The following is a 57,671-nucleotide window of genomic DNA, read 5'->3' on the forward strand; positions in this document are numbered from 1 at the left end:
CTATGTGAAAGTAGGACATTACCAGGCTTCAAATTGTAGAAAGCCCGAATCTAACGATTCGGGCTTTTTTACGTCTGAAGAAAAGTGAAATGTGCGCAATTAATACACACTCACATCAACACCTAGCACGTAGGTCGGGCGTAGCGACTCTCGACGTTAAAATCACAACAAAACCCCTCAATAACTCAGTCGGCCAATACAGTAGCATTTGCTACGTGACTCTCCACCGCTGTGGGCACCACGACATTTCCAAGCTTCAAATTCTAGAAAGCCCGAATCTAACGATTCGGGCTTTTTTACGTCTGCAGAAAAGTGAAATGCGCACAATTAACACACTTTCACATCAACACCTATCACGTAGGTCGGGCGAGCATAGCGACTCCCGCCGTTAAAATCACAACAAAACCCCTCAATATCTCAGTCGGCCAATACAGTAGCATTTGCTACGTGACTCTGCACCGCTGTAGGTATCGTGACATTACGGAGGCTTCACATTGTAGAAAGCCGGGATTTAACGATTCGGGCTTTTTTACGTCTGCAAAAAAGTAAAGTTTGGGTGGGTTTTTCATATATCGGATTATAATTAAATCAATTACGCTTTATCAAACACCCACATTAAACACTCAATCCTAGTGAACGACATGAATTAAGAATCTGTTTTATCCCCTACTTAGTTGATAAGTATCTATATAAGTATAATTAAGCTCTATCTCAGTAATATTCAAGAGGGGTGAGGTGCTTTTCCATGTAAATAGTATTACCTAGATGCTTAATGTTTTTATAGAACACATATATTGTTCCAACATGTAATTCATTGACTATAATGATTAATCCTAGTTATGACTTTGCTAGCTAAGCTTAGATAGCGGTAAAATGCGCTACTTAAAATAATTAAATAATTGATTATCCGAACAGGTGAGTTATTTCATCGTTAGCATAATTAATCTTCACTGTATTTTGCATAATTCAACAAAGGATTTAATTTTCTCTGATGCGATATAAAATATCTTGGTGCTTACTTTTTACCACTATGCTTATTCATTTTTCTGCTTTTTCTAATGAGTTTGAATTTTCTGGTTATGCTCGAGTTATTGGTGGCTACTTAGACGAAAAAAATGTCGAATATAAGGGATATGAAGACAGTATTAAATTTTCTCCATCTAGTTTAATTGGATTCCAAGGCGAGTATCAATTTGATGATAAGTGGTCTGCAACAGCCCAAGTTTTGCTAAGAAGCAATAATACAACAGCTTCTGATAACTCAGGGTTAGAGTGGTTATATTTAACATATAGGCCAACTGATAATATTCAGATAAAACTCGGAAAATTACGCACACCTTTTTTTACTATGAGTGACTTTTCGGATGTTGGTTTTGCGTACCCATGGATCAATCCACCTCAACAAGTCTACGATACTTATTTATTTAAAACATTTAATGGCATAGATGCTGTTTATAAATTTGGTGCAGAAAACTTTGATTTGAGCTTTGAAGGTTACTATGGTGAAGAGTCGGGTGATATAGGGATTGGCGCCTTAAGAACGGGCTTTGAAGTTGATAACCTTTTAGGGTTCATTGGTAAGATTAATATTGAAAACTTAGAATTTAGAGTTTCCCGTTATAATGGGAATATCAAGCTTGATATTGATGAGATAAGACAGCTAGAAAATGTGCTTAATAGCCTTAATTTTACAAAAAGCGCCAGCTCGGTAAAAACAAAAGGTAGAGCACATGCAAATCAATTTGGCGTAATTTACGACAATTTAGATTATTTTTTTAGAGGTGAATGGGTCCGCATTAAAACTGATTTAGGGATAGTGCCTATAATTCAAAGCTATTATTTAACTGCCGGTGTTAATCATGCTCCTTTTACTTACCACTTAACATTTGCAGATAGCGACGTAGAAACTCGTTCTGCTGAAAATGAAATTCCGTTAGGTATTAATAGCGACTTAGATCAACTTGCATATGGGTACAATCGTATTTTTGATGAATCTACGCCTGACTCAATTAAGAGTTGGACGGTTGGTGTACGCTGGGATGTGTTGCCAAACCTTGCCTTAAAAGCTGAGTTTTCAACCCTAGAAGGCGACGATGTAAAAGACTCGTTTTTTGTTACTCCTGATGACTCTGATTTTGATAAAAAAACTAATCTTTATCTTATTGGTTTGGATTGGGTGTTTTAATGATATTTTTTAAACCTATTAATAACATTAAAAAAATAATGATGCTCTTTGTAGTCGCTAGTAGCCTATTTGGTTTTAGCATTTCAGTTTATGCAGAAAATACAAACCCCTCGAACGTCATTATTGTAGTAAATACCACAGATAAAAACTTATCTTTTAGTAAGCAACAAATTCGCCATATTTATATGGGCGGAGCTATGAGCAGACAATTTAAAGCAGTTAACCTATTTGTCGGCAATCCGCTTAGAATAAATTTTAACACTAGGATGGTAGGTCTTACTGAGTCTAGAATACAAGCTTATTGGGCCCAAATGCGATTCACGGGGCGCAGCAAGCCCCCTGTTGAATTTGAGTCTACAGAAGAGGTTATAGAGTACTTACTAACCGTTGAAGACTCAGTAGCTTACCTTCCAGCAGGAATTACTATACCTAAAGAGCTCACCATAATTGCACTAAATTAAAAGTAAGCCGTTTGCTTAGTAAAAAATCAATTGCACTGAGTTATTTTGAAGTTATTGTTAGTTCTTTAAATAATATTTTCGCTCGTTCAATTGCGTGTGGTAGTTGTGCAATGCACACTGGTTTTGCAAAGTAATAGCCCTGCATTTCATCACTACCATTTGATACTAGGTAGTTAGCTTGGTCGGTTGTTTCAATTCCTTCGCTACATATTTTTAAACCAAGGCGTTGGCCTAAATCGAGTATTGCTTGTAATACTGCAGTGTCTTTTGCTGAGCTTGCATATTGATTTACAAACATTCGATCTATTTTTAATGTATCAATTTCAATTTTAGTAAGGTAACTCAATGAAGAGTAACCTGTGCCAAAGTCATCTAATGCAATTGAGCCTCCCATAACTTTAACTTGATTAAAAAATTGATTCGCGTTTTCAAAATTTTCTAAATAGCTTGATTCTGTTATTTCAAACTGAATATTTGAAATATCGACGCTATGTTCAAGTAGTTTACTTTTTACAGTATGAATGAAGTTATGATCTTTTAAGTCATGGCTTGAAAGATTCATGGAGACGAGCACATTATTCCCCATAAGTTGTTTTAGCATTTGCATATCTTTAAATACTTGTGTGATCACCCATTGAGTAATCGCTTTTATTTTACCTGCTTGTTCCGCTATAGGTATAAACTCACTAGGAGAAACAAAGCCTAGCTCTTTGCTTTGCCATCTTATTAAGGCTTCTAAGCCTTGAGCTTCGCCTGTATTCGACATTTTAAGCTGATAAAATAACTCAAATTCATTTTGCGCTATTGCGTGAGATATTAAGTTAGCGACTTGCGCTTTTCGTTTGTTATCTTCAAGCATTTTATGGTGGAATATTGTATATGCGCCTTTGCCTTTTTCTTTTGATGTGTACATTGCAATATCGGCATTACTGATAAATGTATTTATATCAAATTCAGCTTCTTTGGCACTTGCAATACCAATACTAATACCCGCTGGTACGTCCCACTCATTTATAGTGAATGGCTCTTTCATACCCTCAATGATACTTTCGGCAATATCTATAACAATAGATTGCTCAGTGATATTAGGTAGCATAATTAAAAACTCATCACCGCCTAAGCGTGCAATTATGTCGTTACTACGCAGATAACTTTTCACTTTTTTAGCCACAGCTTGTAAAAGCATATCTCCGGTTTCATGGCCTAGGGTGTCGTTAACGCCCTTAAAGCTATCTACATCAAAGAACATAATCGCAACGTCTTGATCGTTACTTTTACTACTAGCCAGCTCGAGTTTGAGTAGGTCCATAAAAAACATGCGATTAGGTAAACCTGTTAATATATCGTAGTTGGCGAGGCGCTCCATTGAATGCGTTTGTACTAAAAGTTGTGCGGTGTGTTTATGATTGGTTTGAACTTGGGAGTCAATTGTTTGTAGTAATGCATTAATGTCGTTACCAAGTTGAGATACTTCATCATGGCCAGTGACTTGGTATTGAAGCTTATAATTTGTTGATTTTTCAACTTTCTGTGTGAACTTCGAGAGCGCTAAAAGTGGGCTTAATAAACGCTGATATATCCAAAATGAAATAATAATGGTGAGTGCAATAATTAAAACAACAAATGGAGCTGCACTATAAAAAAGGCTAATTTTACTTTCATTCAGTGGCTTTTTAAAGTCTTGCACAATGAGCAAATATCCAATAGGAAACTGCTCCTCCCCAATTGCCTTTAAGGCCACTAGTCCTTCATTGGTTATTGTAACCGCATAAGGTAAATTTTTTGGTTGAATACTTATAAGTTCAGGCTTAAAGCTCTCAAGCTCTAAGTAGTTAGGGTGGACATACGATTGGATTAATTGCCAGTCAGCGTCAAATACATTAACAAACTTAATGTGTTCATATCGATCAAAACCGAGCAATTCGGTGGTTATAGAGAACAAATCAACTTGCTCAGACATAACACGTAATAAGCTATCGGAAATATTTGAAGACATTGCATCTAAGTTTTGTTTAACAGATTGGCGATATAAATCTTCGTGTTCATTAATTGCGAGGAAAAAAACTAAATTTGCGCTAAATATAATTAAAACCGTTGTTATTATAATAAATTTATATCGAATACTATGAAGCATCAAATCTAACCCTTAACCATCATTTAATTATGTTTTAGTTATTATTGTGTAATCAGGCAATCCATAATTACAAAAAAGTTACTTACTACGCCCTTTGTAGCACTAAAAGCTTAACATTGAGAATGCTTTTAAATTCATATACTAAATATAGCTGTTTATTTAATTTTGTACTGACTTACTTTGTTGCAATTTCATTCTTGGTTTAATAAGTGACCTGTGTAAAACTACCTAAGTTAATTTAGTAAATCAGGTGACATGAATGTCGAATATTAAAGCTTGGAAACTTATAAGCCTGTTTTGTTTGTTCGCAGTGCTTATGGGTTGTCAATCTAAAGAAGAGCAGCTGCAACAAACAATTCAAGAGTCTATTAAAAAAGCAGATACAGAGCTGTCACAGCTTGGTACTGCGCTTGATAATGGGAGTGTGCGCAATGCTGTATTACTTAAAGAATATGGCGAGCTCCTTAAAAAACAACAACCAGAGCTTACAAAAGTTGTTGATGTAATTACCCTTGATGCAACGCGCCAAGGTGCACTTTATAGTGGTTTAACACAGCGACTTAAAGATATTAAAGGAACTTACTTAATTCCTCCTTACGAAGATACGTTGCATAGCATTGATTTGTTGCGTGATGCGTCTAAACCTACGCTATTTTCTGATGCGTTAACCGATCCTATTAATATGCTAGCTGATATGTCCAAAGGCACTTTAGCGCGTGTAGGCGCAATTAGTAAGCAAGCTGAAGGTGAGGGTGTTGGTAACCAAATGGTAGGTAACCCTAACTATGGTAACTGGCAAACAAATAGTAATGGTATTAGCTTTTGGCAATGGTACGGCATGTACCGTATTTTAGGCGATGTATTTGACCGTGTTGAATATGGAAGTTGGAGCAAACGCCGAAAGTATAGTTATTACAATGACTATGGCCGTTCGCGTTATTCAAGCCCTAAACAAATTAAAACCCAAAGCGCGCTAGAAACACGCACGCGCCAAACATACCAACGCCAAGGTAAGCAGTTTACAAGCCCTTATGCGAGTAAAAAAACAGGTGCATCCGGTTTAAGCCGTAGTAGTTATACGCCACCAAAAAGCCGCAGTAGTTATTCTCGTTCGAGCAGTTATAGCAATAGCTCAGGATCGGTGCGTGATAGCGGTAGCAGAACCTCTCGTGGCGTGAGCCGTGGTAAGTAAAAGAATAAAGTTGGAGTTAGAATAATATGTATGAATTTAATGGAATAACTATGTGGTCGCTACAAGCATTGGCGATTGATTTTGCAATTATTGTTTTATTATTTGTAAGCCTTAAATATATAAAAGGTTGGGTTTCAAACTTACACGCAAATGATGAAATAACAGAGCGTGATAACTTTGCTTTTGGTATTAGCTTTGCCGCTGGTTTAGTGGCACTGGCGATTGTATTAACAGGTGTAAGTAGTGGTGCTTTTGCTGCAACATTGCAACAAGAAGCACTGCAAATGTTAGCTTACGGCGCATTAGCAATTGTACTTATTAAGTTGGGTCACTTTTTTCAAGATAAAGTAGCGCTTCGTAAAGTAAGCCTGCACGACGAAATAGTTAAAGGTAACGTTACAGCTTCAATAATTGATTTTGGTCATGTTGTTAGCGTTGCAATAGTTATTCGCTCAGCACTTTTATGGGTGGCTACTGATGGCTGGCATGGTCTTCCAATTGTAATTGCTGCCTTTATTATAGGTAGTATTGTATTACTACTTGTTAGCCAGTACCGAGTGCAGTTATTTAAGCGTACAAACAAAAGTGGCGACTGCCTACAACAAGCAATTGTTGATGGTAACTTAGCTGTGGGTATTCGTTACGCTGGATTTTTAATAGGTAGTGCATTAGCTATTACAGCTGCAACGGGAGTTGCGCCATACGCTGCTGATAACATTAATGCGAGTTTACTATACTGGGCTATTAGCGCTGTTGTGAGCCTTGTCGCATTTATTATTTTGCACTTAGTGACAATTAAAATAATTTTATCTGGTTGCGATATTTCCGATGAAGTTAATCGTCAAAAAAATGTAGGTGTAGCAGCTATTTCTGCAGCAGTATCATTTGCTGTAGGTATCACTATGGCAACCTTACTAGGCGCATAATCAGTGTCATCAACCAACACTCCCCCAAGTAAGTCTCGCTTACTTGGGCACGATATATTACTAATTACTGTTATGGCCGTGCTTGCTGGGTGCGGCCTTATTTATGAATACTTACTGTCTCATTATGCGGGCCGTGTACTTGGCTCAGTAGAAAGCGCTATTTACGCCATGATCGGTACTATGATTGTAGCAATGGGCTTAGGCGCTTTTTTAGCGCGTTGGTTTAAAGATGCATTTACCGCTTTTGCTTGGCTAGAAAGCATTATTGCTTTGGTTGGCATGGGCTGCATTTTAGCTATAGCGGGTGTAATAGCTGTAAGTTATTCTCTTCCTCATTTATTTTCGAGCATTTTTAATTTACCCCCAGATGTTGTACTTAATGGTTACGTATTTCAAAAGCTACAAGAGTGGTCACGTTTTCTACCTTATGTTTTTGGTTTAATACTGGGCTTATTTATTGGTATGGAAATACCGCTTATAGCGCGCATTCGTCAGCACGTTTATGGTCGTTTTTTAGAAAACAACGCAGGGACTATTTATGGTGCCGATTATATTGGTGCTGGTATTGGTGCCGCCATTTGGGTAAGTATCATGCTCTCAATGCCTATAATGCAAGCTGCGGCGTGGACGGCGTTATTTAATATCATCGCAGGACTCGCTTTTTTATGGCGTTACCATGCCCATGTACGCTTTGCTAAGGCACTTTTAGTTTGCCATATAGTACTGCTGGCATTGTTTGGCTTTATTTTAGTATTTGGCAGTAGCTGGATGAACAATCTAAGTAATGTTTTATACAAAGATAAAGTAATTTATTCGCAAGCAACCAAATACCAGCACGTAGTTTTAACCGAAAGGTTAAGCAAAAACCAACCTCAGCCAATCACCGATTTATATTTAAATGGGCGTTTGCAGTTCTCAAGTATTGATGAACAAATATATCATTCAATGCTGGTTTACCCTGCAATGCTTGCCTCTAACAGACACGACCGTGTATTAATAATTGGTGGTGGTGACGGGCTTGCACTTAGAGATGTTTTAAAATGGCCTGTGAGTGAAGTAACGCTAATAGATTTAGACGCGCAGCTTCTCAATTTATTTGGTCATAAAGACGGTGACTTTACGCCCCCAGAGCACATCAATAAGCGATTACTACAGCTAAACAATAAATCGATGCAAGACTCGCGAGCCAACATAATTGTGGGTGATGCATTTTTAGAAGTTGAAAAGCTGCTTGATCAATCTAAGCAGTTCGACACTATCTTAATTGATTTACCGGACCCAAATCACCCTGATCTAAATAAAATGTACAGTGACTACTTTTATAATCATGTACGTCAGTTATTAGCACCCGATGGCGCAATGGCGGTTCAATCAACTTCACCTTACCACGCTAAAAAAGCGTTTTTAAGCATTGCTAAAACAGTTAAAGCCGCAGGGTTTGGCTATGTTGAGCAGTATCAGCAAAACATACCTTCGTTTGGGCAGTGGGGCTGGACTATAGCCACTAAAATGGGTCAGTCGGCCAGTGGCCGTATTAATGATGCGACGGCTATGCCTGTGCCATCAAGATGGATTAGTAAAGAATATTTATTGGCAAGTTTTGTATTTCCTAACCACTACTTTGAACAAGTTAAAAGTATTGAGGTCAATAGGTTAGGATCTGGTCAGCTTTATGATTACTACCGAACTGCATGGCAAATAGAAAGCGAATTGTATAAAAACTAACAAAACATGGTTGACATAATATGTCGACCATGAGAATCTTAACTCAGACATAATATGTCAAACGACAAAGGGCAGAGACATGGAATTAAATGAACTTTCAATAAAATTAGCTTCTTTTGAAACTGAAGGCGCTAACTTTGAGTCTTTCTTGATTGCCAACCCAGGCGAGCAAGATGTTTTACAAGTCATTGTTGATGGAAATGATGAACTTCCAATTTTTGTTACACAAACGCAAGAGCAGTTGTTATGTATTAGCTACTTGTTTGACGAAGATGAAGTTAAGAGTGAATTACGCAACGAGTTAAACGAAACATTACTACGTTTAAACGTGCCAATTCCACTGAGTGCATTTGCTAAAATCGATAACAAATACGCGATTTTTGGTGCACTGTCGGTAAATTCATCATTAGATGACGTTACCCACGAACTAGTGACATTAGCCGATAACGCTATCGATGCACTAGAAGCCGTGACCTTGTATTTAAACGATTAATAGCCAGTTAGTGGAGTTAAGATTATGAGTATTTTAAAAAAATTATTTACAGCAGTACGTGGCGGCGCTCGTGAAGCAGGCGAAGCAATTGTAGACAAAAATGGCATCCGTATTTTTGAGCAAGAAATTGCAGACGCGCAAAATGCACTTCACCGCGCTAAAAAAAGCCTTACAGAAGTAATGGCTAAAGAAATGCAAACTAAGCGTAAAATTAGCGCTGTAGATGCATCAATCGCGGAACACGAAGCGTATGCAGGCCAAGCTCTTGAAAAGGGCAACGAAGCGTTAGCATTAGAAATTGCAGAAAAAATTGGTGACTTTGAAGCTGAAAAAGCCGAAAACGAGCAAGTATTATCTGGCTTTAGTAACCATATTGTTGCGCTTAAGCAGCAAGTTAAAGATGCTGAAAAATCGATTAAAGAGAATCAACGCCAGCTTACAATGGTTAAAACCACTGAAAGCGTACAGCAAGCAACAATGGCTGTTAACAGCACGCTTAATACAAACAGCTCGTCTATGACATCGGCTCGTCAATCGCTTGAACGTATTAAACAGCGTCAACAAGATCGTAGCGACCAGCTAGGTGCTGCAAAGCAACTTGAGTCAGACGTAAATGGCGATGACTTAAAAGCAAAAATGGCTGAAGCAGGCATTGGCGACACAAGTCCAAAAAGTGCTGATATTTTAGCTCGCATCAAAGCGAAGCAAAATAGCTAACCATTACGTTTATACTTTAAAAAGGTAACCGAGTTTTGCTCAGTTACCTTTTTTGCTTAGAAGGCAGCCTTCCTATGTTTAATTTTTTCAAATCTAAAAAAGAGCCAGAGCGTCAGCTTAATCATCCGAGCGAGCTTAAAAAAGGCGACATGTTTAGCGTTATCGACTCATTTGCTTATCCGGCATGGTTAAAAGGTGAAACGCTACGTGTTACTGATATTCAGACTTACCAATATCAGCACAGCAGCGATACTGAATTTGTACTTGAGACAAATAGCGGCCAAGTTGTATTTTTACAAATTGAGCAAGATGACGGCGAAGAGTGGGCTAACTTTTCTATTAAAATTCAGCGAAACGAAGTTGAAGAGATATTTGGCCTTGATGAGTTTGCGCGTATTTTTGATGAAGAGTCGTTAACCCACATTACAGTGCAAAATACACCAGAGCGCTTTATGCAGTTTTTAGCTAAAAGCTATCAACAAAGCGAGTCGCCTTATGTGTGTTATTTCCATAATAAAGATTACCGCAACCAAACTTTGCCTCGTTATGAGCAAGAAGGTGGTGAGCCATGTGAAATGATTTGTTTAGCATCAGATAATGAAGGCTTTGGTTTAAATATCGAAATTTGGGATGGCGGCGAAACCGAAGTATCGCTAACGCTCATGCGTCCAATGTCTGATATTGTAGACTTGTTTCCCGGAGATGCTAAGTGAGTGATGCTAAAGACAAGTGGTTACGTCAGGAACAAGCTGTACGTGCCACACAAATGGCATTTGATCTAAGCAGTGAAGTTCAAAAGCTGATAAAAAAGCAAGCTATTGACCAAGAGTTAACGCCGTCAGATATGATCCGTAAAATACTTGGCTTAGATGTAAAGTCTAAAAAAACGCGTCAACGTTTATCGTTTAATTTAAATGATGATGAGATTGCGCAACTAGCCAGTCGCTTTGATGTCCCAAGTGATGATAAGCGAGCCGTAAAACAACAAGTAGCTGACTTACTAATTGCTCACACTAAAAAAACTAAGTAGTTGCACTAGATTATTATGAATATTACTCTAATTGCTTATCTACTTATTTTTGCGTTGTTTGGTACTGCGGCGAGTTATTTTGTACGCTTTATTTATGCATATTGGGTGCTTAAAACAATGCCCATGAAGTACATTATAAAAGCGGGTATTTGCGTAGTACTGGTTGTTGTAATTTCAGCGTTAATTCCGTATTTAGGTTAACGCTGAAATTAGCTTATACGCGACCGTTTTTATTTTATATCAAACGACTGGCATTGGTGATTAATACACAGCGATTGCACTTCAAGTACTGGTGAACAATCGGTTAAGCCTTGTGCTTTATTTTGTATTTTTTCTTGTTTTGTTATTTGTTGAGCAAGCTGTTCTGCTTCTTCTTGAGATGTGTTCAGCGTTGAATAAACAGCATACTTACTCGGTCCGCCGCATGCGCGGGCGCCCACTTCAAGTACTTTGCACTGAAAGCTTGCAGTGCAGCTGTTATTACTCACCATGTTATTCAGATCATAGTTTAAGTCAGATAAGTTTTTACTTTGCTCATTTGACGTCACAGTACTAGCACAACCACTTAGTAGTAAAATGCTGCTAGCAATGCTTAAAATTGATAGTTTAATTGCCGATGGTAAACAACTCATAACGTTATCCTTAAAATGCACTTACCGCTGAACCTTCAAGTTTAACACATTTATTTTCAACACACTGCGTGCTTGGCGTTGTTAAATGCTGACAAATGCTCATCATCCCTTTTTGTGAATTATAACTACTTTCAAGCTTAGTAATTTTGTCGCTAAGGGCTGCTACTTGTTTTTCAGACGCTGATTTTGTTGAATACACAACAAAGCTACTTGGCCCGCCACACGCGCGACTGCCTACTGCACTTATTCTGCATTGAGTGCTGGTATCACATTGCTTATCTGTAATTAGCGTATTTAATTCGGCTTTAGCTGTTTTTATATCGTCTATTGAAACGTTTTTTAAATCAGCTTTTGGTATTTTTTCAGCAACTACGTTCTTTTTAGTATTTTCTTGTAATTGAGTGTTTTCTTTTAGCTTTTGTAGCTCTTGCTTTGGTGCTTCAGCTTCTGAGGTTATTGTTACTTGCTGCGTTTCAGTTGGCGTTTTATCTAAGCATGCAGTTAAACAAAGTGGTAAAAGTATGGCTAACAATGGGGTACGCATAACAAACCTTGATAGTGATGAAATATTCATCACTATCATACACGGTGCATTTTTTACGGCAATAAAAACTATATTATCAAGTAATTAAAGCCGTGAAAAATATCGTTTATTAAAGTCCCCCCTGCGTTAGTTTGGTGGGATTAAGTAGCTTTTCGAGTTCACTGCGTGGTAAATCGGTTTCTTGTTCGGCTACATCAATAATAGGGCGGGCTTCCTTATAAGCCTGCTTTGCTATTTTTGCTGCTTTTTCATAACCGATCACCGGATTGAGCGCAGTCACTAAAATTGGATTTTTAGCGAGTGCTTTATCTATATTAGGCTTATTTACTTTAAAGCTGGCAATGGCTTTATCGCCCAATGCTTGTGCGCTATTGGCAAGTAATTCTATGCTTTGCAAAATATTATACGCAATGACTGGCAGCATAACGTTTAGCTCAAAATTACCCGCTTGGCCTGCTACTGTAATGGTCGCGTCGTTACCGATTACTTGTGCGCTTACCATGGCTGCGGCTTCTGGTATTACCGGATTTACCTTGCCAGGCATAATAGACGAGCCCGGTTGAAGTGCTTCTAGCTCTATTTCGCCTAAGCCCGCAAGTGGTCCTGAGTTCATCCAGCGTAGGTCGTTCGCTATTTTCATTTGTGCTACAGCGAGTACTTTTAATTGCCCCGAAAGCGCTACTATGGCGTCTTGTGAGCCGATGTTATAAAAAAAGTTACTACTAGGCGTAAATCTAATGCCTACATTGGCACTCAGGTTTTCTGCAAATTTGGCTGCAAACTTAGGGTCTGCATTTATTCCTGTTCCAACAGCTGTACCGCCTTGTGCCAGTTCGCATACACGCTCTAAGCTATGTCTAATTCCTGCTGCGGCATGGTTAACTTGTGACTGCCATGCACTTAGTGTTTGATCAAATGTAACAGGCATTGCATCCATTAAATGCGTACGGCCCGTTTTAACTATATGGCCTACTTCAGCTTTTTTCTTTTCTAGGCTTTGCGATAAGTTTTCAAGCGAAGGAAGTAATTCATACACTACATTTATTGCGCTACTGAGTGCGATAGCAGTAGGGACTACATCGTTAGAACTTTGCCCCATGTTTACATCATCATTAGGGTGAATGCTTTCACTGCCTAATCGGCTAGCAAGCGTTGCAATAACTTCGTTGGCATTCATATTTGAGCTTGTGCCCGAACCGGTTTGAAAAATATCAACGGGGAAATGCTCAACATGCTCGCCATCAATAATACTTTGACAAGCTTGCTCAATAGCACTTGCTTTGTCTTTACTTAAATGGCCAAGCTCGCAGTTACTTTGCGCAGCAGCTTGTTTTATATAAGCCAGTGCAGTGATAAATTGCTTTGGCATAGATAAGCCACTAATGGCAAAGTTATTAACTGCTCGTTGTGTTTGCGCCTGATAGAGCGCATCAGTAGGTACTTGTAGCTCGCCCATGCTGTCTGATTCTGTTCTAAAGTTGCTCATAAGTGTGCTCCTTAAAAAGGGTTGAATTCGTGACTAAGAATACGAGCTTCACGCTCAAGTATTAAAAATTGTGCAGTATTGTTATGCACCTTATAAAACCGTTTTAATGCTAATAATGGTTTGTATAGCTGCTCTAAACATTGTTTACGAATAGCATTATGTATAAGAGGGTCGCACATTTTGTTCATAATTTCATGGTGTGTGCGCCTAAGATAAAACTCTTGAAGCAAGGGATTATGTTGTTGCTCAAATTTTTTGGCGACGTTAAGGGCGGTTTCTATGTAATCGGCAACGAGCATGGGTGCATGCAGGCCAGGTCTTAAGCAATGACAAGAGAGTTCTTGATGGTAACGATGCTGGGCATAATTTGAAGACATAAAAAAACCGATTCAAGTTAACGATAATAGTTATCATTACATTTAATCGGTTTCAGTGTAAACAGTTATTATAAAAATTATTTGCGATACTAATTTGAGTATTAATTGTAGCCAAGAATAAATATCTGATCTGTTTCATGTTTGGTCATCGCCTGTTGATTATGTTTAGGGTGCGAAAGTAAATCGATTACTGTAGCTCTCATATCAACGGCGTAACTATGATCGTCGGTGGTTTTTTCGGTTATAGCAATGGCCGCGTCTACAGCGGTATAAGGGGGTATATGCATAATTTTATCCTTTGAAATTTAATATAAGTTAAACCCTTTAGTGGGTTAACAATATAAAAGCATATTACGTACCAACCATAATGAACCAGCTCAACCATATGATAGTTATAGTATTTAAAAATTAGCTTTTTTTCATCACGACAAAATAAGCTAAATTTGCTTTACTGTTGTGCATTAATCTACAATTTTGGTGCACAGTAATGACAAAGCCATTTTCACAAGCCTGTGAAAACAATAAAACCTCTATTTTAGAGCAATTAAAGGACGTATTAAAAAATACTAAAACAGTACTCGAAGTCGGATCAGGAACAGGCCAACATAGTGTGTTTTTTGCAGAGCAATTACCACATTTACAATGGCATACAAGTGATCGCGCTATAAACCACGAAGGGATTAATTTATGGCACCGCGAAGCTAATTTAACTAATTTACATGCACCACTTGAGCTTGATTTAAATAATGAATGGCCTGTAGATAAGGTTGACGCTATTTATACTGCAAACACATTTCATATTGTAAATTGGCAATTAGTTGAACGTTTTTTTGATGGTGTTAAACGTCACTTAAATAGCGACGGTATGTTGTGTATTTACGGACCATTTAAGTACCAAGGTGAATTTACCAGCCCAAGTAATGATGACTTTAGTGCCTTTTTAACAGAGCGCGATCCGTTAAGTGGAATAAGAGATTTTGAAGCAGTTGAACAACTAGCTAAGCAAGCAGGGCTTACGCTTATTAGCGATACTGCCATGCCTGCAAATAATCAGTTACTCGTTTTTAAACGGCAGTAATGAGCTACATTGCTCTTTATATATATCAATATGGCCGCGTTCACGCTTTAAGTAGTCGCTTATTGCATTACTGAAATCGCTATCAACAATATGGTGAGCAGAGTAGGTAAGTACGGGTTCAAATCCGCGTGCTATTTTGTGCTCACCTTGTGCTCCCGAATGAAAGCAGCTGAGTTTATGCTTTATTGCAAACTCAATACCTTGGTAATAGCACAGCTCAAAGTGAAGCGAATCTACTTCCTCACTTGCTCCCCAGTAGCGCCCATAAAGTGTATTCTCACCTACTAAACTAAGTGTTGCAGCAATCACGTTGTCGTCTTTTTTGGCCAGCATAATAACGAGGTTATTAGCCATTAATGCATGTAAAAGCGTAAAAAACTCCATATTTAAATAGCCCAAATGACCAGATCGCTTTAAGTAGGTACGCTGATAAAACTCACAAAACAATTGCATTATCTCGGGCGTAATTTGCGTTCCTTGCAGCCATTCAATATCAATATTTTGTTGCGCTATTTTAGCTCGCTCTTTTTTAAGTGACTTACGTTTTCGTGAGTTAAGTATTTGCAAAAAATCGTCAAAGGTTTCAAAACCTTTATTAAACCACTGAAATTGCACACCCACTCTTAGCATGGCATGTTGCTCAGTTAATGATGTTGCTTGGGCTTGGTCGCAAAAATTAACATGCCACCCCGACCACCTTTGCTCAGCACTGTGTATATTAAGTTGCTCTGTAATGTACTGATACACCGCATTTGGATTCGCGTGCTCGATAGCAATACGCTTGCCTTCAATAGGGCTAAAGGGAATGCCAGATAGCCATTTGGGATAATATTCTAAACCGTGTTTTTCGTATGCCTCAGCCCATGCCCAGTCAAATACGTACTCGCCGTATGAATGACTTTTTAAATACCCAGGTGCAAGCGCAATGAGCGTATCATCTTCAAAAATAGCGAGGTGATGGGGCTGCCAACCGCTTTTTTGTGTTACGCATTGGCTTTGTTCAAGGGCATATAAAAAAGCATGTTGAGTAAATGGTTCATCACCAAATAAACGTTGCCACTGCGCCTGAACAATCTCATTAATACTGCTAAACCATTGGTGCGAAAACGTTCCCATGACTACTTACCTTGTAGTTGTTCTAAGCTGTTCTACGTTTTTAATAAACGTACTAATTTGCTTTTTAAGCTCGGTAAAATGAGGATTATAAGTTAAGCGTTGTAAAGCCGGATAGTGTTTTAAGTTGGCGCTTGTGCGCTCTCCTAGTTGTGGATTTTTTGTTGTTTTACATGTTTTGTACAGGGACTCGTCGTTAATAAAGCTGCCACAATTACGATAGGTTGCGTTAATCCCATAATGTGGATTTTGCGGTGAGTTAACAATAGCAATATGCGATATACCATGAACTTTTTTACACTGAGGCGATGTGCATTGCGGGTTATTTACTGTGTAGTCACTAGCAAAGTCTGGCGGTAAAATATCAGTGCTTCCATAAAGTACTAAAGTATCGAGCGGCTTATATTTTACTGAATTATCTTTGTGTAACGCACTTAATAATTTTAGCGTGGCACGCGTATCTATCGTGGTATCAATATCGCTAAGTACACTAAAAATAGGTAATTTAAGTGCAGAGCGTTTGTTTAAGCTACTTACGCTTGCAAGTGACATAGCATAGTACGACGCGGCAGCTGCATTTAAAGGAAATGATTCATACTTAGCAAAGTCTACATCGGCGTCTTTATCTATCCAATTAACAAAGGGTATGTCATCAATCCACTTTGCTATCCAGCCGTACTTATTATGTGGCTCGGAGCCTGGCGAATAAAGCATAAGCGCTTTAATTTTGGGTGAAACAGTGTGCTTGGTTGCGTAATAAATAAGTAACGCTGCACCGGTAGAGTAACCTGCGAGTATCACCTCATCAAAGTCTTGCACCGAGCGTTTAATACCGTATTTTATTGCCTGTTGCCATTGGCTAACCTCTACACTGAGTAATGCACTTGCGGCGCTTCCATGTCCTGGTAATAAAATAGTACGCACAGTATAGCCTTGTTGATAATACACTTGTGCTAAATCGTGATACGTAAAGGGTGAGTCAGTTAGCCCGTGAATTAGTAGTGCAACTTTATTGCTGTTTGGATGCGTAAGCTCAAAAGGGGCAATAATATCTGCAATAGTAGGGTCAGGTTTTCGCGTACCTTGTGTTACTAATTGCTGGTACGTTTGTGTAATAACAGGGCATGGCATATCTGCACGTGGATTGGTTTTATTTATATGTTTATATGCAAAATCTAAGTAATCGTTAAATGGTAAAAGTGCGTGGTAATTAAAGCGCTGGTGGTTGTGCTCTTTTTCAAAGCGTAATAAGCCTTGTTGCTTACTTTTTGTTATAAATTTAAAGTCGCTCGCCTGCGAGATACAGTTTTGAGCGACAGCAATATGCGAAAAAACACTTAAAACAAAACCAAAAGCGACTCTTAAAACTATTCTTAAAATTAAACCACTATTGTTCATTAACTTCTGCATATTGGACAAGACACTCGGTTAGCTTAATGAGTTCAAGCGGTTTTGCAAGGTGCTGGTTAAATCCAACGGCTTGTGCATGTGCTTTATCCTCTGGCATAACGTCGGCAGTTAAAGCAATAATCGGGAGCTCTTGTTCAGTTTTAAACTGGCGGATCAGTGCCGTTGCTCTATAGCCATCCATTACAGGCATTTGGCAATCCATAAGCACTAAGTCAAAATGCTGCTTTTTAACTATATCAACGGCCAGTTCGCCATTTTCTACTATATACGGCACAATTCCTAATGAGCCAAGCATCGCTTTAATAACCATTTGATTTACTGGGTTATCCTCTGCGACCAAAATATCTAGCGAAGTAATATTAGTATTATCAAATGTAATAACATGTTCTTTTTTAGGTTCTGTTGTTTCTAATCGCATTGAAAATGTAAAAGTAGAGCCTTTATTTATTTCACTTTTAAGTGTTATATCAGCCCCCATTAATTGGCTTAACTCTTTCGCTATGGTTAAGCCAAGGCCTGTACCACCAAACTGCCTTGAGGTAGAACTATCCGCTTGGGTAAATGCGTTAAATAATTTTTTATGTTGGCTTGGTTTTATACCTATGCCGGTATCACTAACGGTTATAACTAGCTGTACTTTATTGGCGGCGGTAAACTCTGTTTCTATGTTTAAAGTAACGCTGCCTTGGCTTGTAAATTTAATCGCGTTGCTACATAAATTAAGTAATATTTGCTCAATTCGCATAGGATCACCAATAAACCAGGTATCAACAGGTAGCTTTGAATTAACTTGCCATTTAATACCTTTGTTAACTGCGCTTTGCTCAAACATGTTGTTTATACGTGTTATTAAAGCACCTAAGTCGAATGCAATAGATTCAATAACTAACTTTTGGGATTCTATTTTTGATATATCAAGAATGTCATTAATTAAGTTTAATAAGCTTTTAGATGCTGAGTTTATTTTATCTAAATAGCCAATGAGTGTATTTGCATTGTCTTTTTCTCTAGCAAGTGAAGAAAAACCAATAACGGCGTTTAATGGTGTTCGTATTTCGTGGCTCATATTCGCTAAAAATTGGCTTTTAGCCTGATTAGCTAAATCGGACTGCTTCTTTGCTTGTGCGAGTGAGTGAGTACGCTCTGCAACTTGACGTGTAAGTGCGATTTGTTGCTGATTAAACAGCAGTAAAACCATTAAAATTAAAGAACATACGGCAACTTGAAGTATGAGTAATAATAAAGTTAGTTGACTATTATGTTGTGTTAAAAAGCTTTCTTTAAGGGCTAGTTTTACAATCCATTTTTGCCCTGCAAAGTCCACATCAAACGACATTAAGCGGCTGCCTTTAGCTTGCTGAACATTTTGAGAGTAATTACTATAAAACGGCGGAGTGTTTGTATCTTCGTATATACCAATCGAAAACATATCAGACTGTTCTTTAGAAATTGCCTGCTCAATAATACTACGCACTAAAAATACACCAGTGGCATAGCCTTTAATTGTTTTTTCATCACTATGCTGGGAGTACACAGGGGCAAATAATAAATAGGCTGGTTTAGGTTGTTTGGTTTGCACTAACTGAATTATTTTAGTTCCTACTGGCATGTACTTTATAGCGGGGTTAAGCAGAGAGCTTTTTCGATCAGGGTTTGAAAATACATTAAAGCCAATAGCTTTTTGATTACCATTAAAAGGAGCTATGTATTTTACTATCACAAGGGGATCGCTACTTTCAAGAGGTTCGCCAACTACATCAATATCTAAATGATAAATGTTTGATATTTCTTGGGCAAAGACGTCGCGTTGATCTTGAGGTATTTTTGCGTTCCACGATAAGGCGTTAATAAATGCGTGCTGAGTTAGTAACTGGCTAGCATAAGAATAAAAATCTTGCTGGCTTAGCATGGGAGATGACTGTACCTGACTTGCTAGGCTCTGCACTGCAATAATACTACGATTTGTATATCTATAAAGGCTGTTTTCTATAACATGGACTTCACGTTCAGCAATTTTAATAGTGTTTATACGATTTTCTTGATCGTATAACTGCGTTGTTACCGCGACTGATAAAAATAAAATAGAGCATACTGCAATTGTCGGAAACGCCGATATATTATGTTGATTAGACTTTTGTGGTAATAAAGAAAGTAAAAGCGGAGTCGCAATTAATACTCCTAATGTATCACCAAGCCACCAGTAAGTAACATTCTTCCAATGATTATCAACACTGTAAACCGAGTTGAATTGGCTTAAGGCAAATACGCCAAAGTTAGCCGAAATTAAGCTGACCAATATTGCTATGACAAGGATAAAGTAAATTATATTTTTGCGCTTTTTAAAGCGCAGCGGGTGCCCAAGCCAATACTTTAAAAGAGCTGCGCCGACCATTGCCTGTATAACAACACCAAAGGCGATATACATAGCCTCGTTAAATGAGTTACCGACCAGGACTAGCTCATGAGCTGAACTATCAAAAATATTTAAATTAAATGCAATTGCAGCTACAAATAAAGGCGGGATAAAGCGCCACCACCAAATATAACAACCGACCAAAGCTATACCAGCAGGTAACCAAATTGGAATTATTTGCGAATTAAAAGCAAGTTTAGTGAGTGCTATACCTACTAAAAAATATGCTAAAGCAAACATGATGTAAAAAATAATAGAATGATTTTTAGAGTTAAAATTTTTCACATAAGGTCCAAGCAATTATTATTATCGTTTTGAAATATCAGTATAGCTAACAGTAAGTTATTTGGGTTATTTTTATAATGGTAACTGTTTTTTGCTAAATGATTGTTTAAGCACAACTGTTGATTCTATATTTGCGATACAACTTAAGCCACCTAGTTGATGTTTTACAAATGTTTCGTAGCTCTCAAGATCATGTGCAATTATTTTTAATAAATAATCATAGCTCCCTGATATTACACAACACTCTAATACATGTGGTAATTTTTCTACATGTTGCTCAAATTGCTCTGCAGCACTTACCGAGTTTTGGCTTAATCGCACAAACGCATATACCAACACATTAAGGTTAAGTGCTTTAGGGTTTATGGCGGCGTGGTAGCCGGTAATAATGTTTTCTTGCTCTAACTTTTTTATACGTCTTAGGCAAGGTGTATCCGATAGGTTAATACTACTGGCCAAGTCTGAAACCGACATACGAGCTTGGCTTTGCAGTGCAACGAGTAATTGCTGATCTTTTTTATCTAACATAGTTGTCGGCTTTTATTAATTATTTTTATATTTGTAGTGATTATTGCTAAGTATTGCAGTTTTTACTAATTTTTTTGGCGTTTTACCCTCATTGAACTCTGTTAGCATTTAACTATAAAAATAATAGAGCACAACAATGAACACACATACCGCTATTTTCGATCACTGGATACGAACAGAGTTTGTCACTTTAAATAGTGAATTAGAGCAGCTTTATTGGCAGCAAACCGATAAAGCAAATGTAGAAGGGGTAGGCGAGGCCTTAAAGCAACAGTTAGAAAAAGAAGGCAACGTATTAATTAGCAATTTATTAGCCGAGGGAAACACAGATCAAGGCTTTGATAGCGCTTTTGACTTACTCGGTAACGTAGGATTATTTATGGCAGCGTGTAGGCGCCATGAAATTACTGAGCCAAGCAGAGAAACCACTTCACCGCTAATAGAAGCCTCAGCGCTTGCTATGCATATAGGCGCATCTATTGGCGTAACCCCTCGTTTTGCTACCGCCCACTTAACTACTCATAACAAAGCACTTAACGGTATTTATAAACGATTTACCAATTTACCTGATGAAAAGCTGTTTCTTGATTATAACACTCAAGGCATTTTGGCCTACAAACGGGCAAGTGATGCATTATTAAAAATATTGCCGTTAGGTATTTCACATCCCTTGTGTGGTGAGTTATTAAAAGTAGCTAAACAAGCGCTTATAGATGTAATTGAGTCAAACAATGCACTTTATTCTGAGCTCGATACAGATCGCTTTTTTAACTGCGTTCGCCCTTATTATAAACCGTACCGTGTAGGTAAAGAGGTTTACAGAGGGGCAAATGCTGGTGACTTTGCAGGTATTAACGTGATTGATATGCTGTTAGGGCTGTGTAGTGCAAACGAGCCTAGTTACTCGCAAATGCTGGTGGATAAGTTTTTATATATGATGCCAGAGGATCAACAAATCCTGCGAGAAGCCATGCGTATGCAAAGCTTTATGGATGACTTTTTACAAGCAGAGCAATATAAAAATACAGATTGGTTTAAAAGCCACGCAACGTTATTTATCCAAGTGTGTAAATTACATGGCGACACCGCAGTCGGTCATCATAATCAACTGGTTGAAAAGTTTATTGCTCAGCCTTCAAAAAATATGCAACAGCAGCATATGAGCAAGGTAACAGCAAGTGGTCCGCCGCTTAATGTGTTACTTGATTCGCTCGAAAAATTAAGAGATAGGCGAGCCAGTGCCAAACGCGACGATATAAAAACACGTTTTGACGATCTAAATACACTTAAAGAATGGGTTAAATAGCATGCTTAAAAATGATTTTTGTATGGCTGATGGCTGTTATTTACTAAACCACTCGGTAGGGCGTCCTCTTAAAAATACGCAGCAATATTTATCACAGCACTACTTTTTACCGTGGGAGAGCTCAAATAAAGAACCTTGGCAACAATGGCTGCCCGCAGTTGAGCAATTTACTACCGCGCTTGGTAAGTTATTTAATGCGCCTAGTTCGCAGTTTTGTCCTCAGGTTAATTTATCAAGTGGCTTAACAAAATTGCTTATGTCGCATCCACGGCTACAGCAAAAAAATTGTAAAGTGCTTATGGCGCAAAGTGATTTTCCGAGTATGGGTTTTGCAATGCAAAAAGCGTTGCCAAAGTGCGCGCAAATCATATTTATACCTGAGCACGAAAACCTAACTGATATTAGTGTTTGGCAGCGTTATATAACCGCCGACATCGATTTAGTTTTTATAAGTCATGTATATTCAAATACAGGTGTACAGGCGCCTGTGTACGATATTGTAGCTATAAGTAAATTTACCAATAGTTTATCAATAGTTGATGTTGCTCAGTCAGCGGGTGTTATACCGCTTGATTTAAGCGTGCTCGATGCGGACTTTATGATTGGCTCGAGCGTTAAATGGTTATGTGGTGGCCCAGGTGCAGCTTATTTATGGGTTAACAAAAATCAAATAGAGTATTGTGAGCCTAAAGATGTGGGTTGGTTTTCGCATCAAAATCCATTTGAGTTCGATATTAACCACTTTGAATATAACGCCAGTGCGCTCAAGTTTTGGGGTGGCACCCCTTCTGTAGCGCCTTATATTATTGCCGCAAATAGTATTACCTACTTTGCAGAGCTAACAGCTCACAAGGTAAGGGTGCATAACTTAGCGATGCTTACGCTTATTCATGAGCAACTAAGCGAATATGTTGTATCACCTATGAGTGGTGATAAATGCAGCGGGACTGTTATTTTGTTTTTTAACAAGCAGCAAGACCATGTACTTACAGAGCTTAATAAAGCGAAAGTCAGTGTAGATGCTCGCAAATTTGGAATACGAGTATCGCCACATATTTATAATACTCAAGAAGACGTTGCGCAATTTATTTCTATAGTAAAACGAGCGCTTAAGGGTTTTGGCTAAGCTGCTGCTTTCTTTGCTTTAATGACTCTATTTTTTGCTGCGTTTGACTAATTGATGCGTCGTAGGCTTGTTTTAATGAATTTGTTTTAGTTGCGATAGCATCAGCAATAGACGAAGCGCCTAAACGATTGGCCTTATCTTGGGTCATATAATCTATTTGTTGTTTTTTAGCTGCGTATTCTTTTTGGCTTTGTTCAATAGATAGCTCAAGGCGCTTTATTTCACGCTCTATTTGCTGAACCTCTAAGTAGTCATCAACAGAGGTATCGGTAATACCTTTACCGGGCGTAGAGCTTTTATATGCTTCAATTACATTTATATCTTTTAGAGTAATAACTTGTGCATCTTTAGCGCAAGGCGTTTGGCTAAAAGTAGGAACGCCCTTAATTACACACTTATACACTGTTGTACTTTGTGCCAAGGTAAAAAATGGTGCTGCCGCGCAAAATGATAGCAATATGAACCGGATCATAGCTAAACCTAAAAGTGGCTAAAGTTGTGTTAATAATGCCCTAAGTTATTACTAGGCACAATTTGTTTAGTTTTTATAAATTTTAGGCACAAAAAACCACAATCAAGTGGTTTAAATTACGTATGGTCCAGAGGGAGGGATAGACTTGCTTACATCCATGTAATCAATCGCTACGCGACGCTTGCAGCGGCCTAAAATATTCCAGACATTTTGTCGAACCATGTCGAGGGTTCTCACCCTCCCAATTTAGTATCGGTGTTAAATTTTAGGCACAAAAAAACCACAATTAAGTGGTTTAAATTAAGTATGGTGGAGAGGGAGGGATTCGAACCCTCGATAGAGCTACAAACTCTATACTCCCTTAGCAGGGGAGCTCCTTCGGCCACTCGGACACCTCTCCAACGCATAACCGGTTGTATTGATGGAATAAAAAAAGCCACCAATTAAAATATGGTGGAGAGATAGGGATTTGAACCCTAGATGGGCTATAAACCCATGCCGGTTTTCAAGACCGGTGCATTCGACCACTCTGCCATCTCTCCGTGACGCAGAATAATACTTAGGTGATACCGCTGTGTAAATAGCAAAATGACTGTTTGCCTAAAAAATATACGTAAATGAGGTTTTTTTTGTAAATAAGGGGAAATTAAGGCAATTTTTAATAAAATAAATAGGTTGCAGCAAACAATGGGAGCTAAATAAGTGACTTCATTTAGTGGTTGAGTGTTCGCTGCACCGAAAAATAATCATGGTTGGGTGATTATTTATATTGAGCTGCACCGCTAAGTGCTAGTCTTTTACCAATCGTGTTAAGTTTAGCTAACATTCTTGCTTTACGGTTAGTTGGTTTAACGGCTACTTGCGCTACTGCTGTTTGATTTAATGTATTAATTGGTTTCATTATTTTGCTCCGGTCGTATCTGTTGAAATCGCGTGCATTTTGCACGTTGTTTGATTAAAAATACAACGATAAAAATTGAGCCTGAGGGATTAGTTAAACTAATCTGAATTGATTTTATTAATATGCGATTCAGTAAGTTGCATTACTGTTTTTGCATAGCTATTTATATGACGGTTGGTTTTAACCCCTTTGATGTTGGGGTTTTTGGTTTTTTAATTTATTTTTATGCATTTTATACAATGTTTTTTGATTATTTATTCAGATTAAAAAAATTTAATTAAACGTTTGTTATCTCACTCTAAAATACATTGCTGGAAACAAAAGCTTGTCACTACTTATAATTATTAAACCAAGTATCAAAAAACAGAGCCAAAAATCATTGGCATGGCTTAAAAATATCTGTAAAAAACGCAGCTTTTCTTATTGTATATTTACTACAACGGGAAGCTTTGACGATGACTGCGCTCAAATAAGGTTGTTACTGAGTAAATTTCCCAAAGTAGTTGCACTAGGTGGCGATGGTACATTGAACTTGGCGGTTAATGCACTAATAGGGAGCAGCTGTTCGTTAGCATTATTACCTTGCGGTACAGGTAACGATTTCTCCAGAGGGTTTAATTGCAAAGAAGATGATTGGCGAAAGGCATTATTTAATACACCGACAGCAATTGATATAGGAAAAATTAATAGCCGCTATTTTATTAATATTGCAGGGGTAGGATTTGATGCTCATGTGATTAAAACTATTAACGATAAAGCTAATTTTTCATCTTTTGATTACAGTTGGACGAGCATTAAAGAGCTATTTTATTATCAAGCTCAGCAGTTACAAGGTACGTTTAATAACGATGCTCGGCAGTATCAAAATTTAATTACTGTATTTGCTAATCATAAGTACTTTGGTGGCGGGCTAAAAATAGCGCCAAAAGCAGATTTAACTGATGGCCAGCTTGAGTGTTATCAAATGCGATCGGGTGGGCTTTTTTATAATGTAATAAGCTTTATTAAGTTATTTTTTAAGCGTCATGAGTATATAAAAAACCTTACCTATAGTCGCTTAAATACAGCTTCCATAAAAACTGAAGGGTTATTGATTGAAGCAGATGGTGAGCTGATAGGTAAAACTCCTGCAGTTGTTAGTGTGTATGGACAGGTCTTACTTTTTCATATGCCAATAAAAAAGCGCCTTCAGTAAAGTAGGCGCTTTTGCGTTAGTTGCGTTAATAACGCGTCTAACTGGGGACGGAGCCACTTTTAGCTATTGCTCTATTAGCTAAAAAGGCGTTAATTCGTTTTGTTGGGGTAAGCACAATGGCGTTACCTAATAGCACTAAGCTAAACCCTGCAAAGGTATTTGCGTGCCATTCAAAGCCTTCAAAAAAGCTACTCAGTGTTACTGCCACTAATGGGAATAAAACAATAACGTAGCTGGCTTTTTCAGGGCCTATATTTTTTAGTAGTGCAAAGTAACAACCAAAAGCGATTACTGTGCCAAATATTGATAAATAAAGTAATGATAACCAGTAGCTAGTTGGGGCGTTTAAACTAAATTGCACATCGTTCATTAATACATATAAAGCTAAGCCTATAGCACTATATAACATGCCCCATGCATTGCCCTGCAATACGCCAATTTGCTTACGAGAATTACGAACGCTTATCATGTTGCCCAATGAAGCCACAAAGGTGCCACCAAGGGCAAGTAGTAACCCGACCAATGCACCGTTACTTAAGTCGAACTGCTGTAACTGTGGCCAAAACAGACACGTAATACCTAATACAGCGAGTGCGGCACCGGTATAAATTCGTTTTGAGATAGGTTTACCAAAAAATAGTCGAGTGTTAACTATGTTCATAACCAGCAATAGTGAAAAGGCGATAGAGGTCATAGCGGAGGTTAAGTAATTTTGTGCCCAGTAAAGCATTAAGTAATTTAAGGCAAAATTACAAATAGCCAACAAAGCAAAAAAGCCATGATCGATTAATGAAAAGCGCATATCCGGTTTTTTGTACGCTACATATAACCACATTAAAAGTGCTGCAATAGCAAAGCGATAAAATAACGATAGCTCTACCGCAATATCACCTAGCTGAAATTCGATGGCTAACCAAGTAGAACCCCAAATTAAAACGGTTGTAATGTATAGCGCTGCACTTTTCATGGTTACTCTCCAAAGCCCGATTGAATGGCTATTTTAAGACCTGTCTGTATACTTACCATATACAGAAAAGTAAAAATGTAACCTATACAGATTTGGATGCGTGATGATAAGACAAAAAAATAGCCAGGGGCATGAGTTTCTATATCAGCAAGTTATTCAGTTGATCAGAGATATGAGCGCCCAGCAGGTTTTACTTCCTGGCGAAAAACTTCCATCACTGCGTAAAATGGCAGATAACTTAAACATTAGTATTCCGACAGTGAAGCAAGCTTATCAAACACTTGAAGATCAGGGGTTAGTAGAGGCACGTGAAAAATCAGGGTATTTTTTAAAAGTCGTTAGCATGGCGCATAATTTACCTAAGCGAGTTAAATTAAGTCGCGAACCTGTTGTGGTAAATAAACAAGCCTTAATAGAGCAGGTATACAGTGCGATTCATCAAGCTAATGTAGTTCCTTTTGGTATCGCTAATCCAATTGCTGCTGCACCCACCGATAAAGCACTCGCCAGAAACATGCGCCGTGTAATGACAATTGCGGGCAGTAAAGCTATTAACTATGGACCAACAGATGGGTTTGTACCGCTGAAAAAGCAATTGGTGCATCGCTATTTAGATTTTGGTATTGGCATAAATATGGACGAGCTTGTGATCACCAATGGTGCGCAAGAAGCCATGGCTATTGCACTTAAGTGTGTGACAAAGCCAGGCGATGTAGTTGCCATTGAGACGCCTTGTTATCACGGGATTATAGAGCTAATAGAGAGCTTAGGCCTCAAAGCGCTCGAAATACCATTGTGCCCAGATAATGGCATTTGGTTGAGCGATTTAGAACGTGCTTTAAACGAGCATGATATAAAAGCGTGTTTATTCTCGACTGCAATTAGTAACCCTGTGGGCAGCTTTATGCCTGATACGAACAGACAGCAGCTGGTGGAGCTACTTGAAAGTCATGACGTAGTGCTTATTGAAGATGACGTATATGGCGATTTATATTTTACGGCAAAACGAGGCACACCTGCTTTAGCGTACTCTAAAAAAGGATTAGTGATTAGTTGCTCATCTTTTTCTAAAACGGCAGCGCCGAGCTATCGTGTAGGTTGGTTAGTTGCGGGTAAATTTGCAACGCAAGCAAGGCGATATAAAAGAGCACTAAGTTGCTCTGCTTCGTTAATAAACCAATGGACGTTATCTGAGTTTATTGCCAGTGGTGAGTACGACCGAAATTTAAAAGTACTTAGGCAACGCCTGCGCGATAACAAAGAGCGTATGCGATGGTGCTTACAACAAGCTATGCCAAAAAACACACGTATAAGCGATCCAAAAGGAGGCTGCGTTATGTGGCTAGATTTAGGAGGCGAGTACGATAGCCAAACATTGTTTTTACTTGCGCTTGAGGTTGGTATTAGTATTACCCCTGGGCTTGTTTTTTCGGCCTCTAATAAATATAAAAGCTGCGTAAGATTAAGTTATGGTGTGCAATGGAACGCGCAAATTGAGCAAGCAATAGTTACATTGGGTAAGCTTACTTTATTAGCTAAAAAGTAATACCAATCTGCTTATATATGGGGTCTATTTAACGTTAAGAAAATTACGCTAGAACTAGGCAAAAGTTTTTGTATCTAGTTGTTCTAAATAAAAAAATTTTAACGACGTTATAGTGCAATTTAATTCGTTAAATTGCTCAAAGATTTATGCAGGTTGGTATAAGTTTGCGAAACACAAAAAAGCAGCATTTAAGTAAACTTAAGTGCTGCCAAAGGGATGTTAAATAACGTTTACTGTACTAATTTTGTTTAAAGCTAAATAACTGGTAACCTTCAAGCTCAGGCACTTGCATTACTAATTGCTCTTCTTGTTTTGCAATATCAGCAAAGTTTCCACATAAAGAGTTGGCACGTTCTTCAAGTGCGCTTGCATGTAGCTCTACTTTTTCTTCTATTTGTGCACCCATATTTTCCATACGTTGTTCAAAGGCATCCATATCACCGCCTGAACCAAGTAACTCAGAACCTAAAGCTACTAAAATACTGCCCATTGATTGCATTACTGCTGATTCAACCGCTGTTTCTATCTGCTGCTCAAATTGTTGTTCAAAGTTTTCGCCAAATTGATTAAAACTTTGTTGGCCCATCACAAATGTACCTTGCTGGTAAAATGTGTTTTCTACTTCGATTTTAATGTCATCCATAAGCTCAGACATATTATCAAGACCGTCAATATTAAATGCATTGCCTACTTCTTCTAATGCTACTCCGGCAATTTTAACACCCTCAAGCGCTATATTAGCTACTTCAGGTAATTGAGTGCGTAAGCTATCAGAGTACTTGGTTAGCGCGTCGCGCTGCGAACTATTCAGCGCTACAAGTTCGCCATTTACGGTTAAGTCACCATGGGTATTAAACTGCATGGTTTTATTGTTGGCGGTAAAAATTTCCAATTCGTTTGGCTTAATGCGCACATCATTTTTAAATTCGACGTTACATTCATCATTACTAAATGAAATTGCAGAATCGTTATCGTTATGAGCCATAGCGGCTGGTGAACAAATTAATGCGCTAACTAATAGTAATTTTTTCATGTTTGTTCTCTACTTTTTGTTGATGACGATTAATTAATAACAAGTTTGATGCCAGTTTTATTTTTTAATATAAAACATATGCTTAACTGTTTTTGTTTGTTTTTTAGTAAATGAAATTAATTAATAAATAACTATTTTTTAGTCAAATTGGCTAACTAATAAAAATTAATAAATTTTATTTATCGATACGATAAAAAACTCTCACTTTCCTCAATTCAAATTTAGCGCTATTTATTCACATTACTGACATGAAGACTATTTACAGTAGTCACGTGGCTTTATTTTGATGTTAATTTGCACAGCATTTTGACGTTAAACATTTTAATTTTACCGACTATTGCGATAATAAAATCCTTGGTTGGTCTCAAACACTTTATGGAGTGGGTTGTGGGTAAGACATTTAGTTACGATGCGCTAGATGACGATTTTGTTGAAGACGAGTACGAAATGCTCGGCCGTAATCAACACGATAAGAACAAGCAAAAGGTTAAAAAGAAGTTGGAAGACTACCTTGAGCAAAAACGCTTGCGTAAAAATCTAGGCGAAGATGATTTAAGCGATTACACCGATTAAATTTCACTAGTATAAATAAAATACCAATTAATATTGAGAGTTTAAATGTGCAGTTATGCGTATGTTTAAGTTTCAGTAGTATTGGCAATAAAGAGGCCTTGCGCCTCTTTATTACTTTTTAAAGCGCATTTTTAGTTTGTGCCAAAGCTTTTTGAATTGTAAGTTCTAGCTTTTCTGGTTTAGTAAAAGGTGCATAACGTTTAATTGGCGTGCCATCTGCAGCAATTAAAAATTTAGTAAAATTCCACTTTATTTTACGTGTTAAAAAACCAGGTAAAGCCGATTTTAAAAAACGAAAGACTGGGTGAGCATGCTTACCGTTTACATCTACTTTGGCCGCCATTAAAAAACTCACACCAAAATTAATTAAACACCCTTGCTCTATTTGTGTAGCGTCGCCGGGTTCTTGCTGACCAAATTGATTACACGGAAACCCTAAAATAACTAAACCTTGGCTAGCATATTTATTATGCAAAGCTTGAAGCGACTCGTATTGGTAGGTAAATCCACATTTACTTGCGGTATTAACAATAAGCACAACCCTACCTTCAAAATTACTAAAGTTAATAGGTTGACCCTGCAAGCTTGTTGCGCTTAATTGATGGAATTTGTGCATATTGGCGTCTTTTTTATTATTGTTATTGGTATTTTAACCTGAGTACAGTATTTCATAAAGTACAAAGAGTGCTCTAATTTAATATTAAAAATAGCCCCATACCGGCAAGTGTTGTGTAATAAATATTATGTGTTTTATAGGCAACAATGATGGCGACTAGTGCTGCGCTTAAATAAGGGTTTTGCCAGTTTAAGTTAATGCCATCTTCATTCAAAAACACGATAGGCACCCAAATTGCTGTAAGCACCGCAGGTGCGCTAAAGCTTAAAAATTGCTGCATTTTAGGGCCTACTTTAAACGGTAAAGCGCGGTGTAAAAATAAATAACGCGTAAAAAATGTAATGCACGCCATGAGTAAAATAGTTGTCATCATGGCGTTGCTTCCTTTTTAGCGGTTAGCCTTGCTGTGCTGTAACCTGCGGCCATTGCCAGCAGCGCTGAGCAAACAAGCCACAACTCAAATCCTGTACTTTTTAAAAGCGTTGCGCTAACACCAGCTACAATTACCGTAACGAGTGAGGCCAAATTTTTGATTCCCGGAATAACCAACGCGATAAACGTCGCGGCAATTGCAAAGTCGAGCCCTAAATTAGTTAGGTCGGGCAGCATTGTGCCCGCTACAATGCCAATTAACGTCCAAATATTCCATGCAATATAAAAGCTAAAACCAGCGCTTAATGCGTATATTAAGCGTGTTTTTGTTCTATATGCTCTTCGATGATGAGAAAACGCAAACAGCTCGTCGGTTAAAACAAAACTTACTGGTAAGCGCCAACGCATAGGTTGATCAATCACCTTATGACGCACGGCTAACCCGTATAAAAAATGCCGAGAGCTAATAATAAATGTTGTGAATAAAATTGTGAGCAATGGTGTGTTGCCCGCCATAAGTTCAATCGCAACAAGCTGTGCAGAGCCTGCAAATACTAATAACGACATTGCTTGGGTTTCAAAGGCGCTAAAACCATTTTGAATCGCTAAAGAGCCGCATAAAATACCCCAAGGAACAACGGCTAAACACAGTGGTAGCATATCTAAAAAGCCTTTTAAAATAGCTTTTTTAACTGGTTGCATGATATTTACTCTCACGGCTTGTAGAATGGCTCATAAGGATACCTTAATATTATGATGTTAAAGTAGTTAACAAATTAAATAATACTGTTTTTTTAAGGATAGGCACAATGACGACGTTAAAAGTGTGGGATGGGTTTATTAGATGCTTTCATTGGTTTTTGGTTGTAAGTATTGCAGTGCTTTATTTTAGTATTGAAGAGGGCATGATTGAGCTTCACTTTGTCGCTGGTTTTTTTACTTTAGCACTTATAGTAACACGTTTAATATGGGGTGTTATTGGTAGTAAAACCGCGAGATTAAGTGGGTTACTGCACTCTCCTCGTGCTATTTTAAAGGCGCTAAAAACACCAAGCGAATCGTTAGGCCATTCAGCACCCGGCAGCTGTATGGTGATAGTTTTTTTTATATTGATCATAACGCAACTTGTAAGTGGCTTAATGAGCAGTGATGGTATTTTAACTGACGGGCCGCTTGCTCAATATGTGTCTAGCGATACGATTGATTTTGCCAATTGGCTACATGAGCTGAATTTTGACATTTTACTTTATGCTATTGGCTTGCACGTATTGGCTATTATCATTTATAGAATAAAAGGCAAACCGCTAGTTAAGGCGATGATCACAGGCTCAAAAGAGTTAAAAGCGGATGACTCTGAGGCTAAAGTAACTAAAGCGTCTTGGCCTGCGTGGTTAATATTTATATCTTTATTGGTGTTGCTGGTATTTACGTGGGCGAAAGAGCCTTTAACTTATTTGTTTAGTTAAAAATACATTAAACCAACCTTAAAGGGTTGGTTTTTGTTTTTGGTTACATTCTTTTGTTTGATTGTTATGCGGGGTCGAATTATAATCGCCGCATTGCTGGCAAACTAGCCGAAAGGTTAGGACGCAAAGTTTCCGGTCTAAGGCTTTTTAAAAGCTATGGTAGCGGGACTACTGCATAACGTGTTGTTATGTATCACTTGCCCTCAGTGTATTTTTTGTGTATCCATAGTGTATGGATAAGATTTTGTAACTCTTAAGGTGTTGCCGTGTTTATGCATACGTCGTTGGCCTGTGGAAAGTGGTCAACAATAGGTTGCTTAAATCATCATACCCAATTATTTATTGGTGATGTGGTGAGTGTAACCTTTTACGACATGCAAGGAGAGCTGGTTAGTTTATCATTTGATTACAAGATCACCTCGCTTGAGCAAGGTGAGCCTCACGCATGGCCACGTTTAGTTGCCGAGCATATTAATGTGCATGTTCCTCTGGTTAGCGCAGGTAAAATGACCGAACAGGGTTTAATTGTAGCCTATAGAAATAATGAAATTTTTGCTTTGCAAAGCAGTGGTATATGTAAAGCACACGTCGATTTTCATTGTATTGCAAAATGCGATGAGCGTGTTGTTAAGAACCTTGATACTTATGATTACGTGTACCCTGAAAATTGTGAAAACTATAATGCGGGTACAAAGGTATTGCAGCCAAAAACTGGGCATGTATATCAATGCAGGCCTTGGCCATTTAATGAGTTTTGCCGCACGAATGACGATAATAAGTCTATGTTCGAACCCGGTGTAGGGCAAAGCTGGGCTATGGCTTGGCAGCAAATATAAAGCTTAAATTATCTTCCCAAAGGTATAGCGGTTTTAGTAATGAAGCGTTTACCGTTTTAGCCCATCCAACTATTGGATGGGCTTTTTTATTTTTATGATAAACTGCAAATCACATTATTTTTTTAATTGGTTTTGTTGTGTCTCGTCCTGTCTACTCTTTAAGTTTATTACCTAATTTCCCGATTGCTAAACAGCAAGCCCATACATTAAGTACTCATAATAAGATACGTACCGATAATTACTATTGGATGCGTGATGACGATCGCCAGGATGAGCAAGTACTTGCGCATTTACATGCTGAAAATGCGTACTGCGATGAACAGTTAGCTGCTATGAAGCCACTACAAACTACACTTTTTGAAGAGTTAAAAGCACGCATTGTAAAAGATGATAATTCGGTACCCGTTAAAGACGGGAAATACTGGTATCACTCAGAAGTTCGTGGTGATGATGAATACTCGCGTCATTATAGAAGTACGAGCATAAAGGCCGATAATAAAGAGCTTTTACTCGATGTGAATGTCTTAGCTGAAGGATTTGAGTTTTTTGAGCTGGGCGAAGTCGCACTAAGTCCATGCGAGCAGCTTATGGCTTACTCTGAAGATACTGAAGGTCGTCGTATTTATAATGTTCGCTTTAAAAGCTTAGCGACCGGTGAAATGCTACCTGATGTACTTGAAAATACAGAAGGACAAGTTGTTTGGGCTAACGACAATAAAACTGTTTTTTATGTAAAAAAAGATTTAAAAACGCTATTAGGATACCAAGTATTTAGGCATGAGCTTGGCAGCGAGCAAAGCCAAGACGTAATGGTCTACGAAGAGCAAGACAGCAGCTTTTTTATGGGACTTGGTAAAAGCCGCGATGAAAGCTTAATTATTATTGATTTAGCATCGACAGAGACCAATGATACATGGGGGCTTGATGCTAATAAGCCCACTGGCGAATTTAAAGCATTAATGCCGCGTGAAGATAGCCACGAGTTTGACGTAGATAAGCTAGGTGACACATTTTATATTGTGACTAACTGGCAAGCTAAAAACTTTAGATTAATGACGGCAACAAACGAAACAATTACTGATAAAAAACAATGGGTTGAACATACAGCTCACAGAGAAAATGTACTGCTTGAAGGTGTAGAGTTATTTAATAATTTTTTAGTATTGAGTGAACGCGAGCAAGGGCAAGCTCGATTTGTAGTTGTTAATAGGCAAGGGGATCGTATGGCACTTGAGTTTGCCGATCCTTGTTATTATGCTGCAATAGCAATGAACCCAGAGCCAGACACACGCACTGCGCGTATTTATTACTCAAGTTTAACAACACCAGGCTCTTTATATGATGTTGATTTAGCAACTGGCGAAAAAACACTACTTAAACAGCAAAAAGTACTCGGTAGTTTTAATGCGGATGACTATCAGTCTGAGCGATTAATGGTAACTGCTCGCGACGGAGTTAAAGTACCTGTATCAGTTGTTTATCGAAAAGACAGCTTTAAAAAAGATGGCTCAAATCCGTTATTTCAATACGGCTATGGTGCGTATGGCTATACGATTGATCCAAGTTTTTCAAGTTCATCGCTGAGCTTGCTCGATCGTGGTTTTGTTTATGTAATAGCACATGTTCGAGGCTCTGAAATGCTAGGTCGCGAGTGGTACGAACAAGGTAAAAAAGAGTATAAACAAAATAGCTTTAGTGACTTTATTGATGTGACAAAAGCGCTTGTTGCACAAGGCTATTGTGATAGCAGCAAGGTATTTGCCTCAGGCGGCAGTGCAGGTGGTTTATTAATGGGGGCGGTTGTAAACCAAGCACCAGAGTTGTATTGCGGTGTTGGCTGTCATGTACCATTTTTAGACGTATTAACCACGATGCTTGATGAAAGTATTCCGCTCACAACAAATGAATATGATGAATGGGGTAATCCAAATGAGCCTCAGTTTTATGATGTAATTGAAGCTTACTCGCCGTATGACAATATTCGCGCCCAAAACTATCCGAGCATACTCGTTACTACCGGTCTTCATGACTCACAAGTGCAGTATTGGGAGCCTATGAAGTGGGTTGCAAAAATGCGTGAACTTAAGACTGATAGTAATATTTTAGTATTTAAAACCGATATGGATGCAGGGCACGGCGGTGCATCAGGTCGCTTTAAAAGTTTAGAGGAAAAAGCACTCGAAATGGCCTTTTTTATTGCTTTATTAAATTAACTGCAAAATCGGAAAATTGTATTATCCTATATATAGAAGTTGATATATGTAAGGCGATATATGTTTGGTGCACATGGTGAATTTCAAATTTGTTCACAGCCCCCTCAGATGTATTTAGAATTGAAAGGGAGCTTTAATAATGAAGGCATTACGCTGTTAACTAATGGAGTTGTTCAGGAGTTGAGCACTCACCCTGAAAATACGATTAAGTTTGTGGTTGTTAATTTAAAAGAGTTTGAGCTGTTAACTTTGGATGGCCTCGATTCATTAGAGGCCTATTTTGCCGGTGTAAAAGAACGTGGCTATCAACGAGTTGATTATATAAACATTAATATCATAGCTAAAAATATGTTTGAAAAAGTATGGAAAAATAGCGATGTAGAAGTTAATTTTTATAAAGATACCGAAAGCTATTTATTAGTGCACCCAAATGACAGTTATATAAAACAGAACTGGTAACTAACATGAGTATTATAAACCGCTATTGAAAAGGGCTTATAATACTCTCTAAACACCCTTTATAGCGCCGTGAAAGGTTTAAACACATATCGTTTTTCAGCCTTACTCTATAATCGCCACTGTCAGTAGGCATCAGTTCGCAAATAGCTTGTCTTCTTACCAGCGTTGAGCGATGAATGCGAACAAACCCTTCTGGTTCTAGTTGTTGTTCAATATTTTTCATGGTTTCGCGATGTAGTACCGGCGTATTACCTTGGGTAAAATGCAGCTCTACATAGTTGCCCGCGCCATTTATCCAAATAATATCATTGATATCAATTAGCCTTACCTTACCTACATCTTTAACCACAATGTGTGATGATGGCTTTTCAGCTTGTGTGCTTTGCTGGTATTGGCGTTCGGCCGCACTTGCAATCGGGCAAAGGTGAATCAGCTTATCAAAGCATTTATCAATACGTGATGCAGTTGAATCTAATATTAAAAAATCTACAGCGCCAACTTCAAAGGCAAAACTCGCAAAATGTCCCGATTGAGCAATAATGACTAACTTCAGCTTTTTAGCAAGCTCAGTTAAATGCACTATTTGCATAGGGTCAGCTAGGTTGGTTAGTTCGTAAAACAGTACATTGTATTGATCTGTGTCTATTTGATCTAATCTATTTGTTTGAAGAAAAGATTGAGATTCAAAGTGCCGGTGATCTTGCACACGCTTTGTTAAAAATGTTGCAAACTTAGTGTTACTAACAAAAGTTAATGCATGAAAAGAAGCGATCATTATTTTATATCTCTTGCTGTATATAATAATAAAGACCGTGCTTAGCGGAAAAACTGTTATGAAAAGTACAATATATTTATAAAATAATTGTGACGTACTGATTCATCCCATAAAAGCTGCTATTCGTACCAAAGACTACGCCTCATAAATAATGCCCGTAGAGTGTTTAAATAAATCCCCTTACTGTAATCCGCGAAGTAACCATTTAGTTACAAAAATAACAATTCAGGGGAATTATATGACATTAACTAACAAAGGTAGCGCGCGATTATTTAAAAAATCGTCGTTAACAGTTGCGCTAAGCAGCGCGATACTTGCAAGCTTTTCATTTCAAGGTGTTGCAGCAGAAGATGACGAAATAACTAAAATAGAACGCGTACAAGTTACAGGTTCTCGAATTCGTTCAGCTGAGGCAATGTCATCGGCTCCTATTCAAGTTGTAGATAGTGCTGCTATTGATGCATCAGGGTCGTTAAATATTCAAGACTTATTATTAGAGAACCCTGCATTTGGTACACCAGCTATTAGCCGTACTAACTCAAACTTTAATACCGCAAGTGCGGGTGTTGCTACTGTTGATTTACGTAATTTAGGCTCTAACCGCACATTGGTTTTAGTGAATGGTCGTCGTTATGTATCAGGTGTACCAGGTAGCTCTGCTGTCGATTTAAATACTATTCCGAGTCAATTCATCGAACGTGTTGAAATTATGACAGGTGGTGCTTCATCTGTTTATGGTTCTGACGCTGTTGCTGGTGTAGTTAACTTTGTACTAAAAGATGATTTTGAAGGTATTGAATTCGAAGGCCAATATGGTGAATCAAGCGAAGGCGATGATGAATCACGCCAATTTAACTTTACCTCAGGCTTATCAAGCTCAGATGGGAAAGGGCACGCGATGTTCCATCTTGGGTATTCTGATCAAGGTGCTGTTTTTTCACGTGACCGTGACCGCTCGGCAGTAGACCAATTTTCAGGTATCTTCTTTGAAGATGATCCAGTAGCAAACCCGGGCTCTGTATTTGATGCTGTAAGCCCATTTTTATCTTCATTTCCGCCACAGGGTCGCTTTAGCGCTGGGGATGAAACATTTACGTTTAATGATGCAAACACCCTACAAAACTCGTTTAGTACTAACGGTGGCGATGGCGTAGCTGCAAATGGTTTTAACCGAAGTAGCGTACGTACGATAGCGATACCTACAGAACGTTACTTATTTGCCTCAAATGGTAGCTACGAGCTAAGCGACAAGCATAGCTTTTTTTATGAAGGTACTTACGCTGCAACAACAACCGTTTCTGAATTAGAGCCATTTCCTTTTGCCTCTGACGACATCTATGCAAATGGCCAAGTACCAATTGAATTTAATGTAAACGGAGAAATATTGCGTAACGCATTTGTACCTGATGATATATATAACGCAGCAACCGACACCGATGGTGATGGTATGCGTGATATCTTTTTTGCAAAGCGCTTAAGTGATATCGGTAACCGTGGAGCACGAGCTGAGCGTGATACATTCCGTTTAGCACTAGGCTTTCAAGGTGAAATAGCAGATGGTTGGTTCTACGATACTTACTATGTATACGGTAAAACAAAAGAGCAGCAAGTTTCTGGTGGTTTAGTTAACGTACAAAGCTTTCGTCAAGGTTTAGAAGCTGTTATCGATAGCCAAGATTTAGATGGCGATGGTATTACTGATGAGGCTATTTGTATCGATGCGACAGCACGTGGCTTTAACTGTGCGCCGGTAGACATTTACGGTTTCAATTCGCTATCACAAGGTGCTATTGATTTTGTAAGTGCACCTAGCTCACTTTCAACGTCGGTTGAGCAAGAAATCATTGGTGGTAATATTTCAGGTGATTTATTTGATTTACCGGCAGGTACGGTAGGTATCGCTGCTGGTTTTGAATACCGCGAAGAGTTCTCACGTAGTGAGTTTGATGCTCTACAGCAAGCAGGCCTTAATGCGGGTAATGCAATTCCAGCAACAGAAGGCTCGTTTGATGTAACTGAATATTATGTAGAAGCAAATATCCCCGTGCTTGATTCTGTAACAATGAATGCAGCAGTTCGTTTGTCTGACTACTCAACAGTGGGCAATACTGAAAGTTGGAACGTGGGTGTAGACTGGGAAGTAATGGATAGCTTACGTTTACGTGCTACCCGTGCACGTTCAACACGTGCTCCAAATATCGATGAACTATTTTCTCCACCTTCACAAACTTTCCCAAGTGGTTTAAACGATCCATGTTTAGGTGTTACTAATAGTGGCGGTGGTGCTGCAGGTGATGCTTGTCGTACAGATGTTGGTGTTACAACTAATATCGCTTCAAATGGCGAGTTCACGCTTAACCAGTCTGACTTACAAGGTATTAGTGGTTTTAACCGTGGCAACCAAGATTTAAAAGAAGAAGTTGGTGACTCTGTAACAGTAGGTTTAGTATTTACACCAGAAAATCTAATATCAGGCCTAGACATTACGCTTGATTACTTTGATATCGAAATTACAGATGCAATCGTATCAACACCTCGTCAGTTTATTCTTGACCAATGTTATGGTGGTGGCGATACAAGCTTTTGTGACTTTGTAACTCGTCGTAGTGCGCCATCAGGTAATAATAGTGCTGGTTCACTAGAGTTTATTGACAGTGGTGTATCTAACAGTGGTGGTTTAGGTACAGAAGGTGTTGATTTAACACTAACGTACTCTACTGATATTGGCCCAGGTGCGTTTAGAACTCGCCTTGCTTATACTTACCTAATCGATGGTTATAGCATTCCACTTCCTGGCGCTGATAAAGATGAGTTTGCTGGAGAAATTGGTGCATCAGAGCATAAAGCTAACTGGAACTTTGGTTATAAACTTAACGACTTTGATTTTAACTGGAGCTTAACTTACATTGGCGCTGCAGACTTTGATGATCAATTCTTAAGTGGTTTTGGTATTGCTCCAGGTGGAGTAGGGATTGGTTCGGTGACATATCATGATGTTCAAGCAAGTTACCATATCAGCGATTCAACAGAGCTTTACGCTGGTGCGAGTAACTTATTTGATAAAGAGCCACCACGCATTTTATCGGGTGTGAGCGGTTCAAGTACTGGTACTGAAACTGATGCAGGTACGTATGACCCAATTGGTCAATCATTCTACATAGGTTTTAGAAGTAAATTCTAACCAACAATAACGACACTAATATAGTTACTTAATTAGTAACGTTCACAAAGCCTCAGTATTGCTGGGGCTTTTTCATGGGGAAAAATAATGTAGTAGTAATGCTTATACATTGTTTGTCCCAATATATGAGCATTACACCCACTTAAACCCAAAACAACGCCACTGGTAACAGGGGCGTTGTTTAGTATTGGGAGGAGGCTAATATAGTAACCGAATCGCTTGATTATTTAACGATTTATCCCTATTTGTGGCCCTCTTCATTGAGGGCTTTTTTTTGCTGGTTTAGTCTAAGTAAGCCTTTAGCATCCAAACCAGTTTCTCTTGCTCTGAAATGTAATCGCTCATTAGTGAGGCTGTACCTTCATCGTCTGCATCACCAGCTTGGCTTAAAATATCACGCTGCATGTGAATTAATGTGCTGTAACCAGCAAGTAGGTTTTCTACGGCTGTAACGCCATCACTAATACCTTTAGCTTCTTTAATTTTACTTACTTCAAGGTAATCAGAAAATGCATGTAGAGGTGCGCCATCTAACGTTAAAATACGTTCTGCAACTTCATCTACTTTTAGAAGTAGTAAGTTATAAATTTCTTCAAACTTAACGTGTAGTTCAAAAAAGTTACGGCCTTTAATATTCCAGTGAAAGCCACGCGCGTTCATGTATTGAATCTGGTAGCTACTCAATAATGTATTGAGTGACTTTATGATGTCTTCGCTTTTTGCGCTGTTTAGACCAATTGCGTTTACATGTGACATAACTTGCTCCTGAATAACCGTTTGTTTGTGAACTTGTGATAAGTATTACTAATTTCGATAAATTAGTAAAATCGTTTAAATGTATCTAGTTAATAGTTTTAACCTATTAGCTGTTTTTGATACCTGTATTCACTTTAGACTATTAATAGAAATGGGACTGATTAATAAAAATACTACCCCTCAAAAATAAATAAAACCCAGAAGTATATAAATCATGATCTAAAGCAAACTTTATTCAAGGTAATAACTTAGCTATTTTTTTATTGATGTAGGTCAAAAATAATCCACCCTAACGGCGCATAATAATGTTGTCGAAATAATTAGGAGAGATAACATGCATGCAAAAACAGCGAAACAAAATAAAGCAGAGTTAATCGTGGTAGGAATTGCAGTCATCGCATTTGTGCTTGGGCTAGTAGCGCACTTAGCAGGAGCAAGCTTTGCGAACTCAGATTTTTTTGGTTACATTGCGGCGCCCATTCCGCTGATACTGGCTGTGATATTTTTAATTAGTAATAAAATAGCAGCCAATGCTGAGGATTAATCTTTCTCGTTTAAGCACTTTAAAATGTAATCGAGTACTTGGCGCGAGTAAATCATACTGGTATGGCTTAAATGAAACACTTTGTGTTCGGCCATACCTTTAAGTTTGGTTTCATCTAGTAATACGGTGCCATCTGACTGGCTACCTTTGACTATTAAAGGCATAAGCCCAATAGGTAAATCCCCTGCGATACTATAAAGCTTAGCTTTAAAAGGCCAGTTACCATTTTTAGTAAGCAAAAACTCAACACTATTTTTTAAAAATGATTCAAACCCTTTTTGCTTCATTTTTTGCGCTATATGGCTGCCTTTATGTGGAGTACCCAGTGTAATTACCTTCGTAATATTTTGGCTAGCAGGAGAGTTTGCCTCTAGATAAGCACGTGCAATCAGCCCTCCCATTGAGTGGCATACAAGCGCTGCAGGTTCGTTAGAAATACACTCATCAATTTGTGCAAATATGGTATCGCGGTGAGGGTCGAGCGTATTGTAGGTAATGTTTAATACCGTCATACCCGATTCTTCAAGTCGTGAACAAAGTGGGCGCATAACAAAGCCAGACATATACAAGCCATGTAAAACAATAACGTGTTTAACTTTCATATGCTCCCTAATACCAATTTTATTAAAAACATGATCATTCTAGCGTATTAAATAATCCGCTACCTGCGTTAAAAATTATTTAGATAGAACAACTATATGTCATAATTTTCGCCTTGTTATCGACTTATTTATTTGTCGCTATAATAGATAACTAATTTAATGCAATTGGTATAACTACCGTAATTACATTAACTGTAGCGGTTTTATTTCAATATTGGTTGTATCGGTATTTACCCATACTTCACCATCTTGAATGGTAATGGCGAGCTTAATTCCACGATCAACCAAAGCAGCAAGTGCTTGTGTTGCTGCGTAATCAAGGCTAAAAATACTTAGATTTTTAAATTCATACAATTTAGGTTGATGTTTTTGCCACCAAATTGCTTGATTGTTTTCACCATAAGTATATAGCACCACTTTTTTAGATTTATTACAGGCTTTTTTAAGGCGTTTCTCATCTGGTAAGCCAAGTTCAACCCATAGTTCTATTTCTTCACTATAGCTTACATGCCAAAGTTCAGGCTCATCATCAGCACTTAACCCTTTAGTAAATTCTAAACCATCACAGCTATTTAGCGCAAAAGCGAGTAAGCGAATCATCAACCTTTGGTCGGTTTCTGATGGGTGTTGAGCCAAGGTTAAATTAAAATCTTGATAAACGTGGCGGTCCATATCGCTAAGCGATAACTGCACTTTCATAATGGTGGATTTAAGAGCCATAACAACTAATCTGAAAAAATTTGCGCCAGTATAGCGCAATTACGACTGGCACTTGTAAAAATAGTACATATACCTAAATTACTGAAAATTTGTCACTATCTATATGGTGCGTTATGGTTTTAGTTTATTTATATGAGGTGAGTAAAGCCCAAACTAAACCAGTAATACTCTTTTAAGTACTGTATAAACGAAACAACATAAAACCCGGATTTCACTACCTGTGCTTCTATGTCGCACTTACTAAAAGCGATTTTTTGTGTGTTTTGCAGCATTAAGTTGAATGTTCCGTAACTTTCTCATACTCTACTTTTATTCACCGCGAGAAATAAAGCAATAAGTGGCTAAATACTAACGAGCCAAGAGCTTGTTGAGTACTTAAAGCTTAATGAAATAACAGCTTGTTGATAGGCTGGATATGTTAAACTGCCAAGCTTTAAACTCGCTGGCTTATAGCTTTCTAAGCTTAAAAATATAGAAACATAGATAGAAAAAAGGATTTTACTTCATCATGCCAGCACCAGCATTCCACTGTATTTATGGAGCCGTAAATCCAATGCTACGTTTGATAAAAGATCATATTGCTGCCATGAGTGGCATTGAGCATGATGATTATAATTTCAGCCCCTTTTCTGATCACGGCGGTTTACAAAAAGCTTGGGGTTTATTTTCCGTTAGTAACTCAAATAGCAGCGGCCAAAATAACGAATTAGATAGCCTATTAGCTGAAATGAATCAGGAATTAATTGCGTGAGTGAAATAGAACACAGTCCTTTAGGGTGGATACAGACTAAGATTGAAGAGGTCACGATACCGATAAGTACGTCGAATCCAAGTGATACCCCACACAGAGAAATTTCATATTTAGATATTGGCTCAATTAATAATGAGTTTGGGCTTATAGAGCAGCCTAAAGTACTTTTAGGTATTGATGCACCCTCACGAGCACGTCAAATTGTCATTCCTGGTGACACTATATATTCAACGGTTAGACCGTACTTGCAAGCTATTGCGATGGTGCCGAGTAACTTAGCTAATCCTATAGCCTCGACAGGATTTTGTATTTTAAGGCCAAGTAAAGGTATTAATAAGAAATATTTATTCTATTTTGTTCGTAGTGACCAATTTTTACAAGCAATCGTACCCTTACAAAGAGGAGTGAGTTATCCCGCTGTACGCTCAAAAGATGTATTAAGTAGAGATATTCCTCTCCCGCCAACTAATGAACAAAACCGGATAATAGACAAACTCGAAGAACTTTTCTCCGAACTCGATGCTGGCATTAAAGAGCTCAAAGCCGCACAAACCAAACTTAGTCAATACCGGCAATCGCTATTAAAAAGTGCGGTTGAAGGTTCATTGACTCAGCAATGGCGTGCCGAAAATAGCGACCGAGTGCAAGAAACTGGTGAGCAACTGTTAGCCCGTATTTTAAAGCAGCGCCGCGAACAGTGGCAGCAACAAAAACTTGCCGAGTTTGCCGAAAAAGGCAAAACGCCCGCTAAAAACTGGCAAGACAAATACTCCGAACCAGTACGTCCCGATACCAGCGATTTACCCAAATTGCCTGAAGGTTGGGTGTGGGCGAGTGTTGATCAATTAGCTGTAAATAAGCGTTATGGTTCATCATCAAAAACGAATGATGATAGTTCAGGTGTACCTGTATTGCGTATGGGTAATATCCAAGATGGGAAACTCGATTACAGTAATCTAAAGTATCTCCCTGTTGATCATAAAGAGTTTCCAGACTTATTACTAAATAATGGCGATTTACTATTTAATCGAACCAATAGTGCTGAGTTAGTCGGTAAATCAGCAGTGTACAGAGATATAGGCAAGCCAGTTTCCTATGCTTCTTATCTCATATCTGTAACATTCACGGAGCACTTTTTACCCGAAATAGCGGCCTACTATATAAACTCTGTTCTTGGTAAAAAATGGTTAACCGAAGTAATGAACCAAACAGCAGGTCAAGCAAATGTTAATGGCACTAAGTTAGGAGATCTAGCAATACCATTACCTCCTGTTGCAGAGCAGCTTGCTTTGATACAAGAGATCACTAACGAATTTGATTCGATTGACCGACAAATAGAAGCAACAGCACTTGGTTTAAAGCAATCTGAAGCTCAACGAAAAAACATATTAAAGTCGGCTTTTTCTGGCCAGCTCGTACCACAGGATTCTAATGATGAACCCGCTTCGGTATTGCTTGAAAAAATTAAACAAGAGCGTGAAGCCTCAGCAAAAAAGCCCAAAACTAAACAAATTAAGACAAAATCAGCCATGAAAAAAATAACAGTTGAAGAACTTGCCAAGTGGGTAGGTAATTACAAAGGCAACAGCTTTACATTTGAAGAATTACAAACAGCATTTCAAGGTGACTATGATCAGTTAAAAGGCTGTATATTTGACATGCTAAGTGCACAGAAACCATTATTTAAACAAGTATTTAATCAGAAATTGAATACCATAATGTTTATCAAGGAAGAAAAATGAAACTTATCCGATTAAACATCATTGATGCTGATACTTGTGGCGGTTTACTGAATGGCGTGATAATCAATTTTCGTAATGGTTTGGTTGAAACAAGCACTTTTTCACCATTATGTTTAATTGGTCCAAATGGCACTGGTAAGTCACAAGTTTTACAAATTATTGCGGAAATATTTCAGGCCGTTTTTCGAAAATATTTGCCAAATGAAGAACAAGGCACTCCAAATAATCAAATTCAGTTTGAGCTAGAGTACTCGTTTGTATTTGAGGGGGAAGTAAAGAAGGTCAAGCTTTATCGCCGAAAAATGGCGAGCAAAAAAATGGATATTGCCATTGAAAAATTTGTAGATGACGATTGGACTTTGGTGACTGATCTAAGTGAAGTTAAAACCCTATTACCATCAAAGGTAATAGGTTATACGTCTGGTGATAATGAAACGCTAAGCATTCCCTTTTTTGTCAGTCGCGCAGGTTATGCTAAGCAGGTCAGCCAAAATGCCTTAGATAAAGATAAATCAGCCTTGCCTATTTTAGACTCACGAATGCTGCTAATTGATTACAGTACTAATCTAGAAGTATTAATTGCGAACTTATTATTGAACCCCGAAAATGTGCGTGAACATTTAATACATGAACCGAACCTTAAAAAGCTGCGATCTTTTCGCTGTGTTGTGCAGCTAAAGTATGGCTCGTCTGTAAAGAGCAAAGTTCAACTGACAAAAGAGCTTCAACAGTATATTGAGTATTTAAAACGTTCAGCGACTAGCTTTGATTACGATGCTAAAAACCTAACCTACACTTTTGATTTTCTCGTTCAAGGTGCGACCTATCAAGCCTTTGAATACTATTGGCAGTCCGGTGCTTTAGAGCTATATTCTTGCTTCCATAAGCTCGCAATGCTTAATGACCTAGTTATCCCAAAACAAGATAGGGAAGCCTTCAAAAAAGGGGTTGAGCAACGACGGTTTGCATCCCGATTACCGGAACCTATGGAACGGCAGAAAGTCTTTCGTTTTGAGCGTGTCGAGTTTATTTCACAAAAAAGCGAAGCGCCTGTTGATTATGTATCGCTATCGGATGGAGAGCATCAATTAACCCAATTGTTAGGCACTATTTGCATGGCATCATTTCCTAACGTGTTATTTTTACTTGATGAACCAGAAAGCCACTTTAACCCAAAGTGGCGAGTAGAATTTATTTCCAAAGTCATGAATTTGCCAACAACGAGTAAAGCGCAATGTGAGAATGAGGGGCGACGTTCAGAAAAATCACGAGCTGCAATGCAAGATTGCTTAATAACAACTCACTCACCATTTGTTCCGTCAGATATGGACAGGAATAATGTTCTTATTTTTAGTAAAAACGAAAAAGGTAAAATTGAATCGAGACCGCCAAGAATCCAGACTTATGGTAGTAAGTTTGATGCTATTCTTGCGGAATGTTTTGATATTTCACCACAAATATCAGGATTACCAAGAGATCAGATTAAAGAGTTAATGACTGAAGGCACGAAAAAGCAAATTGAAGATGCCATAGCCAACTTAGGTGAATCAACGGAGCGAATGAAGTTAGCAGCAAAATTAGCATACATTTCAAGCGAGGATAATGAATGCTAGTTAACTATCCCATTAGCGCTGCACAAGATAATAATTGGGTGCATGAATGTATATACGAAACAATTTCCTTTATTTTTAAAAGTTTAAATCAGGCGGCTGCAATGCCTGAATGGCCTGGTATTTTACCGCAAAGACATCGGGAGAGATTAAAATCTCGCACCACAGTAAAAGCTCTTTTAGAAAGAGTAGAAAATATATCAGCACAATTAACAGCTGAACAACGCGAGAAGACACTATTATTAATTAATAATCAGAATGATATAGCAGGGCTTTTGGTTGGAACAACCGCCCCATTAGTGATTGAGCCTGAAATTAAACCACTTACTGATTGCCTGAAATTAGTTTTCCTTGAAGGTTTTAGATTACTAACAGAAACAGGTTCTAGAGATGCCCATTACAAGGCTATTTACGATTCGTTAACTGTAAAAACTTGTCCATTTTGTGGTTATGAAACTTTTGAAGCCCCAGGGCAAAAAAGAGAAGATGAAGATCATTATTTGCTGAAGGATAAATACATAACTTCAGCAGCTAATTTATTCAACCTAGTCCCTATGGGTGGCAAATGCAATAAGAGCTATAAACTCCAACAGGATTTGCTTTTCAAAGATAACATAAGAAGAAAAGCACTAAACCCTTATGGAACAATTAAAGCGGAAATTAGCTTAATTAATACAACACCAATTACACTGCTAGATGAAAAACCGGACTGGAATATTTCTATTTCTCCAGATATTGAAGAAACAAGAACGTGGAATGAAGTCTTCTCAATTGAAGAGCGTCTCAAAGAGACTGTACTTTCTCCGAACTTTGAAGCTGTATTGAGCGATATCGGTGATTTTTTACGGCACCTAGATTTAGAACGCAAGAGTTCTAATGATCAAGTGTTAGCCGGACTAGTGAAATTTGAATATTATAAAAAAAGAAATCCTGAGCAAGGGCTTGGTTACCTTAAAGATAAGGTGGCTGGGATGTTACGATTTCATTTTGAATCTGGTAATCCGCTAGTTGTTGCTTTAGTCAGAAATACTCTACCACAAATAGAGGCTGCTTAATGTCAAAACTCACTGTTGAACCTGAACTGCTTTCAGATATCCAAACCTTAATTACCCAAGCTAAACAGCAAGCTGCGGTAGCGGTTAATGCTTCATTAACCATGCTGTATTGGCAAATAGGTCAACGTATTCAACAAGCGGTATTAAAGGGTGAACGCGCAGAGTATGGTAAGCAGGTTATTGCTAACTTATCGACCCAACTTAGTAATGAATTAGGCAAAGGCTGGGGCAAGCGTAATTTGCAATATATGGTGCAATTTTACGAAACATTCCCTGACCAACAGATTGTGCACGCACTGCGTGCAAAATTGAGCTGGACGCATTTTAAACAAATAATTCATTTAAAAGACCCTCTACAACGTGAATTTTACGCACAAATGTGTGCGGTAGAAGGTTGGAGCGCGCGCACCTTAGATGATCGTATTAATAGTATGTTATTTGAACGCACGGCGTTGTCTAAAAAGCCAGAAGAACTAATAAAAATCGAGCTAAAAAAATTAGCTGCGCAACAATCTGTTTCTGAGGCGTTGCTGCTTAAAGACCCATACGTGTTAGATTTTTTAGGATTGAATGACCATTACCTCGAAAAAGATTTAGAAGATGCTATTTTGCGCGAGCTTGAACAGTTTTTGCTTGAGCTTGGGGCTGGTTTTTCGTTTATTGCTCGGCAAAAGCGCATACAACTTGATGGTGATGATTTTTACATCGATTTATTGTTTTATAATCGCCAACTCAAACGCTTAGTGGCTATTGATTTAAAGCTAGGGAAGTTTAAACCCCACTACAAAGGCCAAATGGAGCTCTACCTACGCTGGCTAGATAAATATGAACGCCAAGCGGGTGAGCAAGCACCGCTTGGTATTATTTTGTGTGCGCAAAAAAACCAAGAGCAAATCGAATTACTGGAAATGGATGACGCGGGTATTCATGTGGCAGAGTACTTGGCAGTGTTACCTAAACGGGAAATATTGCATCAACGCTTACAAGATGCGATTAATTCTGCTAAAAGTCGGTATAATCCCCCCCTTTTAGACAGCAGTGATCCTGATCGCAGTCAATCAGGCTTGGATAGTAAAAAATGAATGCACCTGCATTAGTACAAAAAGTTTGGAATTATTGTCATACCTTACGAGATGATGGTGTTGGCTACGGTGACTATTTAGAACAGTTAACCTACCTACTGTTTTTAAAGATGGCACATGAGTATGCGTTGCCGCCTCATTCACGCGATACTAAAGTACCCGTTGAATTTAATTGGGAAACTTTACAAGGCTTAACAGGTGAAAAGCTAGAACAGCAATACCGTAAAGTTTTAAAGAATCTTGCCAATGAAGAAGGCATGATTGGCGCTATTTTTTATAAATCAGAAAATAAAATCCCCGATCCTGCAAAGCTAGCACGTATTGTTAAGATGATTAATGGCGAGAATTGGATCAGCTTAGATTCAGATGCAAAAGGTGACTTATATGAAGGTTTATTGCAAAAGAATGCTGAAGATACTAAAAGCGGTGCAGGCCAATATTTTACGCCTCGAGCATTAATAGATGCGATGCTGGCTTGTGTTCAACCAGAGCCGAAAAAAACCATTGCAGATCCTGCATGCGGTACAGGTGGCTTTTTCTTAACCGCAAGTGATTGGCTCACATTCGGTGATGAACAATGGATAGAAAAAGGCATGAGCCATTGGAATCCATCAAAGCATGATGAGAGCACCATAGCAAAATCAAAATTGAATAAAGAGCAAGTTCAATTTTTACGTGATAAAACTTTCAGTGGCAATGAAATCGTACCCTCTACTCGTCGCATGTGTTTAATGAACTTATTCTTACACAACATCGGCAGCATAGATGGTGAGCCTGACGTTGAACGCGCTGATGCTTTACTTACACAGATAAAAGACGAAGATAAAGTAGATTACGTGTTAGCTAATCCACCATTTGGTAAGAAAAGCAGCATGACTATTACTAATGCTGAAGGTGGTGAAGATAAAGATGCGTTAACCTATGTGCGACAAGATTTTTGGGCGACCACAACCAATAAACAGTTAAACTTTTTACAGCATATTGTTTCAAGCTTGAAGGATACGGGTAAAGCCGCGGTAGTTTTACCTGACAACGTGTTATTTGAAGGTGGTGCGGGAGAGCGTATTCGCCGTAAGTGGTTAAACAATTGTGATGTGCATACTATTTTAAGGCTACCAACAGGTATATTTTATGCCAATGGTGTTAAAGCTAATGTTGTGTTTTTTGACAATGCTGCCCGTGATGAAAAAGTTCATACCAAAGGTATTTGGTTTTATGATTTAAGAACCAATAAACACTTCACGCTAAAACAGCGGCCGATGACACTGAATGATTTAAAAGATTTCATTACTTGTTATAACCCAGAAAACCGCCATGATCGCGAAGAAACTGAACGATTTAAATATTACAGTTATGACGAGTTGATTAACCGTGATAAAGCGAGTCTTGACGTATTTTGGCTTAAAGATGATAGTTTAGATAATCTTGATAATTTGCCTCCACCAGACGTCTTACAGCAAGAGATAATAGATCACTTAGAAGCTGCATTAGTTGCTTTTAAGGATGTAGCTGCAGGGCTGCCTTCAAGTACTTAAAGCTAAACGTATAGAGCTTGGATTAGTTAATCAAAATGTAATGAAATTAATGAGCAGTGCACAAAGGCGATGCCTAATAAAACTAAAAGACCCGATATGACGCTGGGTAGAGCCGCCGTTTTAGGTTTGATGGAGCGTTATACCTCTACAGGGTTTGGCTATCGCTTATCGCTACTAGAAGTGCAAAAGCTGGTTTATTTTTTAACTGCTGCCGGTGAGCCTTTAAACAAAGTGGTATTTCAAAAGCATCATTATGGCCCTTACGCTGATGTGCTACGCCATGTACTAGATAAAATGGAAGGCCACTTTATTACTGGTTATGCAGACGGTATAAATAAGCCTGATACGCCTATAGAGCTTAAAGATGATGCGGCTATCGAAGCGCTTAATTATTTGCAAGCATGCCCTGAAACAAAGCAACGATTTGATAAAGTAGCTAGGCTAATAGAAGGCTTTGAGTCGCAAAACGGTATGGAGTTACTATCAACGGTACACTGGGTTGCTACTAATGAGCTAGAAGGCAATAACATTACTGGTGAAGAGCTTATAAATACAGTACATAGCTGGAATGCTAGAAAATCGCAAATGAAGCCCGCCCATATTCTTGCTGCTTGGAACAAGCTAAAACAAGAAGACTGGTTAAATTTAAAAGCACAAACAGCTTAAAACTATTTTAAAGGGAAGCATAGCTTCCCTTTTATGCCGTGCTTTTGATAGGGCTTTAAATATCAGATTAACTTACTTAGGTTACCCTTCAAAAAACTGATTGTTTTGTGGCTCTTTGTAGAAATACTTTAATTCTAAGTTTATATTCTTTTTGATTTCGCTGAACCATGTTAAATCTTCTGTGAGTGGGACATTCCCACCAATAATCCATATTTCACTACAAGCTTCAGTGCCTGGATATAAAGCATATCGAAGTAATTGACCAATAGCGGCTTCAATATCCTCTTTAGCATTTGATTTAAATTTTAGCTCAGCAACAATGTTTGCGTTCGTTTCTGTGTTCTTTAGAACTACATCACGAATGTGGGCACGGCCTAAGTCTTCGCTTTGCTTTGCAATCGTATTGTGACGATATTCTGAGTTATGCAACCACTGAATAAACTGCTCCTCTAATTCAGCTTCTCGATATTGAACCTCTATAGATTCAACTTGCTTTCTTATAGCTGTTTTTAGGGTTAAATCGTCTTCTTCTAATGCTAGATCGTTTAAGTGTTTTTCTTCGTAAATTACCCAAAGTATTATATTAATAAGTAACTCATCATATTCATGCTCTGAGTTATTGCGTATAAATTCTTTTAACCGAATATTAGCGTCGAACCAGTTAGAATATTTATATTTAAACCCCCATTTTTGGGTGAAATATGAGCATATGTACTCAAATGCATCTTTGGTAACGGTTGTGGAAAAATGTTGGGGAGCAGCGGCTGCAAAAACACGATTGAGTAGTGCTATATGTAAGTATTTTACTTTGCCATCGTCTTTCAGCTTTTGTAACTCCTCCTTACATTCTTGGTAAGTGACTAAAGATTGGCTATTAACTATTTTTTTAGTAATACTTTTTAAAGTACTTTTAGATAATTCAAATTCCTCTTTAGATAATGATCCCTGCTTTAAGCTTGAGATGTCGTTGTCTCGGCTATACCAAAGATCCCATAATAGCTGATCGCTTATATCAGTTTCATTTTTAGCATTTGATACAGCGCTAACAATTTTTTGATAGCCTATGTACCAATCATGACGCTCAAGTTTATATGAAGAAATCATTGCACTGAAAAAACTGTCAAGGTGTAGTGCTTCTGTATTGGCGTAATCTGTAGGGATATTCGGTGTGCGAGTGATATTAAATTTAGCTATGAAATTATTTAAATGCTCTAGCTCATTACGTCCTGAAAGTGTTTGCTCTGTAAGTTTACCCTTATCAGGCGCCAAGACCAAAGAGTTTACATTGAACTTAAACTTATACTCAATACCAGTATTGGTGAATCTAAAAACAATATAACTTCCAATAGCGCGACCAGCATCACGTTCTCTTCTGCCTACACATATTTCCCATTTATTGACGGGGTCGCGAAAATATATATCTAAACTTTTTTGATTATAAAGTTCTAACAACTTAAAAAAAGCAGGAGATACATCATCAGTCCAATTTACGGAATATTTTTTGTAGCTAGGGTGATCTTTTATAGAGGCTATGAGCGTCATATTAAGTTCCTTCTATTATGATTAAAAGTAATTACATAACTTATAGCACATAAGTTACGTTGGTTTTATTACTCTTTTTATTTTTAGAAGCACTATACCTCTCTTCTGTAGTAAACTTACTTATTATTACGAAAAGTACAAAAGCATAGTCTTACTTTTAGTACCCACATTAGTACCAATAGGCTGCGGCCTTTAATTAAAGGTCATATAAATCAAATGAGTAGAGCAGGAATACAGTGGTTCCCTGGGCACATGAATAAAGCCCGCAATGAAATTAAAGAAATAATGCCACAAATGGATGTGATCATTGAAGTGCTTGATGCGCGCATTCCCTACAGTAGTGAAAACCCGATGGTGGCAACCTTGCGTGAAGGTAAGCCGGTCATCAAAATTTTGAACAAAGCTGATTTAGCTGATCCTAAAATGACTCAAATCTGGAAAGATTATTTTGAGCAAGAAAACGGTGTTAAAGCGATTTCTTTTGGGCATGATAAAGCAGCTGAAGTACACCGTATTAATGAGCTTTGTAAAAAGCTAGTGCCGCATAAAGTGGGAGCAGATAAGCAAATTAAAGCCATGATCATGGGTATTCCTAACGTGGGTAAATCTACGTTAATTAATGTATTGGCTGGGCGTATAGTTGCAAAAACAGGTAATGAGCCTGCTGTTACTAAAGCGCAACAACGCATTAAGCTTGAAGACGGTATTATGCTTTACGATACGCCAGGTATGTTGTGGCCAAAAGTAGAAAACGAAAACTCAGGTTATCGCTTAGGCGCCACCGGTGCCATTCGTGATACAGCACTTGAGTATGAAGAAGTAGCAAGTTACACAGCTGAGTACCTATTGCGTGCATACCCTGAGTTATTAAAAGCGCGTTATAAAATAGATGAATTACCACAAAGTGATTGGGAATTTGTTGAAATGGCGGGTAAAAAACGTGGCTGTATTCGTGGTGGCAATCAAATAGACACATATAAAATGTCTGAAATACTAATCAACGAATTACGCGACGGTATCATTGGCCGTATTACTATGGAAACTCCGCAAATGCGTGAGGAAGAAGAAGTAATGGTTGCTGGTTTACGCGCTGCAGCAGAAGCTAAAAAGGCAGCTAAAGAAGAAGAGAAAAAACAACGCCGAGCACGCGCACGTAAAAACCGTCGTTAATTGATTTAGTTTAATTTAACCAACTAAATTACAGACATAAAAAAAGCCCGTAAGGGCTTTTTTAGTTTCATATCTACCGTCACCGATATGAGCAATGTAGCAAGTAAAATAGTAGGGCGGTTACTCATCATCAACATCAAGGGGCGTTGCGGTTCATAACAAGTAACCATAGCTGTTTACGTGCGCCACACGTTGTTTCAGGGTCGAGAAACAAATCAATTCATTCCTTAACAAGTGGTATGCAATCCGTCTTGTTGATATTGATTATCAGTTAGATCTAACTATCTGTCAACACCTAAATGCAAATAATTCTTATTATTGATGAGTTTGTTTTTTATTCATATATAAATCGACTAGTTAGCACTGACATTTAATAAAAATACTTACCTTGGTTGAACAATTAAGAATAAAAAATAGATGCTTAATACTTATTAAATAATTTGATATGGATTTTTATTATAAAAGCATTGCTTGTAAAACCTTAGCCCCTAAAGATCAACAGCCTTTAATTTATGGCTAAAAATATTCGTACTTAACTGGATATTTTAAGCCACTAACGCACTTTATTTGCTGTTATACGTAAATTAATCTGCTCCACTAGTACTTTATCCTGCTTGTTTAGACGCCCTACAATGAGCAAGAAATCACTACCGTCAGTTTTTATTACTTTAATACTTGTGTTATCAAGTTTGGTTTTACCGTATGTGGTTTCTATTTTTTCTATGTCTTTAAAGTGACTAAGATCTGATTCAAGCTTACCGTCATCGTTTTTGTAGTAACTAAAAATATAGTTCTCGGTTATTCCGTTACCGTCTTCTCGGTAATCAAATACTGCATCGCTATAAAAATAAAGTATTTCTTCGTTTTCAGGTGTTAGGCGATTACGTTTTAAAAAGTGTACTTGGTAAGGCCATAAACTATCGCCTTTTATAATTGCAGCATTGGGTAAAATATTTACTTCTTGAAGTACGCCTAAAAATAATAGAGGTGCAAACGCAAGCGAGATTAAATACTGCCTAATTCGCCAGTGCGAGTTGTAATGTAGGGCTTCTTTACTTGTATCGGTTTGTTCAATGTAACTAACTAGAGGCAACCATAAAAATGGCATTATACAAATCACTATGGTTGCGTATTCGTCCATACGATAAGCAAAGGCGCTGGCAAGTACCATTAGCCAGAGTGTTAAGGCAGTCCAGTTAGGCATTACTCTATTTTTGTTTAACTGTTGTTGGCTGTGCTGTGCAAGTGCGCGATACAAAGGGTAATACCATAAAAATGCAAATATACCTCGAGCAATAGGCATAATACTTGAGTTATCGCGTTCTTTAATGGCCTTAAAGTTACGATAACTCCAGTAGTTAACAAATATGCCTAAACTTAAAATACTGTAAATTATAAACTTACTTACAGATACAGCATAAAATGGACTATCTTCAAATTTAACTTTTTTTGCTGACTCTAATCGCCAATCGGCAAAAAAGAATATGAGTACTAAAATATAGCCAGCCAACACATATTTAAGCCAGCTATAACCAAGGCTGTCTAGCACATCAGCTGTTGTTTGAGGCGTTTCACTCGCCTTTGCATATTTTAGAATAGAGTAATGGGTTGCTGATATTAACTTTTTACGCTGTGCTAAATAATCATCTATTTGATCCGCTTTAATATGATCTTGTTTTGCGTAATAGTTATAGCTCAGTGTTAAAACGTTATCATTAAATTCAGTAGTTGTTTTTAGATTGAAGTAGTCGTTGTCAATTTCTTGTTGATCGCTATCAAATCCCCAATCTTTTTCTGCAAAATGTAGTTTTATTGTGGTGTTAATTATATTGGGGTAGTCAAAGTAAAGTGGGTCGGTACGATTTACCTGCTTTGGTTCGTAAACGCTATTTTGTATTTCACTCGCATAAAAACTAGCTTCGTAGCCTTCGTCTGTTTTTTCCCAAAATTCACTAATTAAATACGATTCTTTGGTTATTAGTTTGCCCGTTTTTTCTTGCTCACTAATTGCCATTGCTTCATTGATTGATAGACCATTTAAAAAGCCTTGGTAATACTCGAAATAAGATTTAGCAACGCTATTTAGACCACTGCTGGCTATATTGCTTCTTCGGTTAATTGCTTCAAATTCAGCATAAGTGTACTGGGTTTCAAAACGTGATGGCTCAGATACTTTTTCAGCAATAAAAAAGTTATCCTCTACAGATACATTTGTATGTACAGGTTTTTGCGCCATTGAAGTTAAAGCGCTTTCACCTTTATCAATAATTAGGGCATAGCCATAATCAGGCTGTGCTAAATATTCGAGAGTACCTCGCTGGTAGCTAACCGTAGGGTCGAGCCAGTAGCGTTTTCCGTTTTGTTTAAGCGTAACAATAACGTGATTAAATACACTTGCAGAAGGTGGAAGTTCTTTTAAACGTTTGGTTTCCTCTGTATCAACTAGCGCAGGGAAGGCTTCTATATCCATCGCTTTTAATAACGAGATAAGCAGTACTGTTTTATCTTTACAATCGCCGTATCGTAGCGAAAGCGTTTCTGAAGCTGACGTTGGTTGATGCGAGTTAGTGCCCATTTCAAGCCCTAAATATCGAACTTCGTCTTGGCTAAAGCGCAGTGCTGCGGCAATTTTGTCTGATGTTTTTGTGTGTTTTGCTTTTATTTCTTCAGCTACATCCAAAATGCTGTTTGGGGTTTCTATGGCTGATTGATAAAGCGGATATGCCCAGTTAACTACCTGACCCCAATCGTCAAACTCAGAAAAGTAAACTTGTGTATATGGGTCGTACCACGTTGGGGTTTGAGAATTCTGCTCCAGTAAAGGTTCTTCAAAAAGAGTTATAGAATAATCTTTGCCATATTTATTAAGCGTTTCTTGAATATCAGCTGCGCCGTTTATTGTATTTATATGTAGAGGTGTTTGTTTACCCCAAAGTACACGCATATTTTGTTGCACTACGGGTACCGACCAGTTCAGCGTGCGTCTTGTACTAAACTTATTAGCATATATAGGGTTGCTGCCTGTCACTGTGTAGCTGTAATCGAGTATGTCGCCACTGCGCATATCATCAATAATAATATTGAGTGATAAGCTACCATTATAAATACGCTCAGCTAACTCAGATTCACTCTGTATAACCGTCATTCTCGCGCTATCAAGCTTATCAATGTGCTCATTATTTCTGATAATCGTTAAGCTATTTAGTGTTAACGACTCGTAACTTGGATCAAAATCAAGACTAAGCTGGCTTATATAATCAACACCACTTTGATTCAATGCCTGCATAACCAAACGGGTATAACGTTGCTGTTTTTGCCTGCTCGGTATATAGGATTGGTTATCGAGTAACAAATAAAGTGTGCCGTCACGTACTTTGGTTATATCGGAATCCTTGGGTTGCTCAATTATATGTGTATTAACCCAATTAGCTGGTTTATCTATTTTATATTGCTGTGCAAAAATATTATGAGAGAAGATTAATAAGGTAAGTGCAATTAGCCAAGCACTGAGTCGAAGGAAGTTCCATTTCATTGTGGGGTCTTATAGTTGTTTTTATAAATACTATTGAAGGAATAATGTACCAAATTTAGGCTTTTTTGACAATGAGATGTTAATAGAATCCATCGACATATTTATATCTATAATTATGATAATGAATAAATTCAGCTCAATTTAGCTTATTATTTATAGGCATGGGTTATAAATACAATGAAAGCATAAAGGTATTTAATTATCTCTAAAAATGGCTTTGCTGTTTGTCTTATTGCTCGGCACACATTTTACTTTGCAAAATACACTATGCTTATATAAAGCACGCAACCACTGTATTTACTGCTCAGCAAATGGGCGATTTGGTCGGTGTTAGTCGCTCTACAGCACGCCGTTACTTAGAGTATTTGCTTGAATCTGGTAAGTTAACAGCGGATCAAAGTTATGGCAGTATTGGCCGTCCTGAACGTTGCTATAAAATAGCGAAGTAACTTGGTGTATCTGAAACTTAAGTATTAAACGTCATTAATTTCAATGCCTTGCGTTTTTTTTGTTATGTTTGATATTTAATAGATTCTGACGATAAAAAAAATATGTTGAATTGATTGCATTTTAAGCGGCTTGTATGGTGATGTTCGCA

53 protein-coding genes, 2 tRNA genes, 1 pseudogene and 1 riboswitch are annotated in these 57,671 nt (G+C 38.0%); of the genes and pseudogenes, 31 read left to right on the forward strand and 25 right to left on the reverse strand.

From position 1 onward, the window contains the following. The first annotated feature begins 991 nt into the window (after window positions 1–991). On the forward strand, window positions 992–2,185 hold the full coding sequence (locus H5089_RS16605; protein WP_182712671.1) for an outer membrane beta-barrel protein: 1,194 nt from the start codon (window positions 992–994) through the stop codon (window positions 2,183–2,185). After that, window positions 2,185–2,646: a hypothetical protein gene (locus tag H5089_RS16610; RefSeq protein WP_024597417.1), complete on the forward strand. Its 462-nt coding sequence runs from the start codon at window positions 2,185–2,187 to the stop codon at window positions 2,644–2,646. Before H5089_RS16605 ends, H5089_RS16610 begins: the two co-directional genes overlap by 1 nt. A 40-nt stretch (window positions 2,647–2,686) precedes the next feature. On the opposite strand, the gene H5089_RS16615 is transcribed toward H5089_RS16610, so the two are convergent. Then, window positions 2,687–4,780, reverse strand: a complete 2,094-nt coding sequence (locus H5089_RS16615) for a bifunctional diguanylate cyclase/phosphodiesterase (protein WP_182712672.1) — start codon at window positions 4,778–4,780, stop codon at window positions 2,687–2,689. A gap of 259 nt (window positions 4,781–5,039) precedes the next feature. Between H5089_RS16615 and H5089_RS16620 the strand changes: the two genes are divergently transcribed. From H5089_RS16620 to H5089_RS16655, 8 genes are all read left to right on the forward strand, one after another. Next, complete coding sequence (locus tag H5089_RS16620; protein WP_182712673.1) at window positions 5,040–5,972, forward strand: CHAD domain-containing protein; 933 nt, start codon at window positions 5,040–5,042, stop codon at window positions 5,970–5,972. A gap of 26 nt (window positions 5,973–5,998) precedes the next feature. Beyond that, window positions 5,999–6,898: a DUF350 domain-containing protein gene (locus H5089_RS16625; protein WP_182712674.1), complete on the forward strand. Its 900-nt coding sequence runs from the start codon at window positions 5,999–6,001 to the stop codon at window positions 6,896–6,898. Window positions 6,899–6,901: 3 nt separating this feature from the next. Then, window positions 6,902–8,623: a polyamine aminopropyltransferase gene (locus H5089_RS16630; protein WP_182712675.1), complete on the forward strand. Its 1,722-nt coding sequence runs from the start codon at window positions 6,902–6,904 to the stop codon at window positions 8,621–8,623. A gap of 79 nt (window positions 8,624–8,702) precedes the next feature. After that, window positions 8,703–9,116: a YjfI family protein gene (locus H5089_RS16635; RefSeq protein ID WP_004335098.1), complete on the forward strand. Its 414-nt coding sequence runs from the start codon at window positions 8,703–8,705 to the stop codon at window positions 9,114–9,116. Window positions 9,117–9,140: 24 nt separating this feature from the next. Continuing rightward, on the forward strand, window positions 9,141–9,833 hold the full coding sequence (locus tag H5089_RS16640) for a PspA/IM30 family protein (protein WP_004335088.1): 693 nt from the start codon (window positions 9,141–9,143) through the stop codon (window positions 9,831–9,833). A gap of 74 nt (window positions 9,834–9,907) precedes the next feature. After that, window positions 9,908–10,546: a DUF4178 domain-containing protein gene (locus tag H5089_RS16645; protein ID WP_024597422.1), complete on the forward strand. Its 639-nt coding sequence runs from the start codon at window positions 9,908–9,910 to the stop codon at window positions 10,544–10,546. Then, entirely contained in the window at window positions 10,543–10,863 is a 321-nt protein-coding gene (locus H5089_RS16650) for a hypothetical protein (protein ID WP_024597423.1), read from the forward strand. The genes H5089_RS16645 and H5089_RS16650 overlap by 4 nt, the downstream gene beginning before the upstream one ends. Window positions 10,864–10,878: 15 nt before the next feature. Next, window positions 10,879–11,064 (forward strand): hypothetical protein, encoded by a 186-nt coding sequence (locus H5089_RS16655; RefSeq protein WP_024597424.1) that lies wholly within the window; start codon window positions 10,879–10,881, stop codon window positions 11,062–11,064. 29 nt (window positions 11,065–11,093) lie between these two features. Here the strand turns inward: H5089_RS16655 and H5089_RS16660 are convergent, their stop codons facing one another. From H5089_RS16660 to H5089_RS16680, 5 genes are all read right to left on the reverse strand, one after another. Continuing rightward, the gene (locus tag H5089_RS16660; protein ID WP_024597425.1) at window positions 11,094–11,495 is read right to left on the reverse strand and encodes a hypothetical protein; all 402 of its coding nucleotides are present in this window, start codon (window positions 11,493–11,495) and stop codon (window positions 11,094–11,096) included. Between the two features lie 10 nt (window positions 11,496–11,505). Next, window positions 11,506–12,039: a hypothetical protein gene (locus H5089_RS16665; RefSeq protein WP_182696302.1), complete on the reverse strand. Its 534-nt coding sequence runs from the start codon at window positions 12,037–12,039 to the stop codon at window positions 11,506–11,508. Window positions 12,040–12,148: 109 nt separating this feature from the next. After that, complete coding sequence (locus tag H5089_RS16670; protein ID WP_182712676.1) at window positions 12,149–13,525, reverse strand: aspartate ammonia-lyase; 1,377 nt, start codon at window positions 13,523–13,525, stop codon at window positions 12,149–12,151. Between the two features lie 11 nt (window positions 13,526–13,536). Next, the gene (locus H5089_RS16675) at window positions 13,537–13,902 is read right to left on the reverse strand and encodes a hypothetical protein (RefSeq protein WP_223231703.1); all 366 of its coding nucleotides are present in this window, start codon (window positions 13,900–13,902) and stop codon (window positions 13,537–13,539) included. 101 nt (window positions 13,903–14,003) lie between these two features. Next, on the reverse strand, window positions 14,004–14,189 hold the full coding sequence (locus tag H5089_RS16680) for a hypothetical protein (RefSeq protein WP_010554833.1): 186 nt from the start codon (window positions 14,187–14,189) through the stop codon (window positions 14,004–14,006). Window positions 14,190–14,389: 200 nt separating this feature from the next. On the opposite strand from H5089_RS16680, the gene H5089_RS16685 reads away from it, so the two are divergent. After that, window positions 14,390–14,980: a DUF938 domain-containing protein gene (locus H5089_RS16685; RefSeq protein WP_182712677.1), complete on the forward strand. Its 591-nt coding sequence runs from the start codon at window positions 14,390–14,392 to the stop codon at window positions 14,978–14,980. Here H5089_RS16685 and H5089_RS16690 read toward each other — a convergent pair. The 4 genes from H5089_RS16690 to H5089_RS16705 form a co-directional block, all read right to left on the reverse strand. Continuing rightward, complete coding sequence (locus tag H5089_RS16690; protein ID WP_182712678.1) at window positions 14,957–16,096, reverse strand: GNAT family N-acetyltransferase; 1,140 nt, start codon at window positions 16,094–16,096, stop codon at window positions 14,957–14,959. The two genes, H5089_RS16685 and H5089_RS16690, sit on opposite strands and share 24 nt — an antisense overlap. Window positions 16,097–16,102: 6 nt before the next feature. After that, window positions 16,103–17,491 carry a carboxylesterase gene (locus H5089_RS16695; protein ID WP_182712679.1) on the reverse strand — a complete coding sequence of 463 codons (1,389 nt, stop codon included), beginning with the start codon at window positions 17,489–17,491 and terminating at the stop codon, window positions 16,103–16,105. Continuing rightward, the gene (locus H5089_RS16700) at window positions 17,481–20,201 is read right to left on the reverse strand and encodes an ATP-binding protein (protein WP_182712680.1); all 2,721 of its coding nucleotides are present in this window, start codon (window positions 20,199–20,201) and stop codon (window positions 17,481–17,483) included. Before H5089_RS16700 ends, H5089_RS16695 begins: the two co-directional genes overlap by 11 nt. A 72-nt stretch (window positions 20,202–20,273) precedes the next feature. After that, window positions 20,274–20,729: an Lrp/AsnC family transcriptional regulator gene (locus tag H5089_RS16705; RefSeq protein WP_076925888.1), complete on the reverse strand. Its 456-nt coding sequence runs from the start codon at window positions 20,727–20,729 to the stop codon at window positions 20,274–20,276. Window positions 20,730–20,865: 136 nt separating this feature from the next. Here H5089_RS16705 and H5089_RS16710 point away from each other — a divergent pair, with 136 nt between their 5' ends. Both H5089_RS16710 and H5089_RS16715 read left to right on the forward strand, forming a co-directional pair. Further along, on the forward strand, window positions 20,866–22,035 hold the full coding sequence (locus tag H5089_RS16710; protein ID WP_182712681.1) for a monodechloroaminopyrrolnitrin synthase PrnB family protein: 1,170 nt from the start codon (window positions 20,866–20,868) through the stop codon (window positions 22,033–22,035). Between the two features lies 1 nt (window position 22,036). Beyond that, window positions 22,037–23,161 carry an aminotransferase class V-fold PLP-dependent enzyme gene (locus tag H5089_RS16715; protein WP_182712682.1) on the forward strand — a complete coding sequence of 375 codons (1,125 nt, stop codon included), beginning with the start codon at window positions 22,037–22,039 and terminating at the stop codon, window positions 23,159–23,161. Here H5089_RS16715 and H5089_RS16720 read toward each other — a convergent pair. The 4 genes from H5089_RS16720 to H5089_RS16735 all read right to left on the reverse strand — a co-directional run bounded on the left by H5089_RS16720 (window position 23,145) and on the right by H5089_RS16735 (window position 24,534). Further along, the gene (locus tag H5089_RS16720) at window positions 23,145–23,633 is read right to left on the reverse strand and encodes an RNA-binding protein (RefSeq protein ID WP_024597153.1); all 489 of its coding nucleotides are present in this window, start codon (window positions 23,631–23,633) and stop codon (window positions 23,145–23,147) included. The two genes, H5089_RS16715 and H5089_RS16720, sit on opposite strands and share 17 nt — an antisense overlap. Window positions 23,634–23,940: 307 nt before the next feature. Further along, window positions 23,941–24,033: transfer RNA gene (locus H5089_RS16725), tRNA-Ser, on the reverse strand. Between the two features lie 51 nt (window positions 24,034–24,084). Beyond that, window positions 24,085–24,175, reverse strand: a tRNA-Ser gene (locus H5089_RS16730). Between the two features lie 218 nt (window positions 24,176–24,393). Further along, a complete protein-coding gene (locus H5089_RS16735) occupies window positions 24,394–24,534 on the reverse strand; it encodes a hypothetical protein (RefSeq protein ID WP_164487637.1) in 141 nt (46 codons plus the stop codon). 325 nt (window positions 24,535–24,859) lie between these two features. On the opposite strand from H5089_RS16735, the gene H5089_RS16740 reads away from it, so the two are divergent. Then, on the forward strand, window positions 24,860–25,729 hold the full coding sequence (locus H5089_RS16740) for a diacylglycerol kinase family protein (protein ID WP_182712683.1): 870 nt from the start codon (window positions 24,860–24,862) through the stop codon (window positions 25,727–25,729). 37 nt (window positions 25,730–25,766) lie between these two features. Here the strand turns inward: H5089_RS16740 and H5089_RS16745 are convergent, their stop codons facing one another. After that, window positions 25,767–26,696: a DMT family transporter gene (locus H5089_RS16745; RefSeq protein WP_182696294.1), complete on the reverse strand. Its 930-nt coding sequence runs from the start codon at window positions 26,694–26,696 to the stop codon at window positions 25,767–25,769. 103 nt (window positions 26,697–26,799) lie between these two features. On the opposite strand from H5089_RS16745, the gene H5089_RS16750 reads away from it, so the two are divergent. Next, on the forward strand, window positions 26,800–28,242 hold the full coding sequence (locus H5089_RS16750; RefSeq protein WP_182196311.1) for a PLP-dependent aminotransferase family protein: 1,443 nt from the start codon (window positions 26,800–26,802) through the stop codon (window positions 28,240–28,242). A gap of 238 nt (window positions 28,243–28,480) precedes the next feature. Here H5089_RS16750 and H5089_RS16755 read toward each other — a convergent pair whose 3' ends face one another. Continuing rightward, window positions 28,481–29,275 (reverse strand): YggN family protein, encoded by a 795-nt coding sequence (locus H5089_RS16755; RefSeq protein WP_033030970.1) that lies wholly within the window; start codon window positions 29,273–29,275, stop codon window positions 28,481–28,483. A gap of 387 nt (window positions 29,276–29,662) precedes the next feature. Between H5089_RS16755 and H5089_RS16760 the strand changes: the two genes are divergently transcribed. Continuing rightward, window positions 29,663–29,848 (forward strand): PA3496 family putative envelope integrity protein, encoded by a 186-nt coding sequence (locus tag H5089_RS16760; RefSeq protein WP_007579801.1) that lies wholly within the window; start codon window positions 29,663–29,665, stop codon window positions 29,846–29,848. A 118-nt stretch (window positions 29,849–29,966) separates the two neighbouring features. On the opposite strand, the gene H5089_RS16765 is transcribed toward H5089_RS16760, so the two are convergent. The 3 genes from H5089_RS16765 to H5089_RS16775 form a co-directional block, all read right to left on the reverse strand. Then, on the reverse strand, window positions 29,967–30,464 hold the full coding sequence (locus tag H5089_RS16765; RefSeq protein WP_182712684.1) for a glutathione peroxidase: 498 nt from the start codon (window positions 30,462–30,464) through the stop codon (window positions 29,967–29,969). Between the two features lie 73 nt (window positions 30,465–30,537). Then, a complete protein-coding gene (locus H5089_RS16770) occupies window positions 30,538–30,837 on the reverse strand; it encodes an AzlD domain-containing protein (RefSeq protein ID WP_182712685.1) in 300 nt (99 codons plus the stop codon). Continuing rightward, entirely contained in the window at window positions 30,834–31,538 is a 705-nt protein-coding gene (locus H5089_RS16775; RefSeq protein WP_024597146.1) for an AzlC family ABC transporter permease, read from the reverse strand. The genes H5089_RS16770 and H5089_RS16775 overlap by 4 nt, the downstream gene beginning before the upstream one ends. Window positions 31,539–31,645: 107 nt before the next feature. Between H5089_RS16775 and H5089_RS16780 the strand changes: the two genes are divergently transcribed. The 4 genes from H5089_RS16780 to H5089_RS16795 all read left to right on the forward strand — a co-directional run bounded on the left by H5089_RS16780 (window position 31,646) and on the right by H5089_RS16795 (window position 35,810). Beyond that, window positions 31,646–32,302, forward strand: a complete 657-nt coding sequence (locus H5089_RS16780; RefSeq protein WP_007377891.1) for a cytochrome b/b6 domain-containing protein — start codon at window positions 31,646–31,648, stop codon at window positions 32,300–32,302. An 88-nt stretch (window positions 32,303–32,390) separates the two neighbouring features. Then, a riboswitch (cyclic di-GMP riboswitch) is annotated at window positions 32,391–32,478 on the forward strand. A 96-nt stretch (window positions 32,479–32,574) separates the two neighbouring features. After that, complete coding sequence (locus tag H5089_RS16785; protein ID WP_024597144.1) at window positions 32,575–33,138, forward strand: hypothetical protein; 564 nt, start codon at window positions 32,575–32,577, stop codon at window positions 33,136–33,138. 137 nt (window positions 33,139–33,275) lie between these two features. Next, window positions 33,276–35,351 (forward strand): S9 family peptidase, encoded by a 2,076-nt coding sequence (locus H5089_RS16790; RefSeq protein ID WP_182712686.1) that lies wholly within the window; start codon window positions 33,276–33,278, stop codon window positions 35,349–35,351. A gap of 60 nt (window positions 35,352–35,411) precedes the next feature. Beyond that, the gene (locus H5089_RS16795; RefSeq protein ID WP_024597142.1) at window positions 35,412–35,810 is read left to right on the forward strand and encodes a hypothetical protein; all 399 of its coding nucleotides are present in this window, start codon (window positions 35,412–35,414) and stop codon (window positions 35,808–35,810) included. A gap of 22 nt (window positions 35,811–35,832) precedes the next feature. Here H5089_RS16795 and H5089_RS16800 read toward each other — a convergent pair whose 3' ends face one another. Then, window positions 35,833–36,585, reverse strand: a complete 753-nt coding sequence (locus tag H5089_RS16800; protein ID WP_182693119.1) for a LytTR family DNA-binding domain-containing protein — start codon at window positions 36,583–36,585, stop codon at window positions 35,833–35,835. A gap of 238 nt (window positions 36,586–36,823) precedes the next feature. Here H5089_RS16800 and H5089_RS16805 point away from each other — a divergent pair, with 238 nt between their 5' ends. Next, entirely contained in the window at window positions 36,824–39,766 is a 2,943-nt protein-coding gene (locus H5089_RS16805) for a TonB-dependent receptor domain-containing protein (protein WP_182712687.1), read from the forward strand. A 282-nt stretch (window positions 39,767–40,048) separates the two neighbouring features. Here the strand turns inward: H5089_RS16805 and H5089_RS16810 are convergent, their stop codons facing one another. Then, window positions 40,049–40,522, reverse strand: a complete 474-nt coding sequence (locus H5089_RS16810) for a Dps family protein (protein ID WP_004334993.1) — start codon at window positions 40,520–40,522, stop codon at window positions 40,049–40,051. A gap of 334 nt (window positions 40,523–40,856) precedes the next feature. On the opposite strand from H5089_RS16810, the gene H5089_RS16815 reads away from it, so the two are divergent. Next, complete coding sequence (locus H5089_RS16815; RefSeq protein WP_182712688.1) at window positions 40,857–41,066, forward strand: hypothetical protein; 210 nt, start codon at window positions 40,857–40,859, stop codon at window positions 41,064–41,066. On the opposite strand, the gene H5089_RS16820 is transcribed toward H5089_RS16815, so the two are convergent. Beyond that, on the reverse strand, window positions 41,063–41,668 hold the full coding sequence (locus tag H5089_RS16820) for an alpha/beta fold hydrolase (RefSeq protein WP_004334986.1): 606 nt from the start codon (window positions 41,666–41,668) through the stop codon (window positions 41,063–41,065). The genes H5089_RS16815 and H5089_RS16820 overlap by 4 nt on opposite strands. 183 nt (window positions 41,669–41,851) lie before the next feature. Next, window positions 41,852–42,388 (reverse strand): YaeQ family protein, encoded by a 537-nt coding sequence (locus H5089_RS16825; RefSeq protein ID WP_024593828.1) that lies wholly within the window; start codon window positions 42,386–42,388, stop codon window positions 41,852–41,854. 508 nt (window positions 42,389–42,896) lie between these two features. Here H5089_RS16825 and H5089_RS16830 point away from each other — a divergent pair. The 7 genes from H5089_RS16830 (at window position 42,897) to H5089_RS16860 (ending at window position 50,829) form a co-directional block, all read left to right on the forward strand. After that, window positions 42,897–43,139, forward strand: coding sequence for a type I restriction-modification enzyme R subunit C-terminal domain-containing protein (locus H5089_RS16830; protein WP_259396085.1), 243 nt, complete (start codon window positions 42,897–42,899; stop codon window positions 43,137–43,139). Beyond that, the gene (locus tag H5089_RS20445) at window positions 43,136–44,881 is read left to right on the forward strand and encodes a restriction endonuclease subunit S (protein WP_220486989.1); all 1,746 of its coding nucleotides are present in this window, start codon (window positions 43,136–43,138) and stop codon (window positions 44,879–44,881) included. The genes H5089_RS16830 and H5089_RS20445 overlap by 4 nt, the downstream gene beginning before the upstream one ends. Next, a complete protein-coding gene (locus H5089_RS16840; protein ID WP_182712689.1) occupies window positions 44,878–46,494 on the forward strand; it encodes a restriction system-associated AAA family ATPase in 1,617 nt (538 codons plus the stop codon). The genes H5089_RS20445 and H5089_RS16840 overlap by 4 nt, the downstream gene beginning before the upstream one ends. Further along, window positions 46,488–47,546, forward strand: coding sequence for a hypothetical protein (locus H5089_RS16845; RefSeq protein WP_182712690.1), 1,059 nt, complete (start codon window positions 46,488–46,490; stop codon window positions 47,544–47,546). The genes H5089_RS16840 and H5089_RS16845 overlap by 7 nt, the downstream gene beginning before the upstream one ends. Continuing rightward, on the forward strand, window positions 47,546–48,628 hold the full coding sequence (locus H5089_RS16850; RefSeq protein WP_182712691.1) for a YhcG family protein: 1,083 nt from the start codon (window positions 47,546–47,548) through the stop codon (window positions 48,626–48,628). The genes H5089_RS16845 and H5089_RS16850 overlap by 1 nt, the downstream gene beginning before the upstream one ends. Continuing rightward, the gene (locus H5089_RS16855; protein WP_182712692.1) at window positions 48,625–50,163 is read left to right on the forward strand and encodes an N-6 DNA methylase; all 1,539 of its coding nucleotides are present in this window, start codon (window positions 48,625–48,627) and stop codon (window positions 50,161–50,163) included. The genes H5089_RS16850 and H5089_RS16855 overlap by 4 nt, the downstream gene beginning before the upstream one ends. A 69-nt stretch (window positions 50,164–50,232) precedes the next feature. Next, window positions 50,233–50,829, forward strand: a complete 597-nt coding sequence (locus H5089_RS16860; protein WP_259396086.1) for a hypothetical protein — start codon at window positions 50,233–50,235, stop codon at window positions 50,827–50,829. An 81-nt stretch (window positions 50,830–50,910) separates the two neighbouring features. Here H5089_RS16860 and H5089_RS16865 read toward each other — a convergent pair whose 3' ends face one another. Continuing rightward, window positions 50,911–52,371 (reverse strand): ATPase, encoded by a 1,461-nt coding sequence (locus H5089_RS16865; protein WP_182712693.1) that lies wholly within the window; start codon window positions 52,369–52,371, stop codon window positions 50,911–50,913. Between the two features lie 216 nt (window positions 52,372–52,587). On the opposite strand from H5089_RS16865, the gene ylqF reads away from it, so the two are divergent. Beyond that, complete coding sequence (gene ylqF, locus H5089_RS16870) at window positions 52,588–53,541, forward strand: ribosome biogenesis GTPase YlqF (protein WP_024595146.1); 954 nt, start codon at window positions 52,588–52,590, stop codon at window positions 53,539–53,541. A 553-nt stretch (window positions 53,542–54,094) separates the two neighbouring features. Here the strand turns inward: ylqF and H5089_RS16875 are convergent. Further along, entirely contained in the window at window positions 54,095–57,073 is a 2,979-nt protein-coding gene (locus H5089_RS16875) for a DUF3857 domain-containing transglutaminase family protein (RefSeq protein WP_182712694.1), read from the reverse strand. Between the two features lie 245 nt (window positions 57,074–57,318). On the opposite strand from H5089_RS16875, the pseudogene H5089_RS16880 reads away from it, so the two are divergent. After that, window positions 57,319–57,522, forward strand: a pseudogene (locus H5089_RS16880) (HTH domain-containing protein); the annotation flags it as partial. Window positions 57,523–57,671: the final 149 nt, after the last annotated feature.

This window comes from Pseudoalteromonas sp. SR45-1 (genome assembly GCF_014163655.1).
Taxonomy (GTDB): Bacteria; Pseudomonadota; Gammaproteobacteria; order Enterobacterales; family Alteromonadaceae; genus Pseudoalteromonas; species Pseudoalteromonas distincta.

Bases quoted from the DNA above. Each gene is read 5' to 3' on its own strand.
- H5089_RS16620 (WP_182712673.1), top strand. From the start codon at position 5,040: ATGTCGAATATTAAAGCTTGGAAACTTATAAGCCTGTTTTGTTTGTTC.
- H5089_RS16705 (WP_076925888.1), bottom strand. From the start codon at position 20,729: ATGTTAGATAAAAAAGATCAGCAATTACTCGTTGCACTGCAAAGCCAA.
- H5089_RS16675 (WP_223231703.1), bottom strand. From the start codon at position 13,902: ATGTCTTCAAATTATGCCCAGCATCGTTACCATCAAGAACTCTCTTGT.
- H5089_RS16610 (WP_024597417.1), top strand. From the start codon at position 2,185: ATGATATTTTTTAAACCTATTAATAACATTAAAAAAATAATGATGCTC.
- H5089_RS16815 (WP_182712688.1), top strand. From the start codon at position 40,857: ATGCATGCAAAAACAGCGAAACAAAATAAAGCAGAGTTAATCGTGGTA.
- H5089_RS16745 (WP_182696294.1), bottom strand. From the start codon at position 26,696: ATGAAAAGTGCAGCGCTATACATTACAACCGTTTTAATTTGGGGTTCT.
- H5089_RS16785 (WP_024597144.1), top strand. From the start codon at position 32,575: ATGCATACGTCGTTGGCCTGTGGAAAGTGGTCAACAATAGGTTGCTTA.
- H5089_RS16635 (WP_004335098.1), top strand. From the start codon at position 8,703: ATGGAATTAAATGAACTTTCAATAAAATTAGCTTCTTTTGAAACTGAA.
- H5089_RS16670 (WP_182712676.1), bottom strand. From the start codon at position 13,525: ATGAGCAACTTTAGAACAGAATCAGACAGCATGGGCGAGCTACAAGTA.
- H5089_RS16830 (WP_259396085.1), top strand. From the start codon at position 42,897: ATGCCAGCACCAGCATTCCACTGTATTTATGGAGCCGTAAATCCAATG.
- H5089_RS16825 (WP_024593828.1), bottom strand. From the start codon at position 42,388: ATGGCTCTTAAATCCACCATTATGAAAGTGCAGTTATCGCTTAGCGAT.
- H5089_RS16800 (WP_182693119.1), bottom strand. From the start codon at position 36,585: ATGATCGCTTCTTTTCATGCATTAACTTTTGTTAGTAACACTAAGTTT.
- H5089_RS16720 (WP_024597153.1), bottom strand. From the start codon at position 23,633: ATGATCCGGTTCATATTGCTATCATTTTGCGCGGCAGCACCATTTTTT.
- H5089_RS16810 (WP_004334993.1), bottom strand. From the start codon at position 40,522: ATGTCACATGTAAACGCAATTGGTCTAAACAGCGCAAAAAGCGAAGAC.
- H5089_RS16865 (WP_182712693.1), bottom strand. From the start codon at position 52,371: ATGACGCTCATAGCCTCTATAAAAGATCACCCTAGCTACAAAAAATAT.
- H5089_RS16655 (WP_024597424.1), top strand. From the start codon at position 10,879: ATGAATATTACTCTAATTGCTTATCTACTTATTTTTGCGTTGTTTGGT.
- H5089_RS16665 (WP_182696302.1), bottom strand. From the start codon at position 12,039: ATGCGTACCCCATTGTTAGCCATACTTTTACCACTTTGTTTAACTGCA.
- H5089_RS16605 (WP_182712671.1), top strand. From the start codon at position 992: ATGCGATATAAAATATCTTGGTGCTTACTTTTTACCACTATGCTTATT.
- H5089_RS16660 (WP_024597425.1), bottom strand. From the start codon at position 11,495: ATGAGTTGTTTACCATCGGCAATTAAACTATCAATTTTAAGCATTGCT.
- H5089_RS16855 (WP_182712692.1), top strand. From the start codon at position 48,625: ATGAATGCACCTGCATTAGTACAAAAAGTTTGGAATTATTGTCATACC.
- H5089_RS16770 (WP_182712685.1), bottom strand. From the start codon at position 30,837: ATGATGACAACTATTTTACTCATGGCGTGCATTACATTTTTTACGCGT.
- H5089_RS16625 (WP_182712674.1), top strand. From the start codon at position 5,999: ATGTATGAATTTAATGGAATAACTATGTGGTCGCTACAAGCATTGGCG.
- H5089_RS16680 (WP_010554833.1), bottom strand. From the start codon at position 14,189: ATGCATATACCCCCTTATACCGCTGTAGACGCGGCCATTGCTATAACC.
- H5089_RS16780 (WP_007377891.1), top strand. From the start codon at position 31,646: ATGACGACGTTAAAAGTGTGGGATGGGTTTATTAGATGCTTTCATTGG.
- H5089_RS16805 (WP_182712687.1), top strand. From the start codon at position 36,824: ATGACATTAACTAACAAAGGTAGCGCGCGATTATTTAAAAAATCGTCG.
- ylqF (WP_024595146.1), top strand. From the start codon at position 52,588: ATGAGTAGAGCAGGAATACAGTGGTTCCCTGGGCACATGAATAAAGCC.
- H5089_RS16750 (WP_182196311.1), top strand. From the start codon at position 26,800: ATGATAAGACAAAAAAATAGCCAGGGGCATGAGTTTCTATATCAGCAA.
- H5089_RS16875 (WP_182712694.1), bottom strand. From the start codon at position 57,073: ATGAAATGGAACTTCCTTCGACTCAGTGCTTGGCTAATTGCACTTACC.
- H5089_RS16645 (WP_024597422.1), top strand. From the start codon at position 9,908: ATGTTTAATTTTTTCAAATCTAAAAAAGAGCCAGAGCGTCAGCTTAAT.
- H5089_RS16640 (WP_004335088.1), top strand. From the start codon at position 9,141: ATGAGTATTTTAAAAAAATTATTTACAGCAGTACGTGGCGGCGCTCGT.
- H5089_RS16615 (WP_182712672.1), bottom strand. From the start codon at position 4,780: ATGCTTCATAGTATTCGATATAAATTTATTATAATAACAACGGTTTTA.
- H5089_RS16765 (WP_182712684.1), bottom strand. From the start codon at position 30,464: ATGCACAAATTCCATCAATTAAGCGCAACAAGCTTGCAGGGTCAACCT.
- H5089_RS16840 (WP_182712689.1), top strand. From the start codon at position 44,878: ATGAAACTTATCCGATTAAACATCATTGATGCTGATACTTGTGGCGGT.
- H5089_RS16710 (WP_182712681.1), top strand. From the start codon at position 20,866: ATGAACACACATACCGCTATTTTCGATCACTGGATACGAACAGAGTTT.
- H5089_RS16735 (WP_164487637.1), bottom strand. From the start codon at position 24,534: ATGAAACCAATTAATACATTAAATCAAACAGCAGTAGCGCAAGTAGCC.
- H5089_RS16775 (WP_024597146.1), bottom strand. From the start codon at position 31,538: ATGCAACCAGTTAAAAAAGCTATTTTAAAAGGCTTTTTAGATATGCTA.
- H5089_RS16690 (WP_182712678.1), bottom strand. From the start codon at position 16,096: ATGGGAACGTTTTCGCACCAATGGTTTAGCAGTATTAATGAGATTGTT.
- H5089_RS16755 (WP_033030970.1), bottom strand. From the start codon at position 29,275: ATGAAAAAATTACTATTAGTTAGCGCATTAATTTGTTCACCAGCCGCT.
- H5089_RS16820 (WP_004334986.1), bottom strand. From the start codon at position 41,668: ATGAAAGTTAAACACGTTATTGTTTTACATGGCTTGTATATGTCTGGC.
- H5089_RS16685 (WP_182712677.1), top strand. From the start codon at position 14,390: ATGACAAAGCCATTTTCACAAGCCTGTGAAAACAATAAAACCTCTATT.
- H5089_RS16795 (WP_024597142.1), top strand. From the start codon at position 35,412: ATGTTTGGTGCACATGGTGAATTTCAAATTTGTTCACAGCCCCCTCAG.
- H5089_RS16695 (WP_182712679.1), bottom strand. From the start codon at position 17,491: ATGAACAATAGTGGTTTAATTTTAAGAATAGTTTTAAGAGTCGCTTTT.
- H5089_RS16860 (WP_259396086.1), top strand. From the start codon at position 50,233: ATGCCTAATAAAACTAAAAGACCCGATATGACGCTGGGTAGAGCCGCC.
- H5089_RS16715 (WP_182712682.1), top strand. From the start codon at position 22,037: ATGCTTAAAAATGATTTTTGTATGGCTGATGGCTGTTATTTACTAAAC.
- H5089_RS16845 (WP_182712690.1), top strand. From the start codon at position 46,488: ATGCTAGTTAACTATCCCATTAGCGCTGCACAAGATAATAATTGGGTG.
- H5089_RS16850 (WP_182712691.1), top strand. From the start codon at position 47,546: ATGTCAAAACTCACTGTTGAACCTGAACTGCTTTCAGATATCCAAACC.